At 61.2% G+C, this 56,289-nt stretch carries 57 protein-coding genes (2 of these 57 only partly in view); 2 read left to right on the top strand and 55 right to left on the bottom strand.

The genetic code is table 11. The annotated features are described in order from the left end of the window. From PSH73_RS07415 to ccmA, 6 genes are all read right to left on the bottom strand, one after another. On the bottom strand, positions 1-1,045 hold the 5' portion of the coding sequence (locus tag PSH73_RS07415; protein ID WP_120732256.1) for a heme lyase CcmF/NrfE family subunit. It extends 944 nt beyond the left edge of the window; 1,045 of the gene's 1,989 nt are visible here — the first part of the coding sequence; the start codon lies at positions 1,043-1,045; the stop codon falls past the left edge of the window. 3 nt (positions 1,046-1,048) lie between these two features. Further along, positions 1,049-1,504 carry a cytochrome c maturation protein CcmE gene (gene ccmE / locus PSH73_RS07410; RefSeq protein WP_057958959.1) on the bottom strand — a complete coding sequence of 152 codons (456 nt, stop codon included), beginning with the start codon at positions 1,502-1,504 and terminating at the stop codon, positions 1,049-1,051. Continuing rightward, positions 1,501-1,677, bottom strand: coding sequence for a heme exporter protein CcmD (gene ccmD / locus PSH73_RS07405; protein ID WP_029292593.1), 177 nt, complete (start codon positions 1,675-1,677; stop codon positions 1,501-1,503). The genes ccmE and ccmD overlap by 4 nt, the downstream gene beginning before the upstream one ends. Continuing rightward, positions 1,674-2,429, bottom strand: a complete 756-nt coding sequence (locus PSH73_RS07400) for a heme ABC transporter permease (RefSeq protein WP_057958958.1) — start codon at positions 2,427-2,429, stop codon at positions 1,674-1,676. Before PSH73_RS07400 ends, ccmD begins: the two co-directional genes overlap by 4 nt. A gap of 85 nt (positions 2,430-2,514) precedes the next feature. Continuing rightward, positions 2,515-3,183: a heme exporter protein CcmB gene (gene ccmB / locus PSH73_RS07395; RefSeq protein WP_032859085.1), complete on the bottom strand. Its 669-nt coding sequence runs from the start codon at positions 3,181-3,183 to the stop codon at positions 2,515-2,517. Then, the gene (ccmA, locus tag PSH73_RS07390; RefSeq protein WP_305462173.1) at positions 3,180-3,761 is read right to left on the bottom strand and encodes a cytochrome c biogenesis heme-transporting ATPase CcmA; all 582 of its coding nucleotides are present in this window, start codon (positions 3,759-3,761) and stop codon (positions 3,180-3,182) included. The genes ccmB and ccmA overlap by 4 nt, the downstream gene beginning before the upstream one ends. 251 nt (positions 3,762-4,012) lie before the next feature. Here ccmA and PSH73_RS07385 point away from each other — a divergent pair, with 251 nt between their 5' ends. Together PSH73_RS07385 and PSH73_RS07380 are read left to right on the top strand one after the other, a co-directional pair. Further along, positions 4,013-5,584 carry a flagellar hook-length control protein FliK gene (locus PSH73_RS07385; protein ID WP_186625966.1) on the top strand — a complete coding sequence of 524 codons (1,572 nt, stop codon included), beginning with the start codon at positions 4,013-4,015 and terminating at the stop codon, positions 5,582-5,584. Further along, the gene (locus PSH73_RS07380; protein ID WP_057958955.1) at positions 5,581-5,910 is read left to right on the top strand and encodes an EscU/YscU/HrcU family type III secretion system export apparatus switch protein; all 330 of its coding nucleotides are present in this window, start codon (positions 5,581-5,583) and stop codon (positions 5,908-5,910) included. The genes PSH73_RS07385 and PSH73_RS07380 overlap by 4 nt, the downstream gene beginning before the upstream one ends. A 555-nt stretch (positions 5,911-6,465) precedes the next feature. Here PSH73_RS07380 and PSH73_RS07375 read toward each other — a convergent pair. The 49 genes from PSH73_RS07375 to flgG all read right to left on the bottom strand — a co-directional run. After that, positions 6,466-6,858 carry a DUF2802 domain-containing protein gene (locus tag PSH73_RS07375; RefSeq protein WP_057438822.1) on the bottom strand — a complete coding sequence of 131 codons (393 nt, stop codon included), beginning with the start codon at positions 6,856-6,858 and terminating at the stop codon, positions 6,466-6,468. Continuing rightward, positions 6,859-7,341, bottom strand: coding sequence for a chemotaxis protein CheW (locus PSH73_RS07370; RefSeq protein ID WP_032859076.1), 483 nt, complete (start codon positions 7,339-7,341; stop codon positions 6,859-6,861). A 75-nt stretch (positions 7,342-7,416) separates the two neighbouring features. Further along, a complete protein-coding gene (locus PSH73_RS07365) occupies positions 7,417-8,217 on the bottom strand; it encodes a CheW domain-containing protein (protein WP_057960233.1) in 801 nt (266 codons plus the stop codon). A 138-nt stretch (positions 8,218-8,355) separates the two neighbouring features. Beyond that, entirely contained in the window at positions 8,356-9,144 is a 789-nt protein-coding gene (locus tag PSH73_RS07360; RefSeq protein WP_057438820.1) for a ParA family protein, read from the bottom strand. A gap of 51 nt (positions 9,145-9,195) precedes the next feature. Then, the gene (gene motD / locus PSH73_RS07355; protein WP_057438819.1) at positions 9,196-10,083 is read right to left on the bottom strand and encodes a flagellar motor protein MotD; all 888 of its coding nucleotides are present in this window, start codon (positions 10,081-10,083) and stop codon (positions 9,196-9,198) included. 15 nt (positions 10,084-10,098) lie between these two features. Then, entirely contained in the window at positions 10,099-10,839 is a 741-nt protein-coding gene (locus tag PSH73_RS07350; protein ID WP_029292570.1) for a flagellar motor protein, read from the bottom strand. Further along, positions 10,839-11,960 (bottom strand): chemotaxis response regulator protein-glutamate methylesterase, encoded by a 1,122-nt coding sequence (locus PSH73_RS07345; protein WP_057438818.1) that lies wholly within the window; start codon positions 11,958-11,960, stop codon positions 10,839-10,841. Before PSH73_RS07345 ends, PSH73_RS07350 begins: the two co-directional genes overlap by 1 nt. A gap of 49 nt (positions 11,961-12,009) precedes the next feature. Beyond that, positions 12,010-14,220: a chemotaxis protein CheA gene (locus tag PSH73_RS07340; RefSeq protein ID WP_115127667.1), complete on the bottom strand. Its 2,211-nt coding sequence runs from the start codon at positions 14,218-14,220 to the stop codon at positions 12,010-12,012. Between the two features lie 12 nt (positions 14,221-14,232). After that, positions 14,233-15,021 carry a protein phosphatase CheZ gene (locus PSH73_RS07335; RefSeq protein ID WP_057438816.1) on the bottom strand — a complete coding sequence of 263 codons (789 nt, stop codon included), beginning with the start codon at positions 15,019-15,021 and terminating at the stop codon, positions 14,233-14,235. An 18-nt stretch (positions 15,022-15,039) separates the two neighbouring features. After that, positions 15,040-15,414 (bottom strand): chemotaxis response regulator CheY, encoded by a 375-nt coding sequence (locus PSH73_RS07330; RefSeq protein ID WP_005790040.1) that lies wholly within the window; start codon positions 15,412-15,414, stop codon positions 15,040-15,042. Positions 15,415-15,581: 167 nt separating this feature from the next. Continuing rightward, positions 15,582-16,322, bottom strand: a complete 741-nt coding sequence (gene fliA, locus PSH73_RS07325) for an RNA polymerase sigma factor FliA (RefSeq protein WP_029292560.1) — start codon at positions 16,320-16,322, stop codon at positions 15,582-15,584. Further along, on the bottom strand, positions 16,319-17,152 hold the full coding sequence (gene fleN / locus PSH73_RS07320) for a flagellar synthesis regulator FleN (protein ID WP_003192912.1): 834 nt from the start codon (positions 17,150-17,152) through the stop codon (positions 16,319-16,321). The genes fliA and fleN overlap by 4 nt, the downstream gene beginning before the upstream one ends. Positions 17,153-17,252: 100 nt before the next feature. After that, positions 17,253-18,569 (bottom strand): flagellar biosynthesis protein FlhF, encoded by a 1,317-nt coding sequence (flhF, locus tag PSH73_RS07315; RefSeq protein WP_029292553.1) that lies wholly within the window; start codon positions 18,567-18,569, stop codon positions 17,253-17,255. 11 nt (positions 18,570-18,580) lie between these two features. Next, entirely contained in the window at positions 18,581-20,695 is a 2,115-nt protein-coding gene (gene flhA / locus PSH73_RS07310; protein ID WP_178118157.1) for a flagellar biosynthesis protein FlhA, read from the bottom strand. Between the two features lie 144 nt (positions 20,696-20,839). Next, positions 20,840-21,043: a cold-shock protein gene (locus tag PSH73_RS07305; protein WP_186625963.1), complete on the bottom strand. Its 204-nt coding sequence runs from the start codon at positions 21,041-21,043 to the stop codon at positions 20,840-20,842. A 213-nt stretch (positions 21,044-21,256) separates the two neighbouring features. Continuing rightward, the gene (gene flhB, locus PSH73_RS07300; protein WP_057960238.1) at positions 21,257-22,393 is read right to left on the bottom strand and encodes a flagellar biosynthesis protein FlhB; all 1,137 of its coding nucleotides are present in this window, start codon (positions 22,391-22,393) and stop codon (positions 21,257-21,259) included. A 3-nt stretch (positions 22,394-22,396) separates the two neighbouring features. Next, entirely contained in the window at positions 22,397-23,182 is a 786-nt protein-coding gene (fliR, locus tag PSH73_RS07295) for a flagellar biosynthetic protein FliR (protein WP_057438813.1), read from the bottom strand. A 4-nt stretch (positions 23,183-23,186) separates the two neighbouring features. After that, on the bottom strand, positions 23,187-23,456 hold the full coding sequence (gene fliQ, locus PSH73_RS07290; RefSeq protein ID WP_034099472.1) for a flagellar biosynthesis protein FliQ: 270 nt from the start codon (positions 23,454-23,456) through the stop codon (positions 23,187-23,189). A gap of 3 nt (positions 23,457-23,459) precedes the next feature. Then, entirely contained in the window at positions 23,460-24,203 is a 744-nt protein-coding gene (fliP, locus tag PSH73_RS07285; RefSeq protein WP_057438812.1) for a flagellar type III secretion system pore protein FliP, read from the bottom strand. Beyond that, positions 24,203-24,637, bottom strand: a complete 435-nt coding sequence (gene fliO, locus PSH73_RS07280) for a flagellar biosynthetic protein FliO (protein ID WP_057438811.1) — start codon at positions 24,635-24,637, stop codon at positions 24,203-24,205. Before fliO ends, fliP begins: the two co-directional genes overlap by 1 nt. A gap of 1 nt (position 24,638) precedes the next feature. After that, complete coding sequence (gene fliN, locus PSH73_RS07275) at positions 24,639-25,106, bottom strand: flagellar motor switch protein FliN (RefSeq protein ID WP_057438810.1); 468 nt, start codon at positions 25,104-25,106, stop codon at positions 24,639-24,641. Between the two features lie 43 nt (positions 25,107-25,149). Continuing rightward, positions 25,150-26,118, bottom strand: a complete 969-nt coding sequence (gene fliM / locus PSH73_RS07270) for a flagellar motor switch protein FliM (protein ID WP_029292532.1) — start codon at positions 26,116-26,118, stop codon at positions 25,150-25,152. Between the two features lie 9 nt (positions 26,119-26,127). Further along, positions 26,128-26,637 carry a flagellar basal body-associated protein FliL gene (gene fliL / locus PSH73_RS07265; RefSeq protein ID WP_057438809.1) on the bottom strand — a complete coding sequence of 170 codons (510 nt, stop codon included), beginning with the start codon at positions 26,635-26,637 and terminating at the stop codon, positions 26,128-26,130. A gap of 214 nt (positions 26,638-26,851) precedes the next feature. Next, the gene (locus tag PSH73_RS07260) at positions 26,852-28,159 is read right to left on the bottom strand and encodes a flagellar hook-length control protein FliK (protein ID WP_198818168.1); all 1,308 of its coding nucleotides are present in this window, start codon (positions 28,157-28,159) and stop codon (positions 26,852-26,854) included. 90 nt (positions 28,160-28,249) lie between these two features. After that, a complete protein-coding gene (locus tag PSH73_RS07255; protein ID WP_305462168.1) occupies positions 28,250-28,591 on the bottom strand; it encodes an Hpt domain-containing protein in 342 nt (113 codons plus the stop codon). Positions 28,592-28,621: 30 nt separating this feature from the next. Beyond that, positions 28,622-30,334 carry a fused response regulator/phosphatase gene (locus PSH73_RS07250; protein WP_305462166.1) on the bottom strand — a complete coding sequence of 571 codons (1,713 nt, stop codon included), beginning with the start codon at positions 30,332-30,334 and terminating at the stop codon, positions 28,622-28,624. Then, the gene (locus PSH73_RS07245) at positions 30,331-30,633 is read right to left on the bottom strand and encodes an STAS domain-containing protein (RefSeq protein WP_057438807.1); all 303 of its coding nucleotides are present in this window, start codon (positions 30,631-30,633) and stop codon (positions 30,331-30,333) included. Before PSH73_RS07245 ends, PSH73_RS07250 begins: the two co-directional genes overlap by 4 nt. Before the next feature lie 934 nt (positions 30,634-31,567). Then, positions 31,568-32,692 (bottom strand): IS481 family transposase, encoded by a 1,125-nt coding sequence (locus PSH73_RS07240; RefSeq protein ID WP_057961168.1) that lies wholly within the window; start codon positions 32,690-32,692, stop codon positions 31,568-31,570. 226 nt (positions 32,693-32,918) lie between these two features. Then, positions 32,919-33,368 (bottom strand): flagellar export protein FliJ, encoded by a 450-nt coding sequence (fliJ, locus tag PSH73_RS07235; protein ID WP_305462164.1) that lies wholly within the window; start codon positions 33,366-33,368, stop codon positions 32,919-32,921. A gap of 6 nt (positions 33,369-33,374) precedes the next feature. Next, entirely contained in the window at positions 33,375-34,733 is a 1,359-nt protein-coding gene (gene fliI / locus PSH73_RS07230; protein WP_057438806.1) for a flagellar protein export ATPase FliI, read from the bottom strand. Then, positions 34,723-35,487 (bottom strand): flagellar assembly protein FliH, encoded by a 765-nt coding sequence (gene fliH / locus PSH73_RS07225; RefSeq protein WP_273872737.1) that lies wholly within the window; start codon positions 35,485-35,487, stop codon positions 34,723-34,725. Before fliH ends, fliI begins: the two co-directional genes overlap by 11 nt. 10 nt (positions 35,488-35,497) lie before the next feature. Beyond that, entirely contained in the window at positions 35,498-36,517 is a 1,020-nt protein-coding gene (gene fliG / locus PSH73_RS07220; protein WP_029292514.1) for a flagellar motor switch protein FliG, read from the bottom strand. Next, the gene (gene fliF, locus PSH73_RS07215) at positions 36,510-38,285 is read right to left on the bottom strand and encodes a flagellar basal-body MS-ring/collar protein FliF (RefSeq protein ID WP_115127660.1); all 1,776 of its coding nucleotides are present in this window, start codon (positions 38,283-38,285) and stop codon (positions 36,510-36,512) included. Before fliF ends, fliG begins: the two co-directional genes overlap by 8 nt. 16 nt (positions 38,286-38,301) lie before the next feature. After that, complete coding sequence (fliE, locus tag PSH73_RS07210; protein WP_057438803.1) at positions 38,302-38,631, bottom strand: flagellar hook-basal body complex protein FliE; 330 nt, start codon at positions 38,629-38,631, stop codon at positions 38,302-38,304. 131 nt (positions 38,632-38,762) lie between these two features. Beyond that, a complete protein-coding gene (locus PSH73_RS07205) occupies positions 38,763-40,142 on the bottom strand; it encodes a sigma-54 dependent transcriptional regulator (RefSeq protein ID WP_057960245.1) in 1,380 nt (459 codons plus the stop codon). 105 nt (positions 40,143-40,247) lie between these two features. Continuing rightward, complete coding sequence (locus PSH73_RS07200; RefSeq protein ID WP_057438801.1) at positions 40,248-41,459, bottom strand: PAS domain-containing sensor histidine kinase; 1,212 nt, start codon at positions 41,457-41,459, stop codon at positions 40,248-40,250. 110 nt (positions 41,460-41,569) lie between these two features. After that, positions 41,570-43,045, bottom strand: coding sequence for a sigma-54 dependent transcriptional regulator (locus tag PSH73_RS07195; RefSeq protein ID WP_057960246.1), 1,476 nt, complete (start codon positions 43,043-43,045; stop codon positions 41,570-41,572). Between the two features lie 173 nt (positions 43,046-43,218). Beyond that, positions 43,219-43,515, bottom strand: a complete 297-nt coding sequence (locus PSH73_RS07190; RefSeq protein ID WP_057438799.1) for a flagellar assembly protein FliT — start codon at positions 43,513-43,515, stop codon at positions 43,219-43,221. A gap of 25 nt (positions 43,516-43,540) precedes the next feature. After that, on the bottom strand, positions 43,541-43,930 hold the full coding sequence (fliS, locus tag PSH73_RS07185; protein WP_029292498.1) for a flagellar export chaperone FliS: 390 nt from the start codon (positions 43,928-43,930) through the stop codon (positions 43,541-43,543). Positions 43,931-44,058: 128 nt separating this feature from the next. After that, the gene (fliD, locus tag PSH73_RS07180) at positions 44,059-45,423 is read right to left on the bottom strand and encodes a flagellar filament capping protein FliD (RefSeq protein ID WP_169989958.1); all 1,365 of its coding nucleotides are present in this window, start codon (positions 45,421-45,423) and stop codon (positions 44,059-44,061) included. An 83-nt stretch (positions 45,424-45,506) separates the two neighbouring features. Next, positions 45,507-45,851 (bottom strand): flagellar protein FlaG, encoded by a 345-nt coding sequence (locus PSH73_RS07175; protein WP_120732229.1) that lies wholly within the window; start codon positions 45,849-45,851, stop codon positions 45,507-45,509. 71 nt (positions 45,852-45,922) lie between these two features. Next, positions 45,923-47,626: a flagellin gene (locus PSH73_RS07170; protein WP_198792848.1), complete on the bottom strand. Its 1,704-nt coding sequence runs from the start codon at positions 47,624-47,626 to the stop codon at positions 45,923-45,925. Between the two features lie 285 nt (positions 47,627-47,911). Further along, the gene (locus tag PSH73_RS07165) at positions 47,912-48,841 is read right to left on the bottom strand and encodes a ketoacyl-ACP synthase III (RefSeq protein WP_057444564.1); all 930 of its coding nucleotides are present in this window, start codon (positions 48,839-48,841) and stop codon (positions 47,912-47,914) included. A gap of 268 nt (positions 48,842-49,109) precedes the next feature. After that, positions 49,110-50,729, bottom strand: a complete 1,620-nt coding sequence (locus PSH73_RS07160) for a flagellar hook-associated protein 3 (protein ID WP_057438794.1) — start codon at positions 50,727-50,729, stop codon at positions 49,110-49,112. Positions 50,730-50,743: 14 nt separating this feature from the next. Then, positions 50,744-52,768, bottom strand: coding sequence for a flagellar hook-associated protein FlgK (gene flgK / locus PSH73_RS07155; RefSeq protein WP_169989954.1), 2,025 nt, complete (start codon positions 52,766-52,768; stop codon positions 50,744-50,746). A 10-nt stretch (positions 52,769-52,778) separates the two neighbouring features. Next, a complete protein-coding gene (flgJ, locus tag PSH73_RS07150) occupies positions 52,779-54,041 on the bottom strand; it encodes a flagellar assembly peptidoglycan hydrolase FlgJ (RefSeq protein WP_169989953.1) in 1,263 nt (420 codons plus the stop codon). Between the two features lie 4 nt (positions 54,042-54,045). Then, positions 54,046-55,134: a flagellar basal body P-ring protein FlgI gene (locus tag PSH73_RS07145; RefSeq protein WP_169989961.1), complete on the bottom strand. Its 1,089-nt coding sequence runs from the start codon at positions 55,132-55,134 to the stop codon at positions 54,046-54,048. A gap of 27 nt (positions 55,135-55,161) precedes the next feature. Then, positions 55,162-55,857, bottom strand: coding sequence for a flagellar basal body L-ring protein FlgH (gene flgH / locus PSH73_RS07140; protein WP_032859002.1), 696 nt, complete (start codon positions 55,855-55,857; stop codon positions 55,162-55,164). Between the two features lie 52 nt (positions 55,858-55,909). Next, positions 55,910-56,289 carry the 3' end of a flagellar basal-body rod protein FlgG gene (gene flgG, locus PSH73_RS07135; RefSeq protein WP_057958870.1) on the bottom strand. The gene runs 406 nt beyond the window's last position, so the window shows 380 of its 786 coding nt (coding positions 407-786); the start codon falls outside the window, past its right edge; the stop codon is at positions 55,910-55,912.

The raw sequence follows: 56,289 nt of genomic DNA, 5'->3' as shown, positions 1-56,289 counted from the left end.
TGAAGCCGACGTGGCTCTTGACCACCGGCGCGCGCAGGGCAAACAGAGTCAGCGAACTACCGACTACACAGAGCAGGAAGATCAGGATGAACACACCACGCTCAGGGTCGGCGGCGAACGCGTGCACCGAGGTCAGCACGCCGGAACGCACGAGGAACGTGCCCAGCAGGCTCAGGGAGAAGGCGGCAATGGCCAGCAACACAGTCCAGCTCTTGAACACGCCGCGTTTTTCGGTGACGGCCAGGGAGTGGATCAGCGCCGTGCCCACCAGCCAGGGCATGAAGGAGGCGTTTTCCACCGGGTCCCAGAACCACCAGCCGCCCCAGCCGAGTTCGTAATAGGCCCACCACGAGCCCAGGGTGATGCCGATGCCGAGGAAGGCCCAGGCGACGATGGTCCATGGCCGCGACCAGCGCGCCCAGGCGGCGTCGAGACGCCCGCCGAGCAAGGCGGCGATGGCAAAGGCGAAGGCCACGGAGAAGCCCACATAGCCCATGTACAGCATCGGCGGGTGGACGATCAGGCCGATATCCTGCAGCAACGGGTTGAGGTCGCGACCGTCCACGGGAATCTGCGGCAGGATCCGCTCGAACGGGTTGGAGGTCATGATCAGGAACAGCAAAAAGCCGATGCTGATCATGCCCATCACCGCCAGCACCCGCGCCAGCATGACTTGCGGCAACTGCCGGGAGAACACCGACACGGCAAAGGTCCAGCCGCCGAGGATCAGGGCCCACAACAGCAGGGAGCCTTCGTGGGCGCCCCACACGGCGCTGAACTTGTAGTACCAGGGCAAGGCGCTGTTGGAGTTGCTGGCCACATAGGCGACGGAAAAGTCGTCGGTCATAAACGCGTACGTCAGGCAACCGAAGGCGAACGCCAGGAACGCGAACTGGCCCCAGGCGGCGGGCTGCGCCAGGCTCATCCACAGCCGGTCGCCGCGCCAGGCGCCCAGCAGCGGGACGATGGCCTGGACGATGGCAAAGCACAGGGCGAGGATCATCGCCAATTGGCCCAACTCGGGAACAAACAATGTAGAGGTCATTGCTTAACCCTCCTTGGCTGGGGTGGGCGCGGATTGGCCGCTGTCTTTAAGGGCCTTGGTCACTTCCGGCGGCATGTATTTTTCATCGTGCTTGGCCAACACTTCATCGGCCACCACCACGCCCTGGGCGTTGATCTTGCCCAAGGCAACGATGCCCTGCCCTTCGCGGAACAGGTCCGGGAGGATGCCGCGGTAGGTGATGGTCACGGATTTGTTGAAGTCGGTAACCACGAAGGTCACGTCCAGGGAGTCGCCGGAACGCTTCAGGGAGCCGGCCTCGACCATGCCACCGGCACGGATCCGCGTGTCTTGCGGCGCTTCGCCATTGGCGATCTGGGTCGGGGTATAGAACAGGTTGATGTTCTGCTGCAGGGCACTCAAGGCCAGGCCTACGGCTAACCCGACGCCCACCAGGATGGCAAGGATGATCAACAGACGCTTTCTACGCAGCGGATTCACTTATCGGTCTCCCGGCGCAGACGACGCGCCTCTTGTTGCAGGTAACGCTTGCGGGCCAGGATCGGCGCAACAACGTTGAGGGCCAGGACTGCCAGGCTGATGCCATAGGCTGTCCAGACGTACAGGCCGTGGTGGCCCATGGCGAGAAAATCACTGAAAGAGGCGAAACTCATCCACGGGCTCCCAGGCTGTTTTGCACTTCGACCTTGACCCAACTGGCGCGGGCTTCACGCTTGAGCACTTCGAGGCGCATGCGCATCAGCAACACTGCGCCGAAGAAGCAGTAGAAGCCCAGGACCATCAGCAGTAGCGGCGCCCACATTTCCACGGGCATCGCCGGTTTTTCAGTGAGGGTGAAGGTGGCGCCCTGGTGCAGGGTGTTCCACCACTCCACCGAGTACTTGATGATCGGGATATTGATCACGCCGACAATCGCCAGCACCGCGCAGGCCTTGGCGGCGCTGTCACGATTGCTGATCGCGTTGCCCAGGGCAATCAGACCGAAGTACAGAAACAGCAGAATCAACATGGACGTTAGTCGCGCATCCCAGACCCACCACGAGCCCCAGGTCGGTTTGCCCCAGATTGCCCCGGTGAGCAGCGCCACCGCGGTCATCCACGCACCGATGGGCGCCGCGCATTGCAGGGCGACGTCGGCCAGCTTCATCTTCCACACCAGCCCGACAATGCCGCACACCGCGAGCATCACGTAGCAGGACTGGGCCAGCAGCGCGGCGGGCACGTGGATATAGATGATGCGAAAGCTGTTGCCCTGCTGGTAGTCCGGTGGTGCGAAGGCCAGGCCCCAGACCAGGCCGATACCGATCAGCAGGAAGGCGGCGACGGCGAGCCAGGGCAGCATTTTGCCGCTGATCCCGTAGAACCACTTGGGCGAGCCGAGCTTGTGAAACCAGGTCCAGTTCATTGCTGTTTCCATCACGGTTGCTTCTTGTCGTTGCAAGAAGCTTAGGGTCTTTACTGACGCAGTGAAAATACCGGGTCAGACCTCATTATTCGCCGACGCTGATCTTCAGGCCGGCCGCTATAGCAAAGGGTGTCAGGGTTACCGCCAGGGCGGTCAGGCTGCCAAGCCACAAGAGGTAACCGGTCGCCGGCATCCCCATGAGCGCGGCCTGCAAGGCGCCGCTGCCCAGGATCAATACCGGGATATACAAAGGCAGAATCAGCAAGGCCAGCAACAGCCCCCCACGTTTCAGGCCCACCGTCAGTGCTGCACCCACCGCCCCCAGCAGGCTCAGCACCGGGGTACCTAGCAACAACGAGGCCAGCAAGACGGGCAGGCATTCGGCGGGCAGGCCCAGCATCATCGCCAGCAGCGGTGCGAGCAGGACCAGCGCCAGGCCGGAGAAGGCCCAGTGTGCCAGTACCTTGGCCAGAACCAGAAGAGGCAGAGGGTGCGACGAAAGGACCCACTGTTCAAGGGAACCATCTTCAAAATCACTGCGAAACAGCCCGTCCAGCGAGAGCAGGACGGACAAAAGGGCCGCGACCCACACCAGTCCCGGAGACAAGGTTTGCAACAGTTTAGTCTCGGGACCGACCGCCAACGGGAACAACGCGATGACAATCGCGAAGAACACCAGCGGGTTGGCCAGTTCAGCCGGGCGGCGACACAGCAAACGGGCTTCGCGGGCGACCAACAGGGCAAATACACTCATACCGACCACCGTCCCAGGTCCAGGTCGCGGTAACCGGCAGGCATGCGGGTCAAGGTGTGGTGGGTAGTGAGGACCACCATGCCGCCTTGCTCGCAGTGCCGGGCCAGGTGTTCTTCGAGCTGCGCCACGCCCTGCTTGTCGAGGGCGGTGAAGGGTTCGTCGAGGATCCACAACGGCGGGCCCTCCAGGTACAGGCGGGCCAGGGCCACCCGGCGCTGCTGGCCGGCCGACAGGGTATGGCACGGCACATCTTCGAAGCCCTTGAGCCCGACGGCCGCCAGGGCGTGCCAGATGGATGCGCGCGAGGCCGGATGATGCAGGGCGCTGAGCCAACAGAGGTTCTCTTCGGCCGTCAGCACATCCTTGATCCCCGCAGCGTGGCCGATCCACACCAGATTGCGCGCCAGCTCCGTGCGTTGCTCTTGCAGCGGCTTGCCATTGAGGCGCACCTGGCCTGCCGTGGGCTGCATCAAACCGGCCAGCAGGCGCAGCAGGCTGGTCTTGCCACTGCCGTTGGGGCCGCTGATCTGCACCATGTCGCCCGCCGACAGCCGCAACTCGAGGTGTTCGAACAGCATCCGCAGGTCTCGCTCACAGGCAAGCGCAACGGCTTCAAGTAGGGGGCTGGTCACAAGATCGCGGGCCTTTACGGTTCAAGTCGGCGGTGGAACGGCCGTTAAAGAGATGCACAATAACTGCATTGGCGGCCTGTTTTAGAGAGCTGGATCAATCAGTTGAGATGTTTTTGACCCGCTCTTTGAAGACGGGCGGCATTATACATGTGATGCCCTACTCTAAAGAGGGCAATTTCCTTGAGACGGCGGCCACGATGACCGGTGACATCAACCTTCCGACCCTGCCCCCTGCCCCGGCTTCCGGGCCCAGGCCTGCGCCTGCGGTGGGCGAACTGCTGAAACTGCTGGAGCCGCAGACAGGGTTGATCGACGCCGGCAAAACCGTGAACGCCGAGGTCCTGGCGCTCAAGCAAGGCGGTGAAGCCTTTCAGCTGTTGCTCAAGCTGACCCTTGAAGGTGGCCGGCAAACCCTGGTGCAGGCCGCGAGCAGCCAGCCACTGCCCCTGGGCAGCAATGTGGCGGTGAGCCAGACGGCATCGGGCGACCTGGCGATCAGCCTGCAGCAGGCCCTCAGCGCCAATGTCGCCGCCCTGACCCGCATCGACACCCACCAGTTGCCGGTGGGCACCTTGCTCCAGGCCAAGGTGCTGACCTCGCAGATGCTGCCCCAGGGCGCCGGGCAACCGGCGTTATACCGTTCGCTGGTGTCGGTGCTCAACAACGCCCTGAGCGGTACCACCCTGACCCTGGAAAGCCCGCAGCCGCTGCGCGTCGGTAGCTTGTTGAGTGCCGTGGTGCAGGGTGCGCAGACCCTGGATTTCGTGCCCCTGAGCGGGCTGCGCGATCAACTGGCGGTCAGCCAGCAACTGGCCGCCCAGCAAAGCCGCCAGGCCTCACTGGAGGGCGTGTTCAATGCCCTGAAAAACCTGCCCGATGACACCTCCGCGCAATTGCGCGCCGCCGTCGATCGCCTGCTGGCCGGGCTGCCGGATGTGGCGCAGGTCAGCAACCCCAAGGTGCTGGCGCAACTGCTGCACAACAGCGGCGTGTTCCTTGAAGCCAAGCTGCTGGCCGGGCAAAACCCGCAAGTGCCGCCGCTGGATATGAAAGGCAGCCTGCTGCGCCTGGTCAACGAATTGCTACCCGCCCTGCCCGCCAACACCAACCTCAACGCGATCCTGGCCGCCAATACCCTGGCGCAGATGCTGCCCAGCTTTGTCCGCAGCCCGCTGGGTACCCTCGGCCAGGTGGGCGCCCGCAACGCCCCGGGCGGCTTCCCATTGCCGGAGCGCCTGCTGCAGCGCCTGGACGGTGAAAACAGCCTGGAAACCCTGCTGCGCCTGGCCGCCGGCGCCATCTCGCGCTTGCAGAGCCATCAACTGTCGAGCCTGGAACAGAGTGGCACCACCGCCGATGGCCGCCTGCAAACCACCTGGCAACTGGAAATCCCCATGCGCACCTTGCAAGACATCGTGCCGCTGCAGGTCAAGTTCCAGCGCGAAGAGCCGGCGCCGGACAAGGACGAGCCGGAACGCAAGATCGAACGCGACGCGAAGAAGATGCTGTGGCGCGTGGAACTGGCCTTCGACATGGAGCCCCTGGGCCCCTTGCAGGTCCAGGCACAATTGAGCCAGGGCAAACTGTCCAGCCAGCTATGGGCCACCCGCCCCTACACCGCCAGCCTGATCGAAAGCCACCTGGGCAGCCTGCGCGAGCGTCTGGTGTCGTCGGGCCTCAATGTCGGCGACCTCGACTGCCACCTCGGCACCCCGCCCCGCGGGCCAAAGACCGGGCTGGAACAACGCTGGGTGGATGAAACCGCATGAAAAACCCCAACCCACCACGCCAGGCCATCGCCCTCAAATACGACGGCAAAGCCGCTCCCGCCCTGACCGCCAAAGGCGACGACGCCCTGGCCGAAGCCATCCTGAAGTTGGCGCGCGAACATGAAGTCCCGATTTATGAAAATGCCGAGCTGGTGAAACTGCTGGCGCGCATGGAGTTGGGTGACAGCATTCCCGAAGAGCTGTACCGCACCATCGCCGAGATTATTGCGTTTGCCTGGACGCTCAAAGGCAAGTTCCCCGCGGGGTATGACCCGAATGCCGAGCCAGTGGAGCGGGATGTGACGGCGCGCGGGGATGATTACTGACGTTTCGAGGATGCACACAGATCAAAAAATGTGGGAGCGGGCTTGCTCGCGAAAGCGGTGGGTCAGTCGGTACATGTATTGACTGACCCACCGCTTTCGCGAGCAAGCCCGCTCCCACATGGGAATTGCGGCGGGTGCTGGAAGTGGGGGCGGTAAAAATAAGTGTGGGCTGGCTTGCCTGCTCCCACATTTGAATCAATAGCGTGTCAGCTTTTGTGCAACTCCCACATTGGAACTGCGGCGAGTGCTGGAAGTGGGGGCGACAAAAAACAAGTGTGGGAGCTGGCTTGCCTGCGATGGCGGTGGGTCAGTCGGTACAGCCTTGGCTGACACACCGCCATCGCGGGCAAGCCCGCTCCCACATTTGAATCAGTAGAGTGTCAGCTTTTGTGCAACTCCCACATTGGAACTGCGGCGAGTGCTGGAAGTGGGGGCGACAAAAAACAAGTGTGGGAGCTGGCTTGCCTGCGATGGCGGTGGGTCAGTCGGTACATGTATTGACTGACCCACCGCTTTCGCGAGCAAGCCTGCTCCTACATTTGAATCAGTACAGTGTCAGCTTTTGTGCAACTTGCTCATCAACTGTGCCTCGGCCTGGGTCAGGCCGCAGGATTGGGTCAGTTCGTCCACCGTAGCGCCCATGCCCACCAGTTTTGCCGCCTGGGCAAAAGACAGGTTGGCCGGGTCGCGCTGTTCCAGTGCCGACAGTTTGTCGGGCAACGGGGCGAGGATGGCGCGCAGTTCGTGCACGTCCTCCCCTACCCGCACGGCGCTTTGCTGGTAGTTGTCCACGCGCTTGGCCATCTCGCGCAGGCGCTGGTCGCGCACGGCGTCGCGCTCGGCCTGTTGCAAGGCCAATTCGCGTTGCTGGCGCATATGGCGCAGCAATACCACTACAGTCCCGACCCACAGCAGGGCCAGGACGATTACCGCTACCTCAAGCATCAATCAGATGTTCTCCAGGTCCGACCACTCTTCTTCGCTCATCATCTTGTCCAGCTCAACCAGGATCAGCAGCTCGCCGTTCTTGTTGCACACACCCTGGATGAACTTGGCCGATTCTTCGTTGCCGACATTCGGCGCGGTCTCGACTTCCGATTGGCGCAGGTAAACCACTTCGGCCACGCTGTCGACCATGATCCCGACCACTTGCTTGTCGGCTTCGATGATGACGATACGCGTGTTGTCGTTGACTTCAGTCGGCATCAGGCCAAAACGCTGGCGCGTGTCGATCACGGTCACCACGTTGCCGCGCAGGTTGATGATGCCCAGCACGTAGCTCGGCGCACCCGGCACTGGCGCGATTTCGGTGTAGCGCAGCACTTCCTGCACGCGCATCACGTTGATGCCGTAAGACTCGTTGTCCAGCTTGAAGGTTACCCATTGCAGAATCGGATCATCCAAACCCTGTGCGGACGCTGACTTATTCATACCCCTGACCCCTTCAAATACCGTTGATAACGGCGTGTGTTCTTCTTTGGCAGCACCGTGGTACTGCGCCTCTTATCAAGTACGTTTGTTACCTGGCAGATCTTTTACCGCGCCGCTGGCTATCAGCTCCGCCAATTCGGCGACATCCAGCAGCGCGCACATATGTTCGATCACGGTGCCCGCCAGCCATGGCCGCTGGCCACGGTGGCTGCGCCATTTGATTTCATTGGGGTCCAGGCGCAGCGAACGGCTGACCTGATGCACCGCCAGCCCCCATTCGTAGCCCTGCACCGAGATCACGTATTGCAGGCCCTGGCGGAAATCGTCGCGATAGCGGTCGGGCATCACCCAGCGCGCAGTATCCAGCACCTTGAGGTTGCCGGCCTGGCTCGGCAGGATCCCGAGGAACCACTCCGGCTGGCCAAACAACGGCGTCAATTCCTGGCCTTCCAGGGAGTAAATCGACCCCAGGCACACCAGCGGCACCGCCAGGGTCAACCCGGCCACATCGAACAGCAGGCATTCGAACGACTCGGCAGCCCACGCTGGCCGACCATCGGTTTCCACCGGTGGCGGCGTAATGCTCGGCGGTCGATGCACCTCGGCCACCGGCGGCACCAGCACCAGAGGTGCAGGCGTTTCCACGACCGCGACGGCGACAGGCACCGCCAACGCATCACGGGCCTGCTCTTCGAGGACCGCCAGTTGAAACTCATCCAGGCTGGCCTCAGCCTCGACCACAGGCACCGCCAGCACTTCATCCAGCACCAGGATCGGCTCGGGCAGCACTTCCTCGGTCGCATCCTGCAGCAGTGCGTCCAGGTAGGACTGCAGCGCCAGTTGCGGCCGGGTCTTGATATCGACAGGACGATTCATCTGTATGCCCACGCGCACGCACCGTTAACCGTGTATTCAAAGGTTATCGGCCTGCCCGCGCTCGGACTTGAATCAAAAGTCCGTGACATCAGGCAAAACCCATCGCGGGCAAGACTCGCTCCTACAGGGTTGTTCATTTCACGCCACCTGCGCCACAAGTTGCTGGGCCAGCAGATGCTTGAGCAAGGCGCGATACGCCAGCACGCCACGGCTTTTGCCATCGAATTGCGAGGGCGCGAGGCCGGCGCGGCTGGCGTCACGCAAGCGCGTGTCCACCGGGATATAGCCTTGCCAGATGGTCTCGGGGTAAGCATCGCGCAGTACGCGCAGGGTGCCGAGGGAGGCCTGGGTGCGACGGTCGAACAGGGTCGGCACGATGCTGAACGGCAACGCCTGTTTGCGCGAACGGTTGATCATCGCCAGGGTATTGACCATGCGCTCCAGGCCTTTGACCGCCAAGTGCTCGGTCTGCACCGGGATCACCAGCTGCTGGCTGGCCGCCAGGGCATTGACCATCAGTACGCCGAGCAATGGCGGGCTGTCGATGATGGCGTAGTCGAAGTCCTGCCACAGTTGCGCCAGGCTCTTGGCGATCACCAGGCCCAGGCCGCTCTGCCCCGGCGACTGGCGCTCGAGGGTGGCCAGGGCGGTGCTGGAGGGCAACAGGGAAATCTTCTCGTTGCTGGTGGGCAGCAGCAGTTGCCCGGGCAAGCCTGCGGGGACGCTGCCCTTGTGCAGGAACAGGTCAAAGCAGCTGTGTTCCAGGGCATCGGGGTCGTAGCCGAAATAGCTGGTCATCGAGCCATGGGGATCCAGGTCGACAATGACCACGCGCTTGCCCGCCTCGGCCAGCAGGCCGGCTAAGGCGATGGAGGTGGTGGTCTTGCCGACCCCACCTTTTTGATTGGCAACTGCCCAGACTCTCATTCGGATTGTTCCTCCCGGCAGGCACTGGCTCGACCGAGAAATAGCACGAGGTTATAGAGCCGGTGACAGAGAATTGACGGCACTCTCACGAACCGGCGGCTTTACGGGCGTCGGTGCAGTTTGTGTGCCAGCCCGCTTCATTGCAGCATCAGGTTGTGCATTGGCCGCACCGGTAGCAGTCAGGCTGCGCCGCACATCGAGGTTGCGCGACACCACCAACACTACCCGCCGGTTGCGCGCGCGACCTTCGGCCGTCGCATTATTGGCCACCGGCTGGAATTCGCCGTACCCCACCGACGCCAGGCGCCCGGGGTTCACACCCTGCATAGCCAGCATGCGCACGATGCTCGCCGAGCGCGCCGACGACAGTTCCCAGTTGGTGGGAAATTGCGCGGTATGGATCGGCTGGTCATCGGTAAAGCCTTCGACGTGGATCGGGTTGTCGAAGGGTTTGAGGATGGCCGCCACCTTGTCGATGATGCTGAAGGCTATGTCGCTGGGGATGGCATCGGCGCTGGCGAACAGCAGGCTGGAGTTAAGCTCGATCTCCACCCACAACTCATTGCCACGAATGGTCATCTGGTTGGAGCTGATCAGGTCGCCAAACGCCGCGCTGATATCGTCGGCGATGCTCTTGAGCGGGTCGCTGCCGCCACTGATGCCGGCGTCGGTCTCGTCGCTGTCCTTGACCAGCGGTTTGGCCGGGGTGGTGGTCTTGGGCCGTTCGTCGCCAATGGGAATCGGTTTGAGGGCCCGGTCCGAATCGGTAAATACGCCTACCAGGGCTTCGGAGATAACCTTGTACTTGCCTTCGTTGATCGAGGAAATGGAGTACATCACCACAAAAAAGGCGAACAGCAAGGTGATGAAGTCGGCGTAGGACACCAGCCAGCGTTCATGATTGACGTGCTCTTCAGGCTCGCGGCGGCGACGGCTCACAGGCAATACCCCCCATCAATCCATGAAGCCCTGGAGCTTCAATTCAATGGAGCGCGGGTTCTCACCCTCGGCAATCGACAGGATGCCCTCCAGCAGCATTTCCCGGTAACGGGACTGGCGCATGGCAATGGATTTGAGCTTGCTGGCAATCGGCAGCAGCAACAGGTTGGCACTGGCCACGCCATAGATGGTGGCGACGAACGCCACGGCAATGCCGCTGCCCAGTTGCGAGGGGTCGGCCAGGTTGCCCATCACGTGGATCAAGCCCATCACCGCACCGATGATGCCGATGGTCGGCGCGTAGCCGCCCATGCTTTCAAAGACTTTGGCCGCGTTGATATCGCGGCTTTCCTGGGTGTAGAAGTCCACTTCGAGGATGCTGCGGATGGCTTCCGGCTCGGCGCCGTCCACCAGCAGTTGCAGGCCTTTGCGTGCGTAGCTGTCGGGTTCGGCATCGGCCACGCCTTCCAGGCCCAGCAGGCCCTCCTTGCGCGCGGTGAGGCTCCAGTTGACCACGCGGTCGATACCGCCGGCCAGGTCCACGCGTGGCGGGAAAATGATCCACACCAGGATCTGCATCGCCCGCTTGAATGAGCTCAGGGGCGACTGCAACAGCGCCGCGCCGACGGTGCCGCCGATCACGATCAGCGCCGCCGGACCGTTGGCCAGCGCGCCAAGATGGCCGCCTTCCAGGTAGTTGCCACCGATAATGGCGACAAACGCCAGAAGGATCCCAACCAGGCTCAACACATCCATCAGTGACAGGCCTCCACCAGGTGCTTGCCGATGTCATCCAGGCTGTAGACCGCGTCGGCCAGGTCGGCCTTGACGATAGCCATGGGCATGCCATAGATCACGCAACTGGCTTCGTCCTGGGCCCAGATCGAGCTACCGCCCTGCTTGAGCAGGCGCGCGCCTTCACGACCGTCGGCGCCCATGCCGGTGAGGACCACCGCCAGAACTTTGTCACCGTAGGACTTGGCCGCCGAACCGAAGGTGATATCCACGCACGGCTTGTAGTTCAGGCGCTCGTCACCCGGCAGGATTTTCACCGCGCCGCGACCGTCGACCATCATTTGCTTGCCACCGGGGGCCAGCAACGCCAGGCCCGGGCGCAGGATGTCGCCGTCTTCGGCTTCCTTGACGCTGATGCGGCACAGCTTGTCCAGGCGCTCGGCAAAGGCCTTGGTGAACGCGGCGGGCATATGCTGGATCAACACGATCGGCGCAGGGAAGTTGGCCGGCAACTGGGTCAAGACGCGCTGCAAGGCCACCGGGCCGCCAGTGGACGTGCCAATGGCCACCAGCTTGTAGGCCTTGCGCTTGGGCGCGGGCGACGACGCACTGGGCGCCGGCGCACGCGTCGGGGCCACGGCAGGCCGTGCCACAGGGGCAGGAGCCGGGCGCCCGAAACTGCTGCTGGTCGGTGCCGGCGCCGGTACCGGGGCGGGAGCCACCGGCGCGCGGAAGCTGCTGCGGTTGCTGCGCGAGATGCTGTGCACCTTCTCGCAGAGCATCTGCTTGACCTTTTCCGGGTTGCGCGAGATGTCTTCGAAATTCTTCGGCAGAAAGTCCACGGCGCCAGCGTCCAGCGCGTCGAGGGTCACCCGGGCGCCTTCGTGGGTCAGCGACGAGAACATCAAGACCGGGGTCGGGCAACGCTGCATGATGTGGCGCACGGCGGTGATGCCATCCATCATCGGCATCTCGTAGTCCATGGTGATCACGTCCGGCTTCAATGCCAGGGCCTGATCAATCGCCTCTTTGCCATTGGTGGCCGTACCGACCACCTGGATGTTGGAATCCGCTGAAAGAATTTCCGAGACGCGGCGGCGGAAGAAACCCGAATCGTCCACCACCAGAACCTTGACTACCATAACCACTCCGTTAGGCCGGGCGAGGGACAACCGCCCTGCCCGGGCCGAATCAAATACGCCGTGCGGCGTAACGCTTGAGCATGCTCGGAACATCGAGAATCAGCGCGATCCGACCGTCACCGGTAATGGTCGCACCCGACATGCCTGGCGTTCCTTGCAGCATCTTGCCCAATGGCTTGATGACTACTTCTTCCTGGCCAACCAGTTGATCGACGACAAAGCCGATACGCTGGGTGCCCACGGACAGGATCACCACGTGGCCTTCGCGCTGCTCTTCATGAGCGGCAGACGCCACCAGCCAACGCTTGAGGTAGAACAGAGGCAGGGCCTTGTCCCGCACAATCACCACTTCCTGGCCGTCGACCACGTTGGTGCGCGACAGGTCGAGGTGGAAGATTTCGTTGACGTTGACCAGCGGGAAGGCGAACGCCTGGTTGCCCAGCATCACCATCAGGGTCGGCATGATCGCCAGGGTCAACGGCACCTTGATGACGATCTTCGAACCTTGGCCCTTGGTCGAGTAAATATTGATCGAGCCATTGAGCTGGCTGATCTTGGTCTTCACCACGTCCATGCCCACGCCACGGCCGGACACATCGGAAATCTCGGTCTTGGTCGAGAAGCCCGGGGCGAAAATCAGGTTGTAGCACTCGGTATCGGTCAGGCGGTCGGCGGCGTCCTTGTCCATGACGCCGCGTTTGACCGCGATGCCGCGCAGGATATTGGAGTCCATACCTTTGCCGTCATCGGTGATCGACAGCAGGATATGGTCGCCTTCCTGTTCGGCCGCCAGGATCACTTTGCCCAGACGCGGCTTGCCACTGGCTTCGCGCTCCTCCGGAGTTTCCACACCGTGGTCGACCGCGTTGCGCACCAAGTGGACCAGCGGGTCGGCCAGGGCCTCGACCAGGTTTTTGTCGAGGTCGGTCTCTTCACCCACCAGTTCCAGGGCGATCTCTTTTTTCAACTGCCGGGCCAAGTCACGCACCAGGCGCGGGAAGCGCCCGAAGACTTTCTTGATCGGCTGCATGCGCGTTTTCATCACCGCGGTCTGCAGGTCGGCAGTGACCACGTCGAGGTTCGACACGGCCTTTTGCATGGCTTCGTCGCCACTGCTCAAGCCCAGGCGTACCAGGCGGTTACGCACCAGCACCAGTTCGCCGACCATGTTCATGATGTCGTCCAGGCGCGCGGTATCGACCCGCACGGTGGTTTCGGCTTCACTGGCCGGGGCTTTGTCGGCAGGTGCCGGAGCGCGGGCTGGCGCCGGGGCGGCGGCACGGGCGGGAGCCGGTGCGGCGGCCTTGGCAGCAACGGGTGCCGGCTTGGCCACCGCTGCGGTGGCGGTCGCGGCGGCTGCGGCGGCAGGTGCCACCTCGGAAAACTTGCCCTTGCCGTGCAACTCATCCAGCAGGGATTCGAATTCGTGATCGCTGATCAGGCCATCCGCCGCCGGTGCGGCAGCCGGCGCCGCAGCCGGTGCAGCCGCAGCCGCCGCAGCGACTGCCGGCAACGCCTCGGCAGCAAACGAGCCCTTGCCATGCAACTGATCCAGCAGTGCTTCAAATTCGTCGTCGGTGATATCGGTGCTGGCCGCTGGCGCAGCAGGCTCCACCGGCGTCGGTGCGGCTGCCACGGCGTCCGGGGCGAACTGGCCCTTGCCGTGCAACTGGTCGAGCAATGACTCGAACTCGGCGTCGGTGATGTCTTCGGTGGTCGGCACCATCGGCGGCGCAGCTGCGGCCGGGGCTTCTGCCTCGGCCTTGACCGCATTGAGGGAGTCCAGCAGTTGCTCGAACTCGCTGTCAGTGACGTCGGGTTCGGCCACTGGCTCAGGCGCCGCCTCAACCACCGGGGCGGCAGCTACCGCGCCAGGCTCTGCCAGGCGCGCCAGGGCGGCCAGCAGTTCCGGGGTGGCAGCCGTAATGGGTGCGCGTTCGCGCACTTCATTGAACATGCCGTTGACCGCGTCCAGGGCTTCGAGGATCACGTCCATCAATTCCGAATCAACGTGCCGCTCACCCTTGCGCAGGATGTCGAACACGTTTTCGGCGATGTGGCAGCACTCCACCAGCTCATGGAGCTGGAGGAAGCCGGCGCCCCCTTTTACAGTGTGAAAACCGCGAAAAATTGCATTGAGCAGGTTCGCATCATCCGGTCGGCTTTCCAGCTCGACCAGTTGCTCGGACAACTGCTCTAGAATTTCGCCGGCCTCTACAAGGAAATCCTGAAGGATTTCTTCATCGGCGCCGAAGCTCATATTGCGTGCTCCTTAGAAGCCTAAACTGGACAGCAAATCGTCTACGTCATCTTGACCTGACATAACGTCTTCACGTTTATCGGCATGAATCTGCGGACCTTCACCCTTGGCGAGGTGTTTTTGTGGATCTTTTTCCGAGAGGATCGCTTCGCGGTCGTGTTCGATGCCGGCAAAACGGTCGACTTGGCCAGCCATCAGCACCAGTTTGAGCAGGTTGCTTTCCACTTCGGTGACCAGCAGGGTCACGCGCTTGATCACCTGACCGGTAAGGTCCTGGTAATCCTGGGCCAGCAGAATGTCATTGAGGTTGCTGGAAACCGTACGGTTTTCCTGCTCGCTGCGTGACAGGAAGCCTTCGACCCGACGCGCCAGGTCACGAAATTCTTCAGCGCCCACTTCGCGCCGCATGAAGCGGCCCCAGTCGGTGCTCAACGCCTTGGCCTCGTTGGCCATGCCGTTCACCAGGGGCGTGGCGTTTTCCACCAGGTCCATGGTGCGATTGGCTGCCGCCTCAGTCAGCCTGACCACATAGGACAGGCGTTCGGTGGCATCAGTGATCTGCGAGATTTCCTCGGCCTGGGGCATGTGCGGGTCGATCTGGAAATTGACGATCGCACTGTGCAACTCACGGGTGAGCTTGCCCACTTCCTGATACAGGCCGCGGTCGCGGGTCTGGTTGAGCTCATGGATCAACTGCACTGCGTCGCCGAACTGGCCTTTTTCCAGGCTTTCGACGAGTTGGTGAGCATGTTTTTTCAGGGTCGACTCAAAGTCGGCCTGCGATGATTCTTTATGCTCCATAGCTCCCCCGTGGCAGCATCAATGACCGATGCGTTCGAAGATTTTTTCAATCTTCTCTTTCAAGGCCAGTGCAGTGAATGGCTTGACCACGTAGCCGTTGACCCCGGCCTGGGCGGCTTCGATGATCTGTTCACGCTTGGCTTCAGCGGTCACCATCAGCACAGGCAGGCTGCGCAGCTTTTCATCAGCGCGCACGTGGCGCAGTAGATCAATGCCGGTCATGCCAGGCATGTTCCAGTCAGTTACCAGAAAGTCGATGCTCCCGCTGTTGAGGATCGGAATCGCCGTAATGCCGTCATCCGCCTCGACCGTGTTAGTGAACCCAAGGTCACGCAACAGGTTTTTTATGATCCGCCGCATCGTTGAGAAGTCATCAACGATGAGGATTTTCATGTTCTTGTCCAATTCGACCTCCAAGCAGTCTTAAACGCGTCCAGCACCTGGGCGCGCCATATCATTCAACAGGCATTACACAAAAAGGACTGCTGGGCACATCACGGGCCGCTCCCGCCGGGCTTGCGCCCTGGCGGTTATCGTTCGCAGTGTCCCCACACTGCCTGTCAGCGCGCTCGCCACTCTCCCAAACGCCCCCGCAAGCGGGCCGCGCATTGGCTATGAAGCTGGCTGACCCGCGATTCGCTGACCCCCAGGACCTCACCGATTTCCTTGAGGTTCAGCTCTTCGTCGTAGTACAGCGCCAACACCAGCCGCTCACGTTCCGGCAGATTGGCAATCGCCTCTGCCAGGGCGCCCTGGAAGCGTTCATCTTCCAGGTCGCGTGAAGGCTCCTGGTGAGCACTCGCGCCATCCTCATGCAGCCCTTCATGTTCGCCGTCCTGTAGCAGGTCGTCGAAACTGAACAGGCGGCTGCCCAAGGTATCGTTCAAAATCCCGTAGTAATCGTCGAGACTCAATTGGAGTTCGGCCGCAACTTCGTGATCTTTAGCGTCGCGACCGGTTTTTGCTTCAATTGAGCGAATTGCGTCACTCACCATCCGGGTATTGCGGTGGACCGAACGCGGCGCCCAATCACCTTTACGCACCTCATCGAGCATCGCGCCACGGATACGGATACCCGCATACGTCTCGAAACTCGCACCCTTGCTCGCGTCGTACTTGGTCGACACTTCGAGCAGGCCGATCATGCCCGCCTGGATCAGGTCTTCGACCTGGACACTGGCGGGCAGGCGTGCCAGCAGGTGGTAGGCAATGCGCTTGACCAGGGGCGCATAGCGCTCGATCAATTCGCCCTGGCTGTCACGCGCCGACTTTTTGTAAAGGTTGTAGCCGCTGGCTGTCATAGCACCGGTCCTGCACTCGTCTGATGCACCAATCGCTCGACGAAAAACTCCAGATGCCCCCGGGGATTGGCGGGCAGTGGCCAGGTATCGACCTTCTGAGCAATTGCCTTGAACGCCAACGCGCATTTCGAACGAGGGAACGCTTCATAGACTGCACGCTGCTTTTGCACAGCCTTGCGCACACACTCGTCATAGGGAACTGCGCCGACGTATTGTAAGGCGACATCGAGGAAGCGATCCGTGACCTTGGTCAACTTGGCGAACAGGTTGCGCCCTTCTTGCGGGCTCTGGGCCATGTTGGCCAGCACGCGGAAGCGGTTCATGCCGTAGTCGCGGTTGAGCAGTTTGATCAGGGCGTAGGCGTCGGTGATCGAGGTGGGCTCGTCGCAGACCACCAGCAAGACTTCCTGCGCGGCGCGCACGAAGCTGACCACGGACTCGCCAATCCCGGCGGCGGTGTCGATCACCAGCACGTCGAGGTTGTCGCCGATATCACTGAAGGCCTGGATCAGGCCGGCATGCTGCGCCGGGCTCAGATGCACCATGCTCTGGGTGCCGGAGGCGGCCGGGACGATGCGAATCCCCCCGGGCCCCTGTAACAGCACATCGCGCAGCTCACAGCGGCCCTCAATGACATCGGCCAGGGTATGTTTGGGCGTCAGTCCCAGCAGAACGTCAACGTTCGCCAGGCCCAGGTCGGCATCCAGCAGCATGACGCGGCGGCCAAGCTCTGCCAGGGCCAGGGACAAATTCACTGACACGTTAGTTTTCCCGACGCCACCTTTGCCGCCGGTCACCGCGATCACCTGTACGGGATGCATGCTGCCCATGTTCTTTCTTTACCTTGTCTTGCTTAGCCGCAGGCTACATAGGGTGGCCGCGGTAGCAGACCATCAATGTAGGTACATTGCACTGTGTTCATGTTGCCTTTCAGCCGACCCGTTTGGCTGGGTTGTGATAGAGGTCGGCGAACATATCCGCCATCGCCTCTTCACTGGGTTCATCCTGCATTTGCACACTGACCGCACGGCTGACCAACTGATGACGGCGCGGCAGATGTAAGTCATCCGGGATCCGCGGCCCGTCGGTCAGGTAGGCGACCGGTAATTCATGGCTGATGGCAAGGCTCAACACTTCGCCCAGGCTTGCGGTTTCATCCAGCTTAGTCAGGATGCAACCGGCCAGCCCGCAACGCTTGTAGCTGTGGTACGCAGCAGTCAGAACCTGTTTTTGGCTGGTGGTTGCAAGTACCAGGTAATTTTTCGACTTGATCCCGCGCCCGGCCAGGCTTTCCAGTTGCATGCGCAATGCCGGGTCGCTGGCTTGCAGGCCGGCGGTATCAATCAGCACCACGCGCTTGCGCAGCAGTGGGTCGAGGGCGTTGGCCAGGGACTGGCCCGGGTCGACATGGGTCACCGGCACATTGAGGATCCGGCCCAGGGTCTTGAGCTGTTCCTGCGCGCCGATGCGGTAGCTGTCCATGCTCACCAGGGCAATGTTGTGGGCGCCGTACTTGAGAACATAACGGGCGGCCAGCTTGGCCAGGGTGGTGGTCTTGCCCATGCCGGCAGGGCCGACCATGGCAATCACGCCACCTTCTTCAAGGGGTTCGATTTCCGGGGTCTGGATCATCCGCGCCAGGTGCGCCAGCAACATGCGCCAGGCTTGGCGAGGTTCTTCAATGCCGGTGGTCAGCTCCAGCAGGTCGCGGGACAACGGGCCGGACAGGCCAATGCGTTGCAGACGGCGCCAGAGGTTAGCCTGTTGCGGCTTGCTGCCCTGCAACTGGTTCCAGGCCAGCGAGCCCAACTGCACTTCCAAAAGCTCGCGCAGGCCATTGAGTTCAAAACGCATCGAGTCAAACACGCGCTGGTCAACCGCAGCGGCCGGTGCTGGCGCGGCGGGACGTGGCGGCTCGACAAAAGTCGGCTCTACCAGTGGCTCGGCCGCCGTCAGCGGCAGGCCGGCAAACAATTGGCGATTAGTGGTCGCATCGCTGTCGCCCCGCATGCTCAGCTCGGCCTGGGCCGAGACAATGCGCGAGGCGGTCTTGCGCAACTCGTCTTCGAGTTCCATGTTCGGTACACGCGGCGCCAGGGCCTGGGGTTTGTAATCCAGGGCAGCCGTCAGCTCGACACCGCCGGCAATGCGACGGTTACCGATAATAGCCGCGTCGGCGCCCAGCTCATCACGAACCAGCTTCATGGCCTGACGCATATCGGCGGCGAAAAAACGCTTTACTTGCATAACCCACTACCTCAGCCGTTGGGCCCTACTGTCGCGACGATAGTCACTTGCTTATTGTCAGGAATTTCCTGGTAAGCCAAAACGTGCAAATTCGGTACTGCCAGGCGTCCAAACCGCGACAACATCGCTCGGACGGGGCCTGCCACCAGCAGAATCACCGGTTGGCCCTGCATTTCCTGACGCTGTGCGGCGTCGATCAACGAACGCTGCAGCTTTTCAGCCATGCTTGGCTCCAGCAGAACGCCCTCTTCCTGGCCTTGCCCTGCCTTCTGGATACTATTGAGCAATATTTGTTCCAACCTTGGCTCCAAGGTGATTACAGGCAGCTCAGAGTCAAGCCCTACAATGCTTTGGACGATTGCACGCGACAATCCGACGCGCACCGCCGCTACCAGCGCGGCAGTATCTTGACTCTTGGCGGCATTGTTGGCGACAGCCTCGGCAATGCTGCGAATGTCCCGCACCGGCACCTGTTCGGCCAACAGCGCTTGCAACACCTTGAGCAGTTGCGACAGCGACAATACCCCCGGCACCAGCTCTTCAGCCAGCTTAGGCGAGGCTTTGGCCAGCAATTGCATGAGTTGCTGGACTTCTTCGTGACCAATCAGCTCGTGGGAGTGCTTGTACAGAATCTGGTTGAGGTGCGTGGCGACCACGGTGCTGGCGTCGACCACGGTGTAACCCAGGGACTGTGCCTGGCTACGCTGGCTGACTTCGATCCACACCGCGTCCAGGCCAAAAGCCGGATCTTTGGCGGTTATGCCGCTGAGGGAGCCGAATACCTGGCCGGGGTTGATAGCCAGTTCGCGGTCGGGGTAGATCTCGGCTTCGGCCAGGGTCACGCCCATCAGCGTCAGGCGGTAGGCGCTGGGGGCCAGGTCGAGGTTGTCGCGGATATGCACGGTGGGCATCAAAAAACCCAGGTCCTGGGACAGCTTCTTGCGCACGCCCTTGATCCGCGCCAGCAACTGGCCGCCCTGGTTACGGTCCACCAGGGGAATCAGACGGTAGCCGACTTCCAGGCCGATCATGTCGATGGGGGTCACGTCATCCCAGCCCAACTCCTTGGTTTCCTGGGCGCGGGCCGGCGACGGCAGCAGATCCTGCTGGCGCTCCACCTCTTTCAAGGCCTGGACCTTGATGATGTTTTGCTTCTTCCAGAACAGGTACGCCCCGCCGGCGGCCAGGGCGGCCATGGTCAGGAAGGAGAAGTGCGGCATGCCCGGCACAATGCCCATGATCGCCATGATGCCGGCCGCCACGGCCAGAGCCTTGGGCGAAGCGAACATCTGGCGGTTGATCTGCTTGCCCATGTCTTCGGAGCCGGACGCACGGGTCACCATGATCGCCGCAGCTGTAGATAACAACAGTGATGGCAATTGCGCCACCAAACCGTCACCAATGGTCAGCAAGGCGTACACCTTACCTGCATCGCCGAAGGTCATGCCGTGCTGGAAGATACCGACCGCGATGCCGCCGATCAGGTTGATAAACAGAATCAGCAGGCCGGCAATGGCGTCGCCGCGCACGAACTTGCTGGCACCGTCCATGGAGCCATAGAACTCGGCTTCCTGGGCCACTTCCGAGCGGCGGGCCTTGGCCTGGTTCTGGTCGATCAGCCCGGCGTTGAGATCGGCGTCGATCGCCATTTGCTTGCCGGGCATGGCGTCGAGGGTAAAACGCGCGCTCACCTCGGAAATCCGCCCGGCGCCCTTGGTCACTACCACGAAGTTGATGATCATCAGGATCGCAAACACCACGACACCGACCACGTAGTTACCGCCGATCACCACCTCGCCGAAAGCCTGGATCACCTTACCGGCGGCGGCGTGGCCGTCCTGGCCGTTCAGCATCACCACCCGCGTAGAGGCCACGTTAAGGGCCAGGCGCAGCAGCGTGGCAACCAGCAAAATGGTGGGAAAGACCGCAAAATCCAAAGGCCGCAGGGCGTACACGCAAACCAGCAGCACGACGATGGACAAGGCAATGTTGAAGGTGAAGAACACGTCCAGCAGGAACGGCGGTATCGGCAACATCATCATTGCCAGCATGACCAACAGCAACAGCGGCACACCCAGATTGCCTCGCGAGAGGTCCGTCAGGGTGCCACGGGCTGTGCTGAGCATATTAGAGCGATCCACCGGTATTCCTCGTCACCTTGAAGCAAACTTTTGACGCCGAGAGGCGTCCTGAAGGCGGTATTGCAAGAAGCCTTCCAACTTTTGCTTCAGGGACGAGATCGTTCCCACGCAGGAGCGTGGGAACGATCATCAGAGTGGACGCACGTTTGATGCCTGCTTGCCTTTCGGACCCTCTACGACTTCATATTCCACCTTCTGGCCCTCCACCAGCGACTTGATGCCGCCGCTTTGAATGTCCGAGAAGTGCACAAACAGGTCCTCTCCTCCGGCGTCTTGCGTGATGAATCCAAAGCCCTTTGAATCGGTAAACCACTTCACTGTGCCAGTTGCCATTGCCCTTCTCCCGAATCCGCATGTTCCCGGTCTATCAAAGCGCCCTGCACGGGGGCTGGCTACTGTCAAAGTTGACAGGTCGGAAGGGAGTTGGACGAACGGCAAGCATCTGTTCCGACGCCATCGCGGGCAAGCCCGGCTCCCACACTGGAATGCGATCAAATGTGGGAGCCGGGCTTGCCCGCGATGGCGCCGGAAGAGGCAGCAGAAGACTCAAGAATCGCGACGCAAATCCGGCGGAATCGGCAAGTCCTTGAGCGGGTCCGGACGTTTGCCCTTGCCGGCACGGTATTGGCGGATCTGATACACGTAGGCCAACACCTGGGCCACCGCCAGGTACAACCCGGCCGGGATCTCGTGGTCGAGGTCAGTGGAGTAGAAGATCGAACGCGCCAGCGCCGGCGATTCCAGCAGCAAGATGTCATTGGCCTGGGCGATTTCGCGGATTTTCAAGGCAGTGAAGTCGCTGCCCTTGGCCAGCAGCAGCGGCGCGCCGCCCTTCTCCGCGTCGTACTTGAGCGCCACGGCGTAGTGGGTCGGGTTGGTGATGACCACGTCGGCGTCGGGCACCGAGGCCATCATCTTGCGCTGGGACATTTCGCGCTGCAGCTGGCGAATCCGCTGCTTCACTTCCGGTTTGCCTTCCTGATCCTTATGCTCGTCGCGCACTTCCTGCTTGGTCATCAGCAGTTTCTTGTGGCTTTCCCACAGCTGGATCGGCGCATCCACTGCAGCAATCAGGATCAGGCCACACGCCATCCACAACGCACTCCAGCCCACCAGTTGCACGCTGTGGATGATTGCCAGTTCCAGTGGCTCATGGGCGATGCGCAGCAAGTCGTCGATATCGGACTCCAACACCACCAGCGCCACAAACAGGATGATAAAGAACTTCGCCAGGGCCTTGAGCAACTCCACCAGCGCCTTGGCGGAGAACATACGCTTGATCCCGGCCCCGGGGTTCATCCGGCTGAATTTGGGCGCCAGGCTGCCAGCCGCAAACAGCCAGCCCCCCAGGGAGATCGGCCCGATGATTGCCGCCAGCAACAACGTGATCAGCACCGGCTGCGCGGCCAGGATCGCGATTTTCCCCGAGTGCAGCAGGTAGATGCCCATGGCGCGTGGGTCCAGCAGCACATCCCTGGGCAGGGAGAAATTGTGCTTCATGATCTCCATCAGGTCCTGGGCCAGGCCGCCGCCGTAGATCAGCAGGCCACCGGCCCCGGCGAGCATCACCGCCAGGGTATTGAGCTCTTTGGAACGGGCGATCTCGCCCTTTTCCCTGGAGTCTTTTTTACGTTTCTCCGTGGGGTCTTCTGTTTTGTCCTGACCACTCTCGCTCTCGGCCATGGCTCAGCGCGCCCGTGCCAGATCACGTAAAAACTGCAAGGCGTCACTGGCCAGCGGTTGATACTGATTGAGAATGTCGGCCAGGCCGATCCAGAAAATCCCCATGCCCAACACCAGGGTCAGCGGGAAACCAATGGCGAAGATGTTCAGTTGCGGCGCGGCGCGGGTCATCACCCCAAAGGCGATGTTGACCACCAGCAGCGCGGTGATCGCCGGCAATACCAGCAACAACGCCGCGCCCAGCACCCAACTGAGGCGCCCGACCACTTCCCAGAAGTGGTTGACGATCAAGCCCTCGCCCACCGGTAAAGTGGTGAAACTCTCGGTAAGGATTTCAAAGGCCACCAGATGGCCGTTCATGGCCAAAAACAGCAGGGTCACCAGCATGGTCAGGAACTGCCCGATCACTGCCACCGACACGCCGTTGGTAGGGTCGACCATGGACGCAAAGCCCATGCCCATCTGGATCGAGACGATTTGCCCGGCAATCACGAAGGACTGGAAAAACAGGGTCAGGGAGAACCCCATCAAGGCGCCGATCAGAATCTGTTCGGCGATCAGCAGCAGCGCACTGAGGTCCAGGGCATTGACCGGCGGCATCGGTGGCAGTACCGGCACGATGACCACGGTAATCGCCACCGTGAAAAACAGCCGTATGCGCTTGGGCACCAGGGTGGTCCCGAACACCGGCATGGTCATCAACAAGGCGCCCACGCGAAACATCGGCAGGATAAACGAGGCCACCCAGGTGCTGATCTGAGTGTCGGTCAACGCCAGCAAGGACTGCATCGGGTCAGCCAATCAACTGCGGAATACTGCCGTACAACTGCAGGATGTATTCCATGAAACTCTGCACCAGCCAGGGGCCGGCCACGATCAGGGTGACCAGCATCACCAACAGGCGCGGAAGGAAGCTCAAGGTCTGTTCGTTGATCTGGGTCGCCGCCTGGAACATCGCCACCAGCAGGCCCACCAACAGGCTGGGCACCACCAGCACGGCGACCATCACGGTGGTCAGCCACAGGGCTTCACGGAACAGGTCGACTGCGACTTCAGGTGTCATGCGCTAAACCCCGCCAAAACTGCCTGCCAGGGTGCCGATAATCAGCGCCCACCCATCCACCAGTACAAACAGCATGATCTTGAACGGCAACGAGATAATCAGCGGCGACAGCATCATCATACCCATGGCCATCAGCACACTGGCCACCACCAGGTCGATGATCAGGAACGGGATAAAGATCATGAAACCGATCTGGAATGCCGTCTTGAGCTCCGAGGTGACGAACGCCGGTACCAGGATGGTCAAGGGCGCCTGATCCGGGCTGGCGATATCGGTGCGCTTGGACAGGCGCACAAACAGTTCCAGGTCGCTGGAGCGGGTCTGGGACAGCATAAAGTCCTTGATCGGGCCTTGGGCCTTTTCCACCGCGTCCTGGGCGGTCATTTTCTCCGCCAGGTAGGGTTGCAGGGCTTGCTGGTTCACCTTGTCGAATACCGGCGCCATGATAAACAGCGTCAGAAACAGCGCCATGCCGGTAAGGATCTGGTTCGATGGGGTCTGCTGCAGGCCCAGGGCCTGGCGCAGGATCGAGAACACGATGATGATCCGGGTGAAACTGGTCATGAGCATGACGAAGGCCGGGATAAAACTCAGCGCCGTCATGATCAGCAGGATCTGCAGGCTGACCGAATACTCCTGGGCCCCGGCCGCATTGGTGCCCAGGGTGATCGCCGGGATCGACAACGGGTCGGCGCCGAACGCCAGGGGCGCTGCCAGTAACAGCATGAGCGCCAATAGAACGCGCATTACTTCTTATCCTTCTGGTCCTTGCCCATCAGCTCCATCAGGCGCTGGGCGAACTCCGGTGTGGCGGCCTCGGTCTGGGCCACGCTCACGGGATGCTTGAGCACGTGCAACGGGGTAATCCGGCCGGGGGTGAGACCGAGCAGGATCTGCTCTTCGCCCACCTGCACCAGCACCAGGCGATCACGCGGCCCCAGGGCCCGCGATCCCACCAGTTCGATGACCTGGGCATTGCCCGGACCAATGCGCTGCACCCGGCGCAACAGCCAGGCGAGGAAAAAGATCAACCCCACCACCAGCAACAGGCCCAGCACCAACTGAGTCAATTGCCCAGTCACGCTGCTGCCGGCGGCCGGCGCGGCGACCTGGGCCACCGGTTCAGCCGCCATCACGGCCAGCGGCAACGCCCACAACAGTCCCAACCACCGGCGACTCATCTCAGCGCAGCTTCTTGATACGTTCGCTGGGGCTGATCACGTCCGTCAGGCGGATGCCGAACTTCTCGTTGACCACCACCACTTCGCCATGGGCGATCAGCGTGCCGTTGACCAGCACATCCAGCGGCTCGCCGGCCAGGCGGTCGAGTTCGATCACCGACCCCTGGTTGAGTTGCAGCAGGTTACGGATATTGATTTCGGTGCTGCCCACTTCCATGGAGATCGATACCGGGATATCGAGGATCACGTCCAGGTTGGGCCCATCCAGCGAGACCGGCTCATGGTTCTTCGGCACGCTGCCAAACTCTTCCATAGGCAGGCGATTGCCCACTGGCGGGGTGGCGGCATCGGCCGCCAGCAAGGCGTCGATATCGTCCTGGCTGGCATCGCCGGTTTCTTCCAGGGCAGCCGCCCATTCGTCAGCCAGGGCCTGGTCTTCGGCGGAAGTGTTTTCGTGTTCGGTAGCCATTACATGTCCTCGGCGCAGCAAAAATCATCAATTAGGGGATGCATCAGCGACGGTTGATCGGCTCAACCACTTGCAACGCCAGGTTCCCTTTGTGGGAGCCGAGCTTGACCTTGAACGACGGCACGCCATTGGCGCGCATAATCAATTCGTCTGGCAGTTCGACGGGGATCACATCCCCCGGCTGCATATGCAAAATGTCCCGCAGGCGCAACTGGCGGCGCGCTACGGTGGCGCTCAGCGGTACGTCAACGTCCAGCAAGTCTTCGCGCAGGGCCTTGACCCAGCGCTCGTCCTGGTCGTCCAGGTCAGACTGGAAGCCCGCATCGAGCATCTCGCGCACCGGCTCGATCATCGAGTACGGCATGGTCACGTGCAGGTCGCCGCCGCCGCCATCGAGTTCGATATGGAAGGTGGAGACCACGATGGCTTCGCTGGGCCCGACGATGTTGGCCATGGCCGGGTTCACTTCCGAGTTGATGTACTCGAAATTGACTTCCATGATCGCCTGCCAGGCTTCCTTCAGGTCGATAAAGGCCTGTTCCAGCACCATGCGCACCACACGCAACTCGGTAGGCGTGAATTCACGGCCTTCAATCTTGGCGTGACGGCCGTCACCGCCGAAGAAGTTGTCCACCAGCTTGAACACCAGCTTGGCGTCGAGGATGAACAGCGCGGTGCCACGCAGGGGCTTGATCTTGACCAGGTTGAGGCTGGTGGGCACGTACAGCGAATGCACGTACTCGCCAAACTTCATCACCTGCACACCGCCCACCGCCACGTCCGCCGAGCGGCGCAGCATGTTGAACATGCTGATACGGGTGTAGCGGGCAAAACGTTCGTTGATCATTTCCAGGGTCGGCATGCGTCCGCGGACGATGCGATCCTGGCTGGTCAGGTCATAACTTTTGACGCTGCCGGGCTCGGCAGCCATTTCGGTCTGTACCAGACCATCGTCGACACCATGCAACAGCGCGTCGATTTCATCCTGGGACAGCAGGTCTTGCACGGCCATGTCGTGATCCTACTGCAATACGAAATTAGTGAAGAGCGCCTGCTCGACCACGACTTTGCCCAGTTCTTTCTGGGCCACTTCCTGCACGCTGGCAGTGACTTTCTGGCGCAGCATTTCCTGGCCCACGGGGGTGGCCAGGCTGTCGAAGCTCTGCCCGGAGAACAGCATCACCAGGTTGTTGCGGATCACCGGCATATGCACCTTGAGGGCATCCATGTCCGCCTGGTTGCGCGCCTGCAAGGTAATGCTCACCTGCAGGTAGCGTTGCCGACCGTTCTGGTTGTAGTTGGCAACAAAGGCCGGGAGCATCTGCTCGAAGATTGCCGGTTGCTTGACGTTGCTGGCGGTCTCGGCCACAGGTACCGGCTTGCTCTGGGCACTGTGCATAAAGTACCAGGTAGCCCCCACCGACACGCCAATGGCCAATAACAAGGCCACGACAATCAGCAGGATCATCTTGAGCTTGCCCTTGCCTGCTGCAGGTACTGTTGCTGTCGCTGCGTCGTCACTCTTCGCCATGCCAATAATCCGTCACTATTCGGGGTTTCATAGATCCACGGGAAGGCAAGAGCAAGTGTTATGCCAGAGTTGTCACGGATTTCAGCAACAGCGCAAAACCAATGTGGGAGCGGGCTTGCTCGCGATAGCGGTAGATCAGTCAGCAACTAGGTAACTGACATACCGATATCGCGAGCAAGCTCGCTCCCACATTTTGATCGGTGTTGACCTCAGGTCAGGCGTAGTAGTCCACGGCGCTGGAGCCTATGACGGATTGGGCTATCGGTGCCGCCACTTCAGTGACTTCGCCCGCAAGGCCTGCGTCATGCCCATCGCTGTGTCCGCCACTGCCACTGACACCCCGCGCCTGGTTCTGCTGTTGCTCCTGACCCTGGCCCTGCCAGCCACGGGACTGGTCGGACACGTTCACGTCGACCTGGCCCATGCCCTGCTGGGCGAACATTTCCCGCAGGCGCCCGGACTGGCTCTCCAGGGCCTCGCGCACGGCGGCATGGCCGCTCATGAAGTTCACTTGGGCCTGCTGGTCGGCAGTGATATTCACGCGGATATCCAGGCGTCCCAGTTCGGCCGGCTGCAATTGGATATCGGCAGATTTGAGGTTGGCGCTGGACAGGTACATGACCCGGTTCACCACCTCCTCGGTCCAGCCACCCTGATGCATGGCCAGCGGCTGGTTATTCAGGGGCAAGGCGTTGGTGGTCTTGGGGGTGGCAGCCTGGGTCAAGGCGGCCAGACGATTGGCGAAGTCATCGACGCGAGTGTCACTGCTCGCGCCCTTCAAGTCCTTGAGGCCATCTTCGATCAGGCCGCTGAAAGCCTTCTCGCCACCCTGGTCAGTGCTGTCCTTGGCCGCCTGCTGGTCAACCATGGCCGCCAGGCCGTTGCTGAAGTTCTGCGCGGCGGTGGGTTCAGCCTGGGTCGGCAGGTTCTTTTGCGCTGCCTGGCTGCTGGCAGACACATGACCGCCCTGCTCCATCGCCAGGCGCACGGCTGGCAATGAGTCCAGTGGATCGGCTTCGGGGTCGAAAGGCACGACCTCTTCAGCGACCGCAGGGGTAGTCACCAGCAACGGCGCGGTGGCGTCATCCGCTACAGCGGCCTGGACCGCTACCGGAGCGGGTGTCACCGCCGCGACCGAAGCCGGATCGACCGCTGGCGGCGGGGTTTGCGCCAGATCCTTGTCCGCACCTTTGTCGTCATCGCCGGGGGCTGCCGCGTCGGCCTTGGCGGGCGGCGTGGCAGGCAAAGTCTTGCCGCTATCGGCAACCGCTGGAGTGCCAGCGGCAGGCTTGTCGTTGCCAACATCTTTCTTGGCGCTGGTGCTGGCTGGCTTGTCATGGCTCGGCTTGGGTGCCATATCCACAGCCCTGGCCGGTGCCGTCTTGGACTCCTTGGCGAACACCTGTGCAAAGCCTGGCGCTTTGGCCCGCGTGTCTGCGGCCGTTGCCTGCGCATTCGCGGAGGACGCCTGGGGCTTGACCGCAGGAGCGGCTTGCAGGAGCGAGTTGGGGGCTAGAGGCATAAGTCGGGTCTCCGCTGCGCAGGGTCGAGGGCGCAGGCAGAAGATAGATAGCAAAAGTCGGGCCAGATTTTCGGGGCGGGCCTGCCGAGCCTAGAAGCGCTGGCGCTCCGACTCATACAGCGGCTTGACCAACGCGAACTCGTGATCAATCTGGTCGACCAGTTTGCCCAGGTCGGTAACCTCTTCCTTGGCCGACTCAGCCTCCAGTCGCTGGCACAACAGCGCCAGGCGCACCGCACCGAGGTTGCCGCTGCTGCCCTTGAAGCTGTGGGCGATACGCCCCAGGGCCTTGGCGTCATCGCGCGCCTTGCGCAACGCTTCAACGCTCTTTTGCGAGTCATCGAGGAAGGTGTCGAGCAAGTGGGGGTATTCACCCTCCATCACTTCCTGCAAACCCACCAACACTTCAGGGTCCATATGTATCTGCGTCACTTGTTCGCTCCTTGATCAAGAATCGACGGATTATGCCAGAGCCTCCCAGCAAAACTCCACGCACACACTGCGCCCGCCATCCGTCCAACGTACATTGCTGCTCAGTTGCCGGACCAGGTTCAGCCCGCGCCCGGACAGACGGTCGATATCCAACGGCCGCGCCAGGACTGTTTCGACATCGAACCCGGCGCCGCTGTCTTCGATACGCAGGCTCAGGCAACCACCCGCCTCGGTTGGAACCACGTTCACATGCACACGCACGTGGCCGCTGTTCAACTGGTCGAGCCGCTCATTGCGCTGGCGATAATAGCTGGCAAAGCCCTGCACATCGCGCTTGAGTCGGGAGTCCAGGCCCAGCACGCCATGCTCCAGGGCATTGGAGTACAACTCGGCCATGACACTGTACAGCGCCCCGCTCTGGCCGCGCAGGCCATGTATTTCCAGGAGTAACTGCAACAGGTATGGCAATGGGTTGTAACGCTTGAGGGTCTCGGCACGAAACTCGAAACTCACCGACCAGTCCAGCGGGCAGGACTGGCCGCTGTCGGTGTACTGCAGAGGTGGCGCCAACAGCGATTGCTCGGCCAGCAGGGTGATTTCGACCAGGCTGATATCGTCCCGCACCTGCCCTCGGAATGCGGCAAGCGCCTGTTCGATTTCAACAAACAGCTGCTCAGGCTCGCGGTTGGCGGCAAACACCCGTCGCAGGCGCTCGGCCCCAAACAACTGGTCGTTGGCATCGGCGGTATCAATCACCCCATCGGACAGCAAGAACACCCGGTCGCCCAAGGCCATGGGCCAGACCTCGGTGCGGTCGTCAAAGACCTCGGGCGCCAGCACGCCCAGGGGTAAATGCCGCGACACCAGCGGCGTACGCCGCCCCGTGACCACTTCATGCACATAGCCATCAGGCATGCCGCCGTTCCATACCTCCACCACCCGCCGCTGGTCACTGAGACACAACAGCGTGGCACAACAGAACATATCCACCGGCAGGATGCGTTTGAGCTTGGCGTTCATCTCCCGCAGGGTCTGCGCCAGGCCATAGCCCTTGGCGGTCATGCCGTAGAACACCTCGGCCAGAGGCATTGCGCCGACCGCCGCCGGCAAGCCATGCCCGGTGAAGTCGCCCAGCAGCACGTGCATATCGCCCGACGGCGTATAGGCCGCCAGCAGCAGGTCGCCATTGAACAGCGCATAGGGCGATTGCAGGTAACGGATATTGTGCGCCGCGTTCAGGCAGCCAGAGTGGGCGACCTTGTCGAACACCGCCTTGGCCACCCGTTGCTCATGCAGCAGGTAGTCATGGTGACGGGCGATCTGGTCGCGCTGCTCAAGCACGGTGGCCTGCAACCGACGCAGGCGGTCCATGGCGTTGATCTTCGCGGCCAGGATGATCTGGTTATAGGGCTTGGCCAGGAAGTCATCGCCACCGGCATCCAGGCAGCGCGCCAAGGCTTCGCTCTCACGCAGGGAGGTGAGAAAAATGATCGGCACCAGCGCCTCGCCGGCCAACTGCTTGATCTGCCGGGCCGCCTCGAAGCCGTCCATCACCGGCATCAGCGCATCCATCAACACCAGTTGCGGACGCTCACGGGCGAACACCTCGACCGCTTCCTGGCCATTACTGGCACTGAGCACCCGATGCCCCTGGCGGCGCACGATGCTCGACAGTAGCAGCCGGTCGGCAGCGCTGTCCTCGGCGATCAGTACCGTGAGGATGTCCAGAGCCTGGGCACTCAACTGATGTCGAACAGTTTGTCGAAGTTGGAAATAGCGAGGATCTTGCGCACATCGGAGTTGCTGTTGATCACGCGCACATCCGCGTCATCACCAGCGTGATCACGCAACAGCAGCAACATGCCCAGGGCCGAGCTGTCGAGGTAAGTGGCCTCTTTCAAGTCCACGACGTAGGTTTCGGGAACCTTGTAGAACCGCTCATAGGAATCACGAAAGGATTGATGACTGCCGAAATCGAACCGGCCCTTGATTGCGATCGTCAATTTCTTCCCATCCAGGGATACTTCTGACTCGACTGACATACGACTGCTTCCTTGTCGTGGGTATGTGCAACAAGGTTTAGCAGGTGATCGGAGAGTGGGCAACAAACGCAATCAAATGTGCGGTGCGCTTGTGTGGTGTGGGCTTGCCTGCGATAGCGGCTTATCAGAAAAAATGAGCGACGGATCCGCCGATATCGCACTACACGACTTGCTCTTTTTTGGGTTGTTGGGGGTGTGTGCATATCCGTTGCTGCGGTCATGGCCACTTAGGGTTCCGCCCTTACGGCGGGTCACTTTTGGAAAAGAGCCCCAAAAGTGACCAAAAGGGCTCCTGCCCCACCACTCGGCACCTCGCCTAGGCTCGGTGTGCCCGTCATCCGACATTGATTTGGGGGGCCGCCGCGATGGGCCATCCATGGCCCAGCGCGGCTAAACCGGCGTCCTGCCGGTTTACCCCCCAAATCAATATCGGATGACGGCCAGCGTGGTTTAACGGGGCGCCTCAGATCAAAAGCAAAGCGAGGCGGCCTGACAGCCGACCTGATCGTCGAGGCGTACGCGGATTCCTGTGGGAGCTGGCTTGCCTGCGATGGCGGTGTATCAGTCGATAAATGTATTGGCTGAGACACCGTCATCGCAGGCAAGCCAGCTCCCACAGGGGGGAAGGCAGCTTCGCGCTCTGGCATTGCTGTTGCTCTGCTTTTGATCTGGCTTTTGATCTCAGGCGCCCCGTTAAACCACGCTGGCCGCAGGCAGGTATTGCGCAGTGGGCACCCCGGCATGGATGCCGGGGTAGCCGCGACACGGCCATGGATGGCCGATCGCGGCGGGCCCACGGAGCAATGCCTGACTGCGGGCATGCCGAGCCTAGGCGAGGCACCGAGTGGTGGGGCAAAAGCGCTTTGGTTACTTTCGCGCTCTTTGTACGGACCGGACACATAGTGGACACATGTGCGGGGACATAGTTGACACATTATGAACCATAGTCCGGTTTGCTCACGTCGATCGTTCGTAGGAAATGGTGGCAGAAGTAGACGTCAAAGAGCCCGTCACTTTCAGGGTTAGGCCGAACAGCGATGTGCTGCCCAACCAGCCCCTTGGCAATGCTGAAGTAACGTTTCTGAAAGCGAAATCGGCTGTGATAAACCTTGGCCAGCACATCATCCGGCCCATATTCAAACTCCGATAGCTGCTGCGGATAAGCCCAGGGGCTTGCTCGATACCGGTCCATAGGCACCTTGTAGTCCAGTGCTTGGTGAGGGCGTTTTAAGTTATAGACCTCACGCCATTGATCAAACGCTGTTTGAGCATCCTTGATCGTGGAGAATTGACGCCCATCAAGCACCTCGGCTTTGAGTGAACGATGGAAGCGCTCAATCTTTCCATTGGTTTGAGGGTGATAAGGACGACTGAAGCTGATCCTGATCCCCAAGCGAATCAACCAGATACTTAATTCTGTGATTTCCCCAGGGTTGCGTGGCGAGCCCCATGGCGGCCCATTGTCAACGTTGATGCGAGCCGGTAAACCAAAGCGCTGGAATACCTCGATCATCTTTTCCTTCACTGTGATTCCACGCTCGTTATCACAAGCTTGAATCGCCAAATTGAATCGTGAGTGATCGTCCAACAACGTCAGCGGATGGCATCGGCCTTCTTGCGTCGGGAAGTGCCCTTTGAAATCCATCTGCCAAAGATCGTTAGGTGCATCGTGTTCAAATCTCAGCTTTGCTTCTTGTTCCTTCTGAACAGGCTGAATCAGCCCGCATCGGTGCAGAACATTGGTGACAGTGCTAGGAGCAATCTGCTTTTTCAAAAGGCTGCTGATTGTACGTCCGCCCCAAGCGGGATGTGCTCGCCTAAGCGCTATGACTTCCGCTTCCAGAGCTGGCGCGGTTAGCTTTGGGCTAGTCGCAGGTTTTCGGGACTTCTCTTGCAGTCCAGACTGCCCCTGCATTTCATAGCGTTTCAACCACTTATAGGCCGTTTGCGGACTGATGCCGAACCGTCGACACAGCTCTCGTTTATTGCTGCCGGGTTGCCGTGCTAAGGCAATGAACTCTTCTTTCAGGCTCATGGTATCTCTCGTGTCCCAGGGCATGATGGCTTTCCGGCGAAGTTGGCTCGCCAAAAGTGTCCACCATGTCCCCGCACACCCGTCAACCATGTGTCCGGTCCGTACACGCTCTTCGAAAGTGACCCGCCGTAAGGGCGGAACCCTAAGTGGCCGTAACCGCAGCAACGGATATGTACACCCCCCCAACAACCCAAAAAGAGCAAGTCGCGTAGATACTCATGGCTATCGCAATTTTTGCCTACCGACGCGGCTAGTATTGATCCTGGCGCGGCAGGCGCTGGGACAGTTCATCGAGCAACTTCTGCTCGCGCTTGTCCTCCAGGGCCCGCGCCTCATCGATGTAACGCTGCACCAGCTTGCGCAGGCCCTCGACCCGGGCGTAGGCCTGTTGCCAGCCTTCGCGGGCTTTGTCGAGGTTGTTCTGGTGCCAGGCCAGGCTCTGGCGCTGCTGGCCGACGGCGCTTTCCAACTGGTTGAGAAAGTGCTGATAGTTCATCAGCCACTGCCCGGAAACACCCTTGCTGCCGCGATCAATCCACTGCTGTTGGTACTCGCCGCGAAAGAGCTCCAGGTCACCGAGCTTGCTCTCGGCCAGGCGCACCTGGCCCTGGAAATGCCCCAGGCGCTGGGCGGCGGTACGTTCGGCGCTTTCGGCCATCTCCACCACGGGAGCAAGGCGTGCGGCGCGACTGGTTGCCATGGCCGGTTAACCGCCAGGCGCAGGGGCGAACACCGACGCCAGGTGCGCTTCGCTTTCGGCCATGCTGATATTGTCGTTCAGGCCCTGGCGCAGGTAGGTCACCAGTTGCGGTTGCAGGGCAATCGCCAGGTCGGTCTCGCGGTCGCCACCGGCCACATAGGCCCCCACGCTGATCAGGTCGCGGCTCTGTTGGTAGCGCGACCACAACTGCTTGAACTGCTGGGCGCGGGTCATATGCTCGGCGCTGACCACCGACGGCATCACCCGGCTGATGGACGCTTCGATATCAATGGCCGGGTAGTGCCCTTCCTCGGCCAGGCGCCGGGACAGCACGATATGCCCGTCAAGCACGCCCCGCGCCGAGTCGGCAATCGGGTCCTGCTGGTCATCGCCTTCAGAGAGTACGGTGTAGAACGCCGTGATCGAACCACCACCGGCCTCGGCATTACCCGCCCGCTCCACCAGCTTGGGCAACTTGGCAAATACCGACGGCGGATAGCCCTTGGTTGCCGGCGGCTCGCCAATGGCCAGGGCGATTTCCCGCTGGGCCTGGGCGAAACGGGTGAGGGAGTCCATCAGTAACAGGACATTCTTGCCCTTGTCGCGAAAATATTCGGCAATCCGCGTGCAATACATAGCCGCGCGCAGACGCATCAGCGGCGCATCGTCCGCCGGCGAGGCCACCACGACCGAGCGCTTGAGGCCCTCTTCACCGAGGATATGCTCGATGAACTCCTTGACCTCACGGCCCCGCTCGCCGATCAGGCCGACCACGATAATGTCGGCCTCGGTAAAGCGCGTCATCATGCCCAGCAGCACACTCTTGCCCACACCGGTACCGGCGAACAGGCCCAGGCGCTGGCCGCGACCGACCGTCAATAAACCGTTGATACAGCGAATACCCACGTCCAGCGGCTGGCTGATGGGGTTGCGCTTGAGCGGGTTGATGGTCGGGCCGTCCATTGGCACCCAGTCTTCGGCCTTCATCCCGCCCTTGCCGTCGAGGGCGCGGCCGGCGCCGTCGAGTACCCGGCCGAGCATGCTCATGCCCATCGGCAGGCGCCCGGTATCGGCCAGTGGCACGACCCGCGCCCCCGGTGCGATACCGGCAAGACTGCCCACCGGCATCAGGAATATCTTGCTGCCGGAAAAGCCCATGACTTCCGCTTCCACCTGCACCGGGTGGTAGCTGTCATCGTTGATCACCAGGCAGCGGCTGCCCATGGCGGCGCGCAGGCCCTCGGCTTCGAGGGTCAGGCCGACCATGCGCAGCAGGCGGCCCTCTAGGATCGGTTGGCCAGGCAACTCGGTGGCTTCGGCATAAGCGCCCAGGCGTTTGGCGAAGCTGGTGCGGTCAAGGCGCATCCGGGGCGTCCAGGTCGATGCTCAGGTCGGGCGCCGCCGGATGCAGCACCTGCTCGTGCAACTGGTCGAACAGCTTGGCCATGATCTGCGTAATGCGCGTCTCGACCGTAGCGTCGATACGACTGTGCTCGGTCTCGACCCGGCAACCGCCAGGCTGCAACGCGGCATCCTCGACAATCCGCCAAGTCTCCTCATGGCGCTCGCGCAGGGCTTTGACCTGCTCGAAATCCTGCGGGTTGATGTACAGCCGCACATTGCCAACGCCCAGGGGCAGCAACTTGAGGGCTTCGCGCATCACGCTTTCAATCTGGCTGGAGTCCAGCACCAGCTCACGCTGGATAACCTGGCGGGAGATGTGCTCCACCAGGCCCACCATGGACTTTTCCAACTGCGAATCCTGCTCGGCAATCGGCGCGAACAGGCTGCCCATCAGGCGTTCCAGGCTGGCCAGCTTGGCACTCAGGGCCGCGTCAGCTTCCTGGCGGACCTTGAGCGTGGTGCTGTGAAACCCTTCTTTCTCGCCGGTGGCAAAGCCTTCGTTGTAAGCCTCCTGGCGGATGCTTTCGAGCTCTTCAAGGGTCAGTGGCTGGACTTCGTCCAGGGGCACTTCTTCCATCTCCACCGGCACTTCTTCGACCGGCTCAGGCTCGGGCTCAGGCTTATGCGGGTCGAAGCTGGGCAGCGACCAGACGTCGAACCCGCCGACGTCCCGGGCGCGAATCAGATCGCTGGGCGTCTCATCATTGTTCGACATGCGCTGCGCCTTAAATCATTTCTTCGCCGCCCTTCCCGCCGAGAACGATTTCTCCGGCTTCGGCCATACGGCGGGCAATGGTGAGGATTTCTTTCTGTGCGGTTTCCACGTCGCTGACGCGCACCGGGCCCTTGGCTTCGAGGTCGTCGCGCAACAGTTCCGAGGCACGCTTGGACATGTTCTTGAAGATCTTTTCCTTGACGCCCTCGTCCGAGCCCTTGAGGGCCAGCACCAGCACATCGGAGGACACTTCACGCAGCAACGCCTGGATGCCACGGTCGTCGACATCGGACAGGTTGTTGAACACGAACATGAGGTCTTCGATCTGCACCGACAGGGTGTCGTCGATCTCGCGGATCGAGTCCATCAACTGGCCTTCCACCGAGCTGTCGAGGAAGTTCATGATGTCCGCCGCGCGCTTGATACCACCCAGGGTGGTACGGGCCGCGTTGGAGTTGCCGGAGAACTGCTTCTCCAGAATGGTGTTCAGTTCTTTCAAGGCCGCCGGTTGCACGGTATTCAACGACGAGACGCGCAGGATGATGTCCAGGCGCACCTTGTGATCGAAATGGCCGAGCACTTCGCCGGCCTGGTCCGGGTCCAGGTAGGCCACGACAATCGCCTGGATCTGCGGGTGCTCGTAACGGATCACGTCCGCCACCGCCCGTGGTTCCATCCACTTGAGGCTGTCGAGGCCGCTGGTGTTGCCGCCCAGCAGGATGCGGTCGATCAGGCCGTTGGCCTTGTCTTCGCCCAGGGCCGAGGTGAGCATCTTGCGGATGTAGCTGTCGGAGCCGACACCCAGGCTGGTCTGGTCGCCGACGATCTCGACGAACTCGCTCATCACCTGCTCGACTTGCTCGCGGTGCACATTGCGCATCTGCGCCATGGCCACACCGACCCGTTGCACTTCCTTGGGGCCCATATGGCGCAGCACTTGGGCAGCGTCGGTCTCACCCAGGGACAGCAGCAGCACGGCGGCTTTGTCGACCCGGGTCAGCTTGGCAACAGAGGCTCGATTATCACTCATCTGCGTTGATCCACTCTTTCACGACCTGGGCCACACGACCCGGGTCTTCTGCCACCAGACTTTTGATTGCATTCAACTGCGCGTCATACCCTTCACTCGGGCTTGGCAGCAGAATGCTCTGCGGCCCGCCGAGGCTGACGCGGTCGTTGGCCAGTTCGCCATCCAGGCCGCCCATGCCACCCAACTCGACATCGCCGAACGGCGCCAGCTGCTTCTTGCCGTGGCCGGTGATGTTGTTGAGCACAGGGCGCAGCACGCCGAACACCAGCACCAGGATGAACAACACCCCCAGCACTTGTTTGACGATGTCCCAGAACCAGGGTTGAGAGTAGAACGGAATATCGGCGATCACCTCAGCGCGCTCCAGGGAGAACGGCATGTTGATCACGCTGACACTGTCGCCACGGCTGGCATCGAAGCCCACGGCGTCCTGCACCAGGCGAGTGAAGCGCGCCAATTCATCGGCGGTCCACGGCGCGCGGGTGGTTTCGCCGTTGGCGGCGTTGATCTTGACCTGGTCATCCACCACCACCGACACCGACAGGCGGTTCAAGCGCCCTTGCTGTTGCTTGGTGTGGCTGATGGAGCGGTCCAGCTCGAAGTTCTTGGTGGACTGCTGACGCTTGTCGGCCGGGTATGGCGCGAGCATTGGCTGGCCGGTGGCCGGGTCCATGATTTGCTGGCCGTTGGCGTCCAACAGCGGCTGGCCGGGCTGGATCGCGCTGGCGGTCGCGGCGGCGCCGCCGGTGGTTTGCGGGGCACTGGCCGGGGCTGGCGGCTGATTGCTCAGGGCGCCGGGTACGCCTTGCGGAGGACCATTGGCGGCAGTGCGCTGTTCGCTGGTCGATTGCTCGCTGCGCAGGGCCGGCTGGTCGGGGTTGAACTGCTCGGAGGTCGACTCGACAGCGCTGAAGTCCACGTCGGCAGACACTTCGGCCTTGTAGCGGTCGTTGCCCAGTACCGGCTGCAGGATGTTGTGCACGCGCTGGGTGAGCATGCTTTCCATGCGGCGGCTGTAGTCGAACTGCTTGCCGGCCATGGTCAGCGCGGAGTTTTCCGCCTGGTCGGAAAGCAGGTTGCCTTTCTGGTCGACCACGGTGATCTGTGATTTGCTCAACTCGGGAACGCTGGTCGCCACCAGATTGACGATGGCCAGGACCTGGCCCGGCTCCAGGGAGCGCCCGGCAAACAGCTCGACCAGTACCGAGGCGCTGGGCTTGCGCTCATCGCGTACGAATACCGAGCTTTTCGGGATGGCCAGGTGCACACGGGCACCCTTGACGTTATTCAGGCTGGCGATGGTGCGCGCCAGTTCGCCTTCCAGGCCACGACGGTAGCGGGTGGCTTCCATGAACTGGCTGGTACCCAGGCCCTGGTCTTTGTCGAGGATCTCAAAGCCGATGTTGCCATCGGTCGGCGCCACGCCCGCGCCGGCCAGCTTCAAGCGGGCACGGGCGACGTCGTCGGCCTTGACCAGCAAGGCGCCGGAGTTGGGCTCGACGGTGTAGGCAATATCGGAGGCGGCCAGGGTTTCCATGACCTGCTTGGCGTCCATCCCCGCCAGACTGCCATAGAGCGGCCGGTAATCAGGCTGCTGGGACCACAACACCACGGCAAAACCAATTGCCACGCTGGCAGCCAGACCGACCATCAGGCCCACCTGACGCAACATGGTCATTTCGGAGAGGTTTTCCAGGAACGACAGGCCAAACAGCGGCGGTTTGCCGTCTGTCTTGGCGGGTACGTTATCCACGACTGCTTCTGCCATGACTTAAATCTCGTCCTTAAACCGGCATCTGCATGATGTCTTGATAAGCCTGAACCAGCTTGTTACGCACCTGGGTCAAGGCCTGGAAGGAAACGCTGGCTTTCTGCGAAGCGATCATCACGTCGGTGAGGTCCACGCCGCTCTTGCCGATTTCAAAGGCCGTCGACAGTTGGCTGGAGGCCTGCTGGGTATCGCTGACTTTGTTGATGGCTTGACCGAGCATATCGGCAAAGCTGCTTTGGCCCAATTCCGGCGCTTGTGCGACGGATTTCGGCTGGGACATGGCGTCCATTTGCATGGATCGCATATCCAACATCAACCGATTGAACTCAACACCTTGGCTCATGAACTTCTCTCTCCGACGACCCGCAATTTTTTGACACTACGCAGCGGTTAGTACGGGTAGTAGCAACAAGGGTGCCAGCTCCTTGGCAACTCGTAAGAAAAGCCGACAAACCTTGTCAGCTGATGTGTATCTCAGCTCGCGAAAAGGAATGCTTCCACATCCATCCCGGCATCGCGCATTTGCGCCAGCTTGTAGCGCAGGGTGCGCGGGCTGATGCCCAGGCGCTCGGCCGCTTCTTTGCGGCGGCCACGCTCGGCACGCAGGGTGTCGATGATCATCTGGAATTCACGGCGACGCAGGTCGTCACCAAGACCGCCAGCGGCCTCGGCCGGGGCGCTTTCCTGTGGGGCCGGGGCCAGGCTCGGCATTGGCGCGCTACCGGCGCCGACGGCCAGGCAGAAGTCCTGGGGCTGGATCAGGCCGCCCTGCTGCAAAATCAGCGCGCGCTGGATCGCGTTGTCCAGCTCGCGCACGTTGCCGGGCCATGGGTAACTGATCAGGCAAGCCTGGGCTTCGGCCGACAGGCGCGCCTGAGCGTGCTTCATTTTATTGACGTGCTTGCTCAACAGGCGCTCGGCCAGCGGCACGATATCGGCCGGGCGTTCACGCAACGGGCGCCAGGCCAACGGGAACACCGAGAGCCGATAGAACAGATCTTCGCGGAAGCGCCCTGCTGCCACTTCGCCAGCAAGGTCGCGGTTGGTGGTGGCGACCACGCGGATATCCAGCTGGATCGGCTTGCGCGCGCCCACCCGCTCCACTTCGCGCTCTTGCAGCACGCGCAGCAGCTTGGCTTGCAGGCCCAGGGGCATTTCGGAGATTTCGTCGAGCAGGATGGTGCCGCCATCGGCCTGCTCGAACTTGCCGGCCTGGGCGGCGATGGCGCCGGTGAACGAGCCCTTTTCATGGCCGAACAAGGTGGCTTCGAGCATGTTGTCGGGGATCGCCGCGCAGTTGATCGCGATAAACGGCTGGCTGGCGCGGTGAGATTGCTGGTGGATGTAGCGCGCCAACACCTCCTTGCCGGTGCCGGACTCGCCGGAGATCAGCACCGTGGAATCACTGCGGGCGACCTTGGCCGCCAGCTCCAGCAATTGCGCACTGGCCGGCTCGACAGCAATCGGGCCCTCGCCGTCTGCAACACCCACGACGCCAAGCGCATGGCGCGCCACCAGCTCAATCAGGGCCTTGGGTTCGAAGGGCTTGACCAGGTAGTCTGCCGCGCCCTGGCGCATGGCATCGACGGCGCGCTCCACCGCGCCGTGGGCGGTCATCAACAGCACCGGCAGTTGCGGCTGGCGTGCGCGCAGCAGGCCTAGCAACTGGTGGCCGTCCATGCCGGGCATGTTGACGTCGCTGACCACCAGGCTGAAGGACTCTTGCTCCACGGCCTGCAAGGCTTCCTCGGCCGAACCGACCGCCCGATAGTCATGGCCCGCCAACAGCAGCGTGTCAGCCAGTGCTTCACGCAGGGCGCGATCGTCTTCAACCAGTAAAACCTTGATAGCCATTTATCCTTACTCCCATCCTTTTCAAGGTTTTTGAAAAGGCAGCTGCATTTGGTGCCCCGTGGTGAGGGGGGCAAGCCCCCTCGCCACAGGTCGTATGCGTGTTCTTTACTCCGCGCTGGCCGCGCCGGAAAACAGCGGCAGCGTTATCAATGCACAGGTGCCGCGCCCCACACGGGAACGCAAGTGCAATTCTCCCTGATGGGCACGGGCCACTGCCTTGACCACGGTCAGCCCGAGGCCGGTGCCATTGGTCTTGGTGGTAAAAAAGGGTTCACCCAGGCGCTGCAACACCGCCGGATCAATCCCACTGCCGCTGTCGCTGATGCACAGGCGCAGGGTTTGCTCGCGGCTGTACAGGTGCACTTTGAGGCGCGCCCCCGGGCCGCTGGCCTGGCTGGCGTTTTCGATCAGGTTGAGCAGCGCACCCACCAGGGTGTCGCGGTTGCACAGCAACTCGCCCCAATGACTGTCGCACTGCCAGCGCACCGAGGCTTCCTGGACATGGGTGGCAGCGGCAGCCTGCAGCGCCTGCAGCAAGGCGGCGGGCGTGACCCGGTCGGTCAGCGGCAACTCGCCCCGGGCGAAGACCAGCATGTCGCGTACCTGGTGCTCCAACTCATGCAGGCGCTCCTTGAGCCGCCCGGCAAACCGCTGATGGGTGGCGGCCGGCAATTGCTCATCAGTCAAATGACTGGCGTAGATCAACGCGGCGGACAGCGGTGTGCGAATCTGATGCGCCAAAGAAGCGACCATCCGCCCCAGGGACGACAGGCGCTCATGGCGCGCCAATTGGTCTTGGAGGTGCCGGGTTTCCGTCAGGTCGTTGAGCAGCACCAACTGGCCGGGCTCAGCGTCAAGGGAACGGGTGGCGATGGACAGGCGGCGCCCATCCTTGAGGGAAATTTCGTGGCCGTCGTCTTCACGGGGGGCAAAGCAGCGCGTGATGACATGGCGCCACAGCTCGCCTTCCAGCGGCAGGCCCAGCAGGTCGCAGGCCGCGGGGTTGGCTTCGCGTACGCGGCCCTGGTCGTCGATCACGATCACGCCACCGGGTAACAGGTCGAGAAGGTTTTGCAGACGGTTGGCCAGGCGCTCTTTCTCGGCCAGCTCTTGCATGCGCTGGGCACTGACCACCGCCAACTCGCCCTTGAGCTCCGAAACCCGGGCTTCCAGCAAGCTGTAGGAGTCCGTCAACTGGCTGGACATCTGGCTGAACAGCGAAAACGCCTGCTCAAGCCCTTGCCGGCTGATCTGCTCTACGGACGGGACAAGTCCCTGGGTGTCAGGGACTGAAGAAAGGTGGGCGGCGTGGGGCATCGTGCTCTCTCGCTTGGCTGACCGTCAGTTAAACGGAACGTTGCGAGTGCTATAGCAATACCCGTGCCGGAAAAAATATCCTTATTTTTCAGTAGGTTAAAAAACAGGCGTCAATCATCCGCCTGTTCATCACCTTCACGACGGCTCATGCCGTACTTGCGCATCTTCTCTACCAGCGTGGTGCGGCGGATGCGCAGGCGCTCGGCGGCGCGGGCAACGATGCCATTGGCGTCGTCCAAGGCTTGCTGGATCAGCCCTTGTTCGAGGCTGCCGAGGTAGTCCTTCAGGTCCAGGCCTTCGGGCGGCAGCATGGCGGTGGCGCCGAAGTTCGGGGTATGGCCATTGATCGCCACCCGCTCCTCGAGATCACTGCGCAGGCTGTCCACCAGCTGTTCGTCTTCGTCATCGACATAGCGGAACTTCTTGGGCAGCTCGACCACGCCGATCACCCCGTATGGATGCATGATTGCCATGCGCTCCACCAGGTTGGCCAGCTCGCGCACGTTGCCCGGCCAGCCGTGGCGGCACAGGGACATGATCGCGGCGGAGTTGAAACGGATCGAGCCGCGCTTTTCGTGTTCCATGCGCGAGATCAGTTCGTTCATCAGCAACGGGATGTCTTCCACACGCTCGCGCAGCGGGGCCATCTCGATGGGGAATACGTTGAGGCGGTAGTACAGGTCTTCGCGGAAGCTGCCGACCTCGATCATGCTCTCGAGGTTCTTGTGCGTCGCGGCAATGATGCGCACATCGACACTCTGGGTCTTGTTGCTGCCCACGCGCTCGAAGGTGCGCTCCTGCAACACGCGCAGCAGCTTGACCTGCATCGGCAATGGCATATCGCCGATTTCGTCGAGGAACAGGGTGCCACCGTTGGCCAGCTCAAAACGCCCGGCACGGCTGGTGATCGCCCCGGTAAAGGCGCCCTTCTCGTGGCCGAACAGTTCGCTTTCGAGCAGTTCTGCCGGGATCGCCCCGCAGTTGACCGGCACAAAAGGTCCGTCGCGGCGCTTGGAGTGGTAATGCAGGTTACGTGCGACCACTTCCTTGCCGGTGCCTGACTCGCCGAGGATCAGCACGCTGGCGTCGGTATCGGCCACTTGCTGCATCATCTGGCGCACGTGCTGAATCGCACGGCTGGTGCCGACCAGGCTGCGAAACAGGTTGGGTTCGCGGTGACGTCCGCGCTCGCGGGCCTGGTCGTACATCTCGCGATAGACCTGGGCACGGTGCAGGGAGTCGAGCAATTTGCTGTAGCTGGGGGGCATTTCCAGGGTGGAAAGGACACGGCGGCGCTGGTCTTCCGGCAAATCCACGGAAGAAATATCACCCATCAGCAACACCGGAAGGAACTCATCCCAGGTTGAGAGTGTCTTTAACAGGCCCAGAACTGCGCCAGGAGCGTTTACCGTCCCGATCAGCACACAGATGACTTCACGGCTCGACGACAAAGAGCTGACAGCCTGCTGCCAATCATGGCTGCCGCAGGGCAAATTTTCTTCGCCAAGAAAATTCAAAATCACCGCCAGGTCGCGGCGGCGAACGCTATCGTCATCGATCAGCAGAATTTTGGTTTCACGCCACATGCAATAGCAACTTCCCTAGTAAAACTCAAATGCCCTCGAATCGGGGCAATCTAGATAGCTGTAGGCGTTTTCTGCGCTACGGATACCTGACGTCTGAAAATAGCACTAGTTAAGTCAAAATTATGCGAACAGTCAAATTTATGACGCACCATGTTCGGATTAACTGAGCCAGATCAGCCGAACAGATGGTAAACCTTTGACGCATTTTTCGCTTGGTTGATCTGCGACATCTCTTCAAATATCGCCTGGCGCTCGCCGGTCGTCACTTCCAGCAACTGCTGGTAGACCGCTAACAGGCTCTCCAGCTTCTCCCGCAGCGCGTCCTCGTCCACCGGCGCTTCGCTGAGCACCTCGTCGATCCAGACACGGCAGCCCATGTCCAATTCGCTGATCGCATCCCAATTGCGCTCTGCCAGCGCGCCAACCAAGGCGTCGCGGGTTTCGTCGATCCGTTGCAGTGCGTGGCTCATGCTGTGTTCCTCAAGGCCGACGGCCCTATTGTGGCGCGATGGCATCCCAGCCACTTTTGACAGTAATCAACAACCGTGCGACTTCGTCGATCATGTCGGCATCGTTGACGCCATTGGCCTCAACCAGACGGTTACTCATGTACTCGTACAACGCATCCAGTTGCTGCACCGCCGCTGGATCTTCGGCTTTTTCCGGCTCCAGGCCATCACGCAGGCCGGAGATGATTTCAATCGCCTTGCCCAGCATCAGGCCCTTCTGGGCGATATCACCACGGCTCAATGCGCCCTTGGCCTGAGCCATGCGATCGAGGCCGCCTTCCATCAGCATCTGCACCAGACGGTGCGGGCTGGCTTCGGAGATCTGGGCGTGGGAATTGACCTTCTGGTATTGGCGAAGGGCTCTCATAGGGTTCATGTTGCTACCTCGTTACAGGCCACAGTCAAATAGGATTGCTTAAGTAGTTTTTCGACTGTACCGAGAAAAACTTTAATCCCTCACCGAGTGCCCGGGCCCTTTTTCAGGGCCTGCGGGCGCACCATTCATCAGTTCGACTTAGGATTGTTCAGCGCGTTGAGGGTGGTCATGATGCTGGAACTGCGGGAGTTGATCTGCGCGATCATCGTGTCCATGGCGGTGTACTTGGCCGACAGGGACTTCTGCAGGGCTTCCATGCGGCGGTCCAGGTCAACCTTTTCAGTGGTCAGATCAGTCAGCTTGTTGTTGAGATCTGTCGCACGGGTCGCCAGGGTGCCGGTGGTACCGACATAGCTGCTGGTCGCCTTGTTCATGCGCGTGATCAGGCCGGTGTCGCCGGTGAACATCTTGGCGATATCGCCTGCGCCCTTGACCACAGCCTTGTCCCACGCCTTGTCTTCCAGGCTCAACAAGCCGGTTTTCTGGTCAGTGGTGATGCCCATCTGGGCCAGACTGCTAATGCTGCCCACACCCTTGCCGTTGACCAGCTCGGAACGCAGGCTGGAGACCAACTGACGCATCGACGCATCACCGGTCAAGGCCCCCGCTGTAGTGGTGGAAGCATCGCCGGTGGCGGTGACCTTGGTCTGGGTGTTGATGGCAGTCATCAGCGCGTTGTAGGCGGTGACGAACGACTGCACCGAGGTCTTCAGGGTGTCGGTGTTGCTGGCTACGGTCAGCGTAACCTTTTTTTCCAGGTCACCATCCAGCAGCTCCAGGGTCACGCCGCTGATCGCGGAAGTGATCTTGTTGCTGGTGGACTCCATCACGACATCATCGATGGAGTATATGGCGTTCACCGGCGGCGCACCCTTGTCATAACCGACCGCCAGCTCCGAGTCACCACTGAGGGTGATGTCGGTGCCTACACCGCTAGTGCTGGAGGTCAAGATCAGGCGCCCGCCGTTGGAGTCACTCAGAACGTTGGCACTGATGCCCTGGGCAGAAAGCTGGGTATTGATGGATTCGCGAACCTCTTGCAAGGTCGCGCCTCCAGGCACCAATACATCGTAGTTTTTACCCGACTGGGTAATCGTCAGCGTCTGAGTCTCATCGCTAGCGTTGGCCTTGCCCGAGGCGCCACCTTCGATGACTTTGCTGGAGACCTTGGACGAGGTCGCCAGATTCTCCACCTTAAGGACGTATTTGCCAGGGGCCGCGCCGTCACCCAGGGTGACCTTGGCGTTTTTTTCTTCGGAGGTCGTGGCGGCCAGACCATTGAAGGCGGACTGGTTGTTCAACTTGGTGATTGCCGCCTGGTAGGCTTCCAGCGCCGTTTTCACAGAGCCCACGGCCGACAGTTTGACGGTGGCGTCTTTCTGCTGGGCGGTGATCTGCGCCTCTTTGGGCGCGCGTTCGGCCCCCACCAACGCCTTGACGATGGCTTGGGTGTCGTAGCCCGAACCTGGGCCGGAAATCGTTGAACTAGCCATTTGCTACTCTCCTTGTCCTGCGGTTGCCGCTTTTTTGGCGTACGAACGCCCAAGCAGCAATCAGAAACATGTTTCGTGCCAACTCAAGCCCTTGTATCAAACAACAGGCTGCTGGCATCGCTCAGGTTCTGCGCCAGCTTCAGCGCAGTCTCCGATGGAATTTGTCGAATCACTTCGCCACTGTCGGTAGCGATCACCTTGACCACTACTTTGCCGGTGGAGTCATCGATGGAAAAATCCAGGTTGCGCTGTGAAGCCTGCACAAACTCACGCATATCGGTAACAGCTTTTTCCAATGCCACGCGCTGTGGCTCCTCGGCGGGTTCGGTCTCGGCCTGCGGGACAGGCTTGGCCTGGGTCGCAGCCGTGGCGGGAGCCTGGGTGGTAGCAGCCGGGTATGACGCGTTCAGCTTGATGCTCATGTCCATGTCATCACCTCCAAACTGAAAAAACGGAAGGGCACGTTAGCACCCCCCCGTTGATTAACCGCTAGCCGATATTACTGAAGCAGCTTCAGTACAGCGGATGGCAGTTGGTTGGCCTGGGACAGGATCGCAGTGGAAGCCTGTTGCAGGGTTTGTTGCTTGGTCAGTTCAGCGGCTTCGGAAGCGAAGTCAGCGTCTTCTACGCGGCCTTTGGCAGCCGAGGAGTTCTGCGAAATGCTCTGCAGGTTGGCCACGGTGCTGGCGAAACGGTTTTGCACCGCACCCAGCTGCGAACGCTGGCTGTCGATCTGCTGCATGGCGTCGTCCAGGGCCTGAATGGCTTGCTGGGACGAAGCGGCGGACAGGATGTTCAGGTCGGAAACGGTAGTTTCCAGGGTAACAGCGGTAGTGGTGCCAGCTGTCAGACCCAGTTTCTCCAGACCGGTACCTGCGCTACCGTCAGCGATAACGATGTTCTTGTCAGCGAACAGCGACAGAGTACCGTCAGCAGCTTTGCTAGCCATCACACCGGTGCTTGCACTGTTGATCGAAGCTACGATCGCGTCAGTGGTATCGCCTTTCTTGAACTTGACTTCAACACCGTTCAGGCTGATAGAGGTGTCTTCGGTCAGTTTGGCTTGGGAGGTACCTGCAGCCAAGCCCAGTTGCGACAGCGAGCCGCTGACAGTGTTGGTCAGTTTGACATCGTTGCCATCTTCAGACGTAACCTTGATGCGACCATCAGTACCGATTGCAGCGGATGCGATACCGGTTACTGCGTTGATGTCGTCCAATACATCTTGGATGGTGCTGGTTGCAGTCCAGGCCACATCAGTGCCGTTGACCGAAATGCCACCTACAGCCCCCATCTCAGCGGTGCCAGTTTTAGGCGTGGAACCTGTGAGCGGGGTAGTTCCTGCTGTCAGGCCGATTTTACCTGCATCAGCACCGCCTACGACGATAGGAGCAGCGGACGAAAGAGTCAGCTCACCAGTGGTGTCGTTAAAGGTTGCAGTTACAGTTGGGTCTGCAGTTTGAATTGCAGTAGCAACTGCCGCACCCTTATCAGCGTCCGTCAGCACGACAGCATTACCGTTGATGGTAATAACGTCAGCAGCCAGAACGGTAGACGCCGCGCCACCGGTTGTCAGAGTCGAAACTGCACCACCTTTAACCGAGGCAGTGCCAGCAGCCAGTACCGAACCGGTAGAAGTTGCGCTCAAACCTTTCATAGCACCACCAACTGCGGTGGCTTCGCTGTAGTTACCTTTCAGAGCAGTAGCGCTGATATCGGTCATACCGAACGAAATGGTTTCGTTGGCGTTGGCGCCGATCTGGAACGCCACGTTGTTGAACGAGCCGTCCAGCAGGTTACGACCACCAAAGGTGGTGGTGGAAGCGATGCGGTTCAGCTCGCCCACTTTAGCGGTGAATTCTTGTTGCAGGGAAACACGGTCAGCGTCGCTTTTATCACCGTTCGCCGCTTGCAGGGCGAGTTCACGCAGACGCTGCAGGGTGTTGGTGGATTCTTGCATTGCGCCTTCAGCGGTCTGGGCGATCGAAACACCGTTGTTGGCGTTAGCGATGGCAACGTTCAGGCCTTTGACCTGGTTGTTCAGACGGTTGGCGATCTGCATGCCAGCGGCGTCGTCTTTGGCGCTGTTGATTTTCAGGCCGGAAGACAGACGGTTCATCGACTGGCTCAAAGCGTCGGATGCTTTGTTCAGGTTCTTCTGGACGCCCAGGGAAGTGATGTTGGTGTTTACGGACATTGCCATGACGAAATCCTCGTGAGTTGGATACTGCGGCTTCCGGCCCTGGCAACCGCCGGGTGTGGCCTAGAGAACCTTCGTAATAGTTATCGTCGTGAATGCAGGTTGCTTGAGGATTTTTTTGAGTTTTTTTGCTAGCCCTGTGCCACCCCTTGTATTTCAAGGCCTTATAGATGGCCGAAATGCCAGCAATCACGGGTTACTGGCGCCAGAACCCCGCCTCGACACCCGCATAAAAAAACGCCCATGATCTTTCGACCCTGGGCGTTTTTTATGCAGCCTATCAAAGCATCACGGCCGATAGATAATCGCCGAGCCCCACGACAGGCCCACGCCAAACCCGCTCAGGGCGACGCGCTTCCACTCGGCGTCCATCACGTGCTTTTCCAGCAGCAGCGGAATGCTCGACGACACGGTGTTGCCGGTCTCGACCATGTCCTTGATGAATTTCTCCACCGGCGCATCTTCAAAACGCCGCGCCACGGCGTCGACAATCGCCGCGCTGCCCTGGTGGATGCAGAACGCGTCGATATCATCGGCCACAAGGTTCGACTCTTTGAGCAGCTCGTGCAGGTGCGCTGGCACCTTCAGCAGGGCAAAGTTGAAAACCTGGCGGCCGTTCATGAAGAACACGCCATCGCTGACCTTCAAGTGCGGTGCGCCGGAGCCGTCGGTGCCGAACTTGGCCTTGCCCAACTGCCAGGGGGCGTCTTCGCCCATCCAGGTGGCGGTGGCGGCGTCGCCGAACAGCATGGTGGTGTTGCGGTCTTCCGGATCGACGATCTTCGAGTACGGGTCGGCGGTCACCAGCAGGCCGTTTTTCAGGCCGGCGGCTTCCATGAAACCTTTCATCGCGTAGATGCCGTAGACATACCCGGAACAGCCCAGGGAAATATCGAAAGCCGCGACGTGGGTCGGCAGGCCCAGTTTGTCCTGGACGATGGCGGCGGTGTGCGGCAGCCCTTCTTCGTCGCCGTTCTGGGTCACGACGATCAGCGCGTCGATCGACTCACGCTTGAGCCCGGGGTTGTTGGCAAACAAGGCATTGACCGCCTCGACGCACAAATCCGAGGTTTCCTGTGCAACATCCTTGCGCGGCAGGAATGCCGAGCCGATCTTGCCAATGATGAACTCTTCATCCTTGGCGAATTTGGCACCCTGGGCGTAGTTGTCCAGCCCTTCTGCCGGCACGTAGCTGGCGATGCTTTTTATGCCAATCATTGTGGCTTCCCAATACAAAATAGCTGGAGAACACCCCTGAAAATCCTTCAGGGGCGCTGACAATAAAGGGGATAACCCCGCAAAAAACCATCGAAGTCGCCTTGACCTGAGCCTGAAAGATGGCTTGGCCTTTTCACACGATACAGTGAAGATGCGCTTTATGACTCATAGGTCACTCATTTTTGTGCGCTTTGCTTAAAAGCCTGCGCCAGAAACGACAACGGCCCACCCTGTTTCCAGGGTGGGCCGTCGGGTCTTGCCAGGCCGATTACATCCGGCTGAACAGGCTCAACTGGGAGATTTTCACAAAGGCCAGCTGCGAGGCCTCCAGCATTGCCTTCTGGAACGCCAGGTCAATCGAGGCGGTAGCCACATCGGTATCACCAATGGCGGCGGTGGTCGATTTGTTGGCCAGCACCATGCTGGTGTTCTCGGTCTCCTGGATCGCCAGCGAATTCAACCGCGCACCAATGGAGCCCCGCACCCCATCAACCTGGGCCTGGGAGGCCTTGATATTGGTAATGGCAGCATTGACCACATCGGTCAGCTTGGCCTGGGCAATCGGGTCGCCGTCAGAAGGGGTTTCCAGGGCCTGGCGCAGTTGGCTGAGGGTATCCAGGGCATTTTGCGTCTTGTGGGTGTTGGAGCCCACGGCGAACTGGTCACCGGTGCCCGGTGCGCCGGTGATGTCAAACTTCACGCCAGCTGCCGTGATGCTGTCTGGCGTGGCGGGCACAGGCGGTGGACCCGGCTGGGCTGGCGTACCAGGCACCACAGTGCCGCTGGAAACCGGCTTGCTATCGGCGGTGATCGGCTGGGCATACACCTCATATTCTGTGGTCGAGGTAAATTTGATCACCGCGCCTTTGTTCGGGAAGGTGCTGCTGTAGTCCGCCTGGCTGGTGACGGTGCCGCCCGACAACTGCGCCGAGGTTTGGTTGCTCGGCGTACGCGAGACACTGAAGCTGTCCGGCTTGCTTTGCAGAGTGAATTCACGGTCCTTGTACACCGCGTCAGCCTCAGCACCGGGCTTGGCATCCCCCAGGTTCTGATCGACATCAAAAGTCACGCCGCGCACGGTGACCGAAGCACTGCCTTCCTTGGTCGCATCGAACTTGCCGTTACCCGGGGTTTGCGCGGTGATGTCGTTGCCTGCCGCATCCGTCACGGTGTATTCGGTGCTGCTGAGGAACGTCAGTTTGTATGGTTGGCCGTCAGTGAAGCTGCTGTCATAAGTCGACGGCGACGTGACGATGCCGCCCGAAACCAGCACCTTGCCATCGTTGACCGAACCGGTCGCCTGGGTACGCCCCGCATTGACCGTACCTTCCAGGATCGACTTGCCGGTGTCATTGACCACCATCGACAAGGTGTCGGAAACCTTCAGGCTCAGCGGCGTTTCATCGCCCTGATAGCTGTAGGTGCCGTCGCTGTTGCGGGCGTATGGCGGGGTGTCGCTCTTGCCGCCGGCAAACAGGTAATGACCGGACGAATCCTTGCTGTTAAGCAAGCTCAGGACCTGCTTTTCGATTTCACCAATCTCGGCGGCAACGGCCTTGCGGTCGTCATCACTGATACCGCCACCGCCCTTGCCCGCCACCTTGAGCGACAACTCACCCGCGCGCGCCAGGGCGGTGTCGATACTGGCAAGCACGCTTTCCTCGCTGTTAAGCGAGTTCTTCATGCTGCTGATATTGCCCGCGTACTGCCCCAACATATCCTGCTGCTGCTGCAGCAGCAGCAAACGCGCCGCGCCCACCGGATCATCTGCCGCCGTCTGGATGCGCACGCCGGAGTCGATCTGCTGCTGGGTCTTGGTGACGTTGGAGAAGTTGTTGGTATAACGCGCAGTCGTGGTATTGAAATACTGTTCTGTCGAGATTCGCATCGTCTCAAACTCCCTTAAAGACTGTTGATCAGCGTGCTGAAGGTTTCTTGCGCAGCTTTAATGATCTGCGACGACGCGGTGTAGTACTGCTGGAAACGGATCATATCGCCGGCCTCCTCGTCCAGGTTGACCTGGGACACGGAGCTGCGATTGGACGTGGCGGCCGCGAGCATGGCCCCGGTCGCATTGTTATCGACGTTGGCCTGGCTGGCCTTGCCACCCACGGACGAGACCAGCTGGCTGTACGCGGTGCTCATGCTCACGCCGGCATTGCCATCGGTGGCGCCCACGGTCTTGCGGGTTTGCAGGTCGAGCAGTTGCAAGGCATTGCGGTTGTCCAGTTTGCCGCCACTGTTGAACGACACGCTGTAGCTATCGTTCGGCTTCGGCTCACCACGGATGACCGTGTCGACCCCGAATGTCTGTGGGTCGCCATTACCGTCTACGTACGGCACGTTGATCGTCAGCTTGTTGTCCTGGCCCGGCACGATGGTGCCGGTGCCAATGGGCTGGCCCTGGGCGTTATTGATCACATAGCTCTGGGTGCCATCGGCGGCACGCTCGCCAAACGTCATCTTGACCGGCATCGCGCCCTTGATCGCCGCTTCCAGCTGTGCGGTGCCGGCACCGCCATGGATATCCAGGGGCAAGCTCAGCGTCGGCGGTTCGAACACGCCAGTACCACTGTTGTTCTTGTTGCCCTCGGCCAACAGCGGCGCAGAAAACGCCAGCTTGTTGGGATCGGTCATCACCACCTTGAGGTCCATCGCGCCACCGGCGGTCGGGCTGACCTTGAACGTATCGCCAGCAGCCACCGGGCCCTTGCCATCCAGGGCAAGGGTGAAGCCGTCGATTTCCGGTGGCGTTTGGGTGATGTCGAAGGTGCCCATGGACTTACCGTCCGAACGCAGCACGGTGTAATTCTTGTCGTCACTGAAGGTCACCTTGTAGTCAAAGGTGCTCAGTTTGCTGGTGTCTTTGATCGTGACGTTCAGGTTGCCGGAGCCGGCACTGTTATTCGAGCCGCCAACACTGCGCTGGCCAATGGCAAATACGCTGTTGATGTCATTGAACAGCGCGGCGCCGAACTGCCCGTTGGCGTCCAGGCCCTGCCCCAGCTGGGTATTGATGGCCTCGCCGACCACCATGGCGGTACGCCCCAGGTCGTTGATGGCCGGCATCAGCACGTCCTGGCGATAACGCAGCAAGCCGCCGATGGAGCCACCGCTGATCACCGAGCTGACATCCATGGGTTGTCCGCTGGTGGTCAACACCACCGAGTACTGGCTCTTGTCGTCCTTGCTCGGCACCGCCGACAGCTTGTTCGACACACCGTCCGCGACCAGGGTCTGCCCGGTACCCAGGGAGACATTGAAATGGCCGTCCGACTCAGTGACCTTGACCCCTACCAGTTCGTTGAGCGAACGCACCGCTTCGTTGCGTGCATCCAGCAGGTTCGCCGGCTCGCCGTTGCCCTGGCCTTTGGCCTGGAAGATTTGCTGGTTGAGGGAGGCAATCGAGGAGGTCAACTGATTGACCTGGCCGGTGATGGTCTCCAACTGGCTGTTGATGCCTTCTTTCTGTTTGTTCAGTTCGGTCGCAATCGAGTTGAAGCGGTTGCCCAGGGTCTGGGCAATGGTCAAGACCAACTGGCGCGCGGAGTTGTCGCTGGGGTTGGCCGAAGACGTCTGCAACGCGGCGAAGAAGCTGTTCAAGGCCGCACCGACACCGGTGGACTTGTCGGACAGCAGCTTGTCCACCGAACCGATCTGGTCCAGGTAGGCCTTGGCATCAAAATTCAACGACGTGGTGGTCTGCAACTGGGTATCGAGGAACTGGTTATACACCCGGCGTACATCCGACAGCGTAGTGCCGGTGCCGACGAACACCCCACCGGCCGCGGACATGCCATTGGCGGTCTGCATGGTCTGCTGACGCGAGTATCCAGGGGTCTTGGCGTTGGCAATGTTGTTACTCAAGGTCGCAAGCGATCCCTGAGCCGCATTGAGTCCTGACATCCCGATATTGAGCAAACCCATGGTTCAAACCTTATAAATGAGTGGATGCGCCAGCGGCAGCGTAGTTTTGGTAGCTGTTCATGGCTTTGGCGATCTGCGAAATCTTGCTGGCGTACGCCGGGTCCGTTGCATACCCGGCTTTTTGCAACTCGCGTACAAACTGTTCCGGGTTATCGGCCGACTTCAAGACTTCTTTATATCTTTCATTGCTTTGCAACAAAGTCACGAGGTCGTGAAAGCTGTCCTGGTACGAGTCGTAGGAACGGAACTGCGCCGTCTCCTTGACCATCTCGCCATTGCGAAACTCGCTGGTGATCGCCCGCGCCTGGGCGCCCTGCCAGCTCTGCCCGGCCTTGATGCCAAACAGGTTGTGGCTGCTGCTGCCGTCTTGCTGGCGCATTACCGATTTGCCCCAGCCGGTTTCCAGGGCAGCCTGGGCCACCAGGTAGCGCGGGTCGATGCCGATGCGCTCGGCCGCCTGCTTGGCCATGGGCAGCATGGTGGCGACAAACTCGTCTTGCGAACTGAAGGCTTTTTTCGCCGGGGCCAGCGGTGGCTGGGCCACGGCGCGGCCGTAAATCTGCATGCGCGAATCGCGGGCGGCAAAGGTGCGCGCAGCACCGTTGATCACGCCATCTTCGGCGGCGCTGTTGCGCAGTGGCGCAGCCTTGGCGGCGCCCGCCGCCTCGACGCCCGGCACGATACCGGCCAGCAGGCGATCGGTGAGTTTGCTCGGCAAGGCGATGCGGCGCTGATTCATCAGCGCCATGTCATTGCGCAGGGTGCCTTCATCGACACGCGGCGCCACTTCGACCCGCGCCGCCCACAGCGCACGCTGGCCATTGGAACGACCCAACGGGCCATCCGCCTGGGTGCCGGCGGCAATCGGGGTCGGCACGTCGACTTTCTTCTCTGCCGCGTCCGGGCCCTGCAGGGTCGAGGCCTGCCCTTCCACCGGCTTGTTCTTTTGCATCTGGCGCAGCAAAACGTCCGCCAGGCCGATACCGCCGCCCTCGCGAGACAGCGAGACCGCCAGTTGCTGGTCGTACATTTCCTGATACTGCTTGGCCGCCGGAGTATTCAGCGGGTTGTCCTTGCCCAGGGCATCGGTGGCCGAGCGCATGGATTTGAGCATCTCGTTGAGAAACAGCGACTCGAACTCCTGCGCCACTTTGCGCATGTTGCCGTCGCTGTTCTTGTCACCGAACTTGAGCTGGTTAAGCCGGTTCAGGTCGGAGTAGGACCCCGAGTCTGCCGTGCTGGCGATACCGCTCTTGCGCATGTCCATGGCCATGGCCTCAAATCACGATCAGGTCGGCTTGCAAGGCGCCGGCCTGTTTCAGGGCTTCGAGGATTGCCATCAAGTCGCCGGGCGCCGCGCCCACCTGGTTCACCGCACGGACAATCTCGTCCAGGGTGGTGCCGGGACCGAACTTGAACATCGGCTTGGCTTCTTGCTGGGCATTGACCCGGGAGCGTGGGACCACGGCGGTCTGGCCACCGGACAACGGCCCGGGCTGGCTGACAATCGGGTCTTCGGTAATGGTCACGGTCAGGCTGCCATGGGTCACGGCCGCTGGCGACACCTTGACGTTCTGGCCGATCACGATAGTGCCGGTACGCGAGTTGATGATGACCTTGGCCACCGCCTGGCCCGGATCGACCTCAAGGTTTTCCAGGATCGACAGGTAGTCCACACGCTGGCTCGGGTCCAGCGGCGCGGTCACGCGGATCGAGCCGCCGTCGATGGCCTGGGCCACGCCTGGGCCGAGCATGTCGTTGATTTTGTCGACCACACGCTTGGCGGTGGTGAAGTCCGAACGGTTGAGGTTCAGGGTCAGGCTGTTGCCCTGGTTGAAACCGCTGGGCACGGTACGTTCCACCGTGGCGCCGCCAGGAATCCGCCCGGCCGATGGCACGTTGACGGTGATCTTCGAACCGTCGCGCCCTTCGGCATCAAACCCGCCCACCACCAGGTTGCCCTGGGCGATGGCGTAGACGTTGCCGTCGATACCTTTGAGCGGCGTCATCAGCAAGGTGCCGCCACGCAGGCTTTTCGAGTTACCAATGGAGGATACGGTGATGTCCACCACCTGCCCCGGCTTGGAGAACGCCGGCAGATCGGCACTGATCGACACCGCCGCGACGTTCTTCAACTGCACGTTGCCCGAACCTGGCGGCACCTTGATCCCGAACTGCGAGAGCATGTTGTTGAAGGTCTGCAGGGTGAACGGGGTCTGGGTGGTCTGGTCGCCCGTGCCGTTGAGCCCCACCACCAGGCCGTAGCCGATCAACTGGTTGCTGCGCACCCCGGAAATACTGGCGATGTCCTTCAGGCGTTCGGCCTGGACAGCAACGCTCAGGGAGAGCAACAACACCGCTGCCATCAGCTGTTTGAGATTCAAAGTGATCACCTAGAAAGGGAACAGCGGGCTAAGGAAGAAACGGTCGAACCAACCCGGCTGACTGGCGTCGGCAAACGAACCCGTACCCGAATAGGTAATGCGTGCATCGGCAATCCGTGTGGACGGCACGGTGTTGTCGGTGGCGATATCGTCCGCGCGCACCATGCCGGCGATGCGCACCAGTTCGTCACCGGTGTTGAGGGTCATCCACTTCTCGCCGCGCACGGCAATGATGCCGTTGGGCAGCACGTCGGCCACGGTCACGGTGATCGAGCCCACCAGGCTGTTGCCCTGCCCGGCCTTGCTGCTGCCGTTGGTGGCGCGGTCGCCGCTGTAGCCCACGTCCAGGCTCAAGTCACCACTGCCCAGGGGGTTGTTGGTGTTCAAGCCACCGCCAAACAGCGAGGTCAGGCCGATGCCGGTCTTGCTGTTCTTGGCCACCTGGGAGTTGGCGTTCTTGCTCGCCGTGGTGCGCTCGTTGAGGGTGATGGTGATGATGTCGCCAACACGGAACGCCTTGCGGTCGCTGTACAGGTTCTGCTCAAAACCGGCCTGGTAGATCGAGCCATTGTTGGCAGCGGCTGGCAGTGGCGTGCGCGGCAACACCGGCGCGTAGTACGGGTCATTGGGTTTTGGCGTCGGGGCGACACAGCCCGCGAGCACGGCAATCCCACTCAATGCCAGAACAGAAACAAAGCGACTCATGACCCTTACCTCACGGTGTTGCAGGCGCCTTATGAGCGCCCCATAGACTGGATTACAGATTCTGCGTAACGAACGAAAGCATCTGGTCGGCGGTGGAAATCACCTTGGAGTTCATCTCGTAGGCACGCTGGGTGGTGATCATGTTGACCATCTCTTCCACGGTGCTGACGTTGGAGGTTTCCAGGGTGCTTTGCAGGGTGGTGCCAAACCCGTTGAGGCCCGGCGTGCCGACTTGCGGCGCGCCGCTGGCAGCGGTTTCCAGGAACAGGTTGTTACCGGTGGCTTGCAGGCCGGCCGGGTTGATGAAGTCGGCGGTCTGCAGGTTGCCGATCACTTGCGACGCCGGGTTGCCGGCGATGGTGACAGACACGGTGCCGTCGGCACCGACCGTGAAGGTCTGGGCATCGTTGGGCACGACAATCGCCGGCTCCA

Origin of the sequence: Pseudomonas sp. FP2294, from assembly GCF_030687625.1 — a bacterium.
Taxonomy (GTDB): domain Bacteria; phylum Pseudomonadota; class Gammaproteobacteria; order Pseudomonadales; family Pseudomonadaceae; genus Aquipseudomonas; species Aquipseudomonas shahriarae.
Note: the sequence above shows the minus strand (reverse complement) of the source record. Positions and strands in the feature narration are given on the sequence as shown.

What these genes read in the sequence shown, in the direction of transcription:
- PSH73_RS07240 (WP_057961168.1), bottom strand. Translation starts at nt 32,692, where the DNA reads ATGCCCTGGGACACGAGAGATACCATGAGCCTGAAAGAAGAGTTCATT.
- ccmA (WP_305462173.1), bottom strand. Translation starts at nt 3,761, where the DNA reads ATGCTGTTCGAACACCTCGAGTTGCGGCTGTCGGCGGGCGACATGGTG.
- PSH73_RS07145 (WP_169989961.1), bottom strand. Translation starts at nt 55,134, where the DNA reads ATGGCAGCGGTGTTGTTGCTCTCCCTGAGCGTTGCTGTCCAGGCCGAA.
- ccmB (WP_032859085.1), bottom strand. Translation starts at nt 3,183, where the DNA reads ATGAGTGTATTTGCCCTGTTGGTCGCCCGCGAAGCCCGTTTGCTGTGT.
- flhA (WP_178118157.1), bottom strand. Translation starts at nt 20,695, where the DNA reads ATGCTCAGCACAGCCCGTGGCACCCTGACGGACCTCTCGCGAGGCAAT.
- fliF (WP_115127660.1), bottom strand. Translation starts at nt 38,285, where the DNA reads ATGGCAGAAGCAGTCGTGGATAACGTACCCGCCAAGACAGACGGCAAA.
- fliN (WP_057438810.1), bottom strand. Translation starts at nt 25,106, where the DNA reads ATGGCTACCGAACACGAAAACACTTCCGCCGAAGACCAGGCCCTGGCT.
- PSH73_RS07175 (WP_120732229.1), bottom strand. Translation starts at nt 45,851, where the DNA reads ATGGACATGAGCATCAAGCTGAACGCGTCATACCCGGCTGCTACCACC.
- fliI (WP_057438806.1), bottom strand. Translation starts at nt 34,733, where the DNA reads ATGCGCCTTGACCGCACCAGCTTCGCCAAACGCCTGGGCGCTTATGCC.
- fliE (WP_057438803.1), bottom strand. Translation starts at nt 38,631, where the DNA reads ATGAGCCAAGGTGTTGAGTTCAATCGGTTGATGTTGGATATGCGATCC.
- fliR (WP_057438813.1), bottom strand. Translation starts at nt 23,182, where the DNA reads ATGCAGTCCTTGCTGGCGTTGACCGACACTCAGATCAGCACCTGGGTG.
- flgH (WP_032859002.1), bottom strand. Translation starts at nt 55,857, where the DNA reads ATGAGTCGCTTTGTTTCTGTTCTGGCATTGAGTGGGATTGCCGTGCTC.
- PSH73_RS07160 (WP_057438794.1), bottom strand. Translation starts at nt 50,729, where the DNA reads ATGCGAATCTCGACAGAACAGTATTTCAATACCACGACTGCGCGTTAT.
- flhF (WP_029292553.1), bottom strand. Translation starts at nt 18,569, where the DNA reads ATGCAAGTAAAGCGTTTTTTCGCCGCCGATATGCGTCAGGCCATGAAG.
- fliD (WP_169989958.1), bottom strand. Translation starts at nt 45,423, where the DNA reads ATGGCTAGTTCAACGATTTCCGGCCCAGGTTCGGGCTACGACACCCAA.
- flgJ (WP_169989953.1), bottom strand. Translation starts at nt 54,041, where the DNA reads ATGGCCATGGACATGCGCAAGAGCGGTATCGCCAGCACGGCAGACTCG.
- PSH73_RS07360 (WP_057438820.1), bottom strand. Translation starts at nt 9,144, where the DNA reads ATGAGAGTCTGGGCAGTTGCCAATCAAAAAGGTGGGGTCGGCAAGACC.
- PSH73_RS07345 (WP_057438818.1), bottom strand. Translation starts at nt 11,960, where the DNA reads ATGGTAGTCAAGGTTCTGGTGGTGGACGATTCGGGTTTCTTCCGCCGC.
- fliG (WP_029292514.1), bottom strand. Translation starts at nt 36,517, where the DNA reads ATGAGTGATAATCGAGCCTCTGTTGCCAAGCTGACCCGGGTCGACAAA.
- PSH73_RS07400 (WP_057958958.1), bottom strand. Translation starts at nt 2,429, where the DNA reads ATGAACTGGACCTGGTTTCACAAGCTCGGCTCGCCCAAGTGGTTCTAC.
- fliQ (WP_034099472.1), bottom strand. Translation starts at nt 23,456, where the DNA reads ATGACACCTGAAGTCGCAGTCGACCTGTTCCGTGAAGCCCTGTGGCTG.
- flhB (WP_057960238.1), bottom strand. Translation starts at nt 22,393, where the DNA reads ATGGCCGAGAGCGAGAGTGGTCAGGACAAAACAGAAGACCCCACGGAG.
- PSH73_RS07305 (WP_186625963.1), bottom strand. Translation starts at nt 21,043, where the DNA reads ATGGCAACTGGCACAGTGAAGTGGTTTACCGATTCAAAGGGCTTTGGA.
- PSH73_RS07260 (WP_198818168.1), bottom strand. Translation starts at nt 28,159, where the DNA reads ATGCCTCTAGCCCCCAACTCGCTCCTGCAAGCCGCTCCTGCGGTCAAG.
- PSH73_RS07370 (WP_032859076.1), bottom strand. Translation starts at nt 7,341, where the DNA reads ATGAATAAGTCAGCGTCCGCACAGGGTTTGGATGATCCGATTCTGCAA.
- PSH73_RS07385 (WP_186625966.1), top strand. Translation starts at nt 4,013, where the DNA reads ATGACCGGTGACATCAACCTTCCGACCCTGCCCCCTGCCCCGGCTTCC.
- PSH73_RS07335 (WP_057438816.1), bottom strand. Translation starts at nt 15,021, where the DNA reads ATGGAGCATAAAGAATCATCGCAGGCCGACTTTGAGTCGACCCTGAAA.
- PSH73_RS07190 (WP_057438799.1), bottom strand. Translation starts at nt 43,515, where the DNA reads ATGAGCCACGCACTGCAACGGATCGACGAAACCCGCGACGCCTTGGTT.
- fleN (WP_003192912.1), bottom strand. Translation starts at nt 17,152, where the DNA reads ATGGGCAGCATGCATCCCGTACAGGTGATCGCGGTGACCGGCGGCAAA.
- flgK (WP_169989954.1), bottom strand. Translation starts at nt 52,768, where the DNA reads ATGGGTTTGCTCAATATCGGGATGTCAGGACTCAATGCGGCTCAGGGA.
- PSH73_RS07195 (WP_057960246.1), bottom strand. Translation starts at nt 43,045, where the DNA reads ATGTGGCGTGAAACCAAAATTCTGCTGATCGATGACGATAGCGTTCGC.
- fliM (WP_029292532.1), bottom strand. Translation starts at nt 26,118, where the DNA reads ATGGCCGTGCAAGACCTGCTGTCCCAGGATGAAATCGACGCGCTGTTG.
- PSH73_RS07205 (WP_057960245.1), bottom strand. Translation starts at nt 40,142, where the DNA reads ATGGCTATCAAGGTTTTACTGGTTGAAGACGATCGCGCCCTGCGTGAA.
- fliH (WP_273872737.1), bottom strand. Translation starts at nt 35,487, where the DNA reads ATGTCGAACAATGATGAGACGCCCAGCGATCTGATTCGCGCCCGGGAC.
- fliP (WP_057438812.1), bottom strand. Translation starts at nt 24,203, where the DNA reads ATGCGCGTTCTATTGGCGCTCATGCTGTTACTGGCAGCGCCCCTGGCG.
- PSH73_RS07170 (WP_198792848.1), bottom strand. Translation starts at nt 47,626, where the DNA reads ATGGCAATGTCCGTAAACACCAACATCACTTCCCTGGGCGTCCAGAAG.
- fliL (WP_057438809.1), bottom strand. Translation starts at nt 26,637, where the DNA reads ATGGCGAAGAGTGACGACGCAGCGACAGCAACAGTACCTGCAGCAGGC.
- fliS (WP_029292498.1), bottom strand. Translation starts at nt 43,930, where the DNA reads ATGAACCCTATGAGAGCCCTTCGCCAATACCAGAAGGTCAATTCCCAC.
- fliJ (WP_305462164.1), bottom strand. Translation starts at nt 33,368, where the DNA reads ATGGCAACCAGTCGCGCCGCACGCCTTGCTCCCGTGGTGGAGATGGCC.
- PSH73_RS07165 (WP_057444564.1), bottom strand. Translation starts at nt 48,841, where the DNA reads ATGATTGGCATAAAAAGCATCGCCAGCTACGTGCCGGCAGAAGGGCTG.
- ccmD (WP_029292593.1), bottom strand. Translation starts at nt 1,677, where the DNA reads ATGAGTTTCGCCTCTTTCAGTGATTTTCTCGCCATGGGCCACCACGGC.
- PSH73_RS07365 (WP_057960233.1), bottom strand. Translation starts at nt 8,217, where the DNA reads ATGAATCGTCCTGTCGATATCAAGACCCGGCCGCAACTGGCGCTGCAG.
- PSH73_RS07380 (WP_057958955.1), top strand. Translation starts at nt 5,581, where the DNA reads ATGAAAAACCCCAACCCACCACGCCAGGCCATCGCCCTCAAATACGAC.
- PSH73_RS07330 (WP_005790040.1), bottom strand. Translation starts at nt 15,414, where the DNA reads ATGAAAATCCTCATCGTTGATGACTTCTCAACGATGCGGCGGATCATA.
- PSH73_RS07245 (WP_057438807.1), bottom strand. Translation starts at nt 30,633, where the DNA reads ATGTCAGTCGAGTCAGAAGTATCCCTGGATGGGAAGAAATTGACGATC.
- PSH73_RS07350 (WP_029292570.1), bottom strand. Translation starts at nt 10,839, where the DNA reads ATGGATGTGTTGAGCCTGGTTGGGATCCTTCTGGCGTTTGTCGCCATT.
- fliO (WP_057438811.1), bottom strand. Translation starts at nt 24,637, where the DNA reads ATGAGTCGCCGGTGGTTGGGACTGTTGTGGGCGTTGCCGCTGGCCGTG.
- PSH73_RS07200 (WP_057438801.1), bottom strand. Translation starts at nt 41,459, where the DNA reads ATGCCCCACGCCGCCCACCTTTCTTCAGTCCCTGACACCCAGGGACTT.
- fliA (WP_029292560.1), bottom strand. Translation starts at nt 16,322, where the DNA reads ATGACAGCCAGCGGCTACAACCTTTACAAAAAGTCGGCGCGTGACAGC.
- PSH73_RS07340 (WP_115127667.1), bottom strand. Translation starts at nt 14,220, where the DNA reads ATGAGCTTCGGCGCCGATGAAGAAATCCTTCAGGATTTCCTTGTAGAG.